This window comes from Pseudonocardia alaniniphila (assembly GCF_022524485.1).
Taxonomy (GTDB): domain Bacteria; phylum Actinomycetota; class Actinomycetes; order Mycobacteriales; family Pseudonocardiaceae; genus Pseudonocardia; species Pseudonocardia alaniniphila.
Genome location: NZ_JAKXMK010000035.1, coordinates 1 through 57671 on the forward strand (window position 1 = coordinate 1; position 57671 = coordinate 57671).

46 protein-coding genes (1 of these 46 running past the window's edge) are annotated in these 57671 nt (G+C 70.4%); 21 read left to right on the forward strand and 25 right to left on the reverse strand.

The window, feature by feature from the left end:
• The 6 genes from MMF94_RS33165 to MMF94_RS33190 all read left to right on the forward strand — a co-directional run.
• The coding region (locus tag MMF94_RS33165) for an alpha/beta fold hydrolase (protein ID WP_241041391.1) at positions 1-1623 on the forward strand (1623 nt) is incomplete at its 5' end.
• Between the two features lie 23 nt (positions 1624-1646).
• Positions 1647-2654: a TauD/TfdA family dioxygenase gene (locus MMF94_RS33170; protein ID WP_241041392.1), complete on the forward strand. Its 1008-nt coding sequence runs from the start codon at positions 1647-1649 to the stop codon at positions 2652-2654.
• Positions 2651-3712, forward strand: coding sequence for a 2,3-diaminopropionate biosynthesis protein SbnB (gene sbnB / locus MMF94_RS33175; protein ID WP_241041393.1), 1062 nt, complete (start codon positions 2651-2653; stop codon positions 3710-3712). The genes MMF94_RS33170 and sbnB overlap by 4 nt, the downstream gene beginning before the upstream one ends.
• A gap of 36 nt (positions 3713-3748) precedes the next feature.
• Positions 3749-4732: a 2,3-diaminopropionate biosynthesis protein SbnA gene (gene sbnA / locus MMF94_RS33180; protein WP_241041394.1), complete on the forward strand. Its 984-nt coding sequence runs from the start codon at positions 3749-3751 to the stop codon at positions 4730-4732.
• 1356 nt (positions 4733-6088) lie between these two features.
• On the forward strand, positions 6089-9178 hold the full coding sequence (locus MMF94_RS33185) for a Pls/PosA family non-ribosomal peptide synthetase (protein WP_241041395.1): 3090 nt from the start codon (positions 6089-6091) through the stop codon (positions 9176-9178).
• A 503-nt stretch (positions 9179-9681) separates the two neighbouring features.
• Positions 9682-10884: a heparan-alpha-glucosaminide N-acetyltransferase domain-containing protein gene (locus MMF94_RS33190; protein WP_241041396.1), complete on the forward strand. Its 1203-nt coding sequence runs from the start codon at positions 9682-9684 to the stop codon at positions 10882-10884.
• Between the two features lie 127 nt (positions 10885-11011).
• Here the strand turns inward: MMF94_RS33190 and pepN are convergent, their stop codons facing one another.
• Positions 11012-13600, reverse strand: a complete 2589-nt coding sequence (gene pepN, locus MMF94_RS33195; RefSeq protein ID WP_241041397.1) for an aminopeptidase N — start codon at positions 13598-13600, stop codon at positions 11012-11014.
• A 214-nt stretch (positions 13601-13814) separates the two neighbouring features.
• Between pepN and MMF94_RS33200 the strand changes: the two genes are divergently transcribed.
• A complete protein-coding gene (locus MMF94_RS33200) occupies positions 13815-14456 on the forward strand; it encodes a DsbA family protein (RefSeq protein WP_241041398.1) in 642 nt (213 codons plus the stop codon).
• A 67-nt stretch (positions 14457-14523) separates the two neighbouring features.
• On the opposite strand, the gene MMF94_RS33205 is transcribed toward MMF94_RS33200, so the two are convergent.
• Positions 14524-14958 carry a CBS domain-containing protein gene (locus tag MMF94_RS33205; RefSeq protein ID WP_241041399.1) on the reverse strand — a complete coding sequence of 145 codons (435 nt, stop codon included), beginning with the start codon at positions 14956-14958 and terminating at the stop codon, positions 14524-14526.
• A 343-nt stretch (positions 14959-15301) separates the two neighbouring features.
• On the opposite strand from MMF94_RS33205, the gene MMF94_RS33210 reads away from it, so the two are divergent.
• On the forward strand, positions 15302-17014 hold the full coding sequence (locus MMF94_RS33210) for a transglycosylase family protein (protein WP_241041400.1): 1713 nt from the start codon (positions 15302-15304) through the stop codon (positions 17012-17014).
• Between the two features lie 75 nt (positions 17015-17089).
• Entirely contained in the window at positions 17090-18688 is a 1599-nt protein-coding gene (locus tag MMF94_RS33215) for a serine/threonine-protein kinase (protein ID WP_241041401.1), read from the forward strand.
• Between the two features lie 21 nt (positions 18689-18709).
• Here MMF94_RS33215 and MMF94_RS33220 read toward each other — a convergent pair whose 3' ends face one another.
• Positions 18710-20599, reverse strand: a complete 1890-nt coding sequence (locus MMF94_RS33220) for a prolyl oligopeptidase family serine peptidase (RefSeq protein ID WP_241041402.1) — start codon at positions 20597-20599, stop codon at positions 18710-18712.
• A 2-nt stretch (positions 20600-20601) separates the two neighbouring features.
• Positions 20602-22383 carry an N-acetylglutaminylglutamine amidotransferase gene (locus MMF94_RS33225; protein WP_241041403.1) on the reverse strand — a complete coding sequence of 594 codons (1782 nt, stop codon included), beginning with the start codon at positions 22381-22383 and terminating at the stop codon, positions 20602-20604.
• Between the two features lie 145 nt (positions 22384-22528).
• On the opposite strand from MMF94_RS33225, the gene MMF94_RS33230 reads away from it, so the two are divergent.
• Both MMF94_RS33230 and MMF94_RS33235 read left to right on the forward strand, forming a co-directional pair.
• The gene (locus MMF94_RS33230; protein WP_277398874.1) at positions 22529-23335 is read left to right on the forward strand and encodes an LLM class flavin-dependent oxidoreductase; all 807 of its coding nucleotides are present in this window, start codon (positions 22529-22531) and stop codon (positions 23333-23335) included.
• Between the two features lie 183 nt (positions 23336-23518).
• Positions 23519-24067, forward strand: coding sequence for an EF-hand domain-containing protein (locus tag MMF94_RS33235; RefSeq protein ID WP_241041405.1), 549 nt, complete (start codon positions 23519-23521; stop codon positions 24065-24067).
• A 77-nt stretch (positions 24068-24144) separates the two neighbouring features.
• On the opposite strand, the gene MMF94_RS33240 is transcribed toward MMF94_RS33235, so the two are convergent.
• From MMF94_RS33240 to MMF94_RS33275, 8 genes are all read right to left on the reverse strand, one after another.
• Entirely contained in the window at positions 24145-24408 is a 264-nt protein-coding gene (locus tag MMF94_RS33240) for a type II toxin-antitoxin system RelE family toxin (protein WP_241041406.1), read from the reverse strand.
• A gap of 9 nt (positions 24409-24417) precedes the next feature.
• Positions 24418-24687, reverse strand: a complete 270-nt coding sequence (locus tag MMF94_RS33245; protein ID WP_241041407.1) for a type II toxin-antitoxin system Phd/YefM family antitoxin — start codon at positions 24685-24687, stop codon at positions 24418-24420.
• Positions 24688-24792: 105 nt separating this feature from the next.
• The gene (locus MMF94_RS33250) at positions 24793-27369 is read right to left on the reverse strand and encodes a carboxylate--amine ligase/circularly permuted type 2 ATP-grasp protein (protein ID WP_241041408.1); all 2577 of its coding nucleotides are present in this window, start codon (positions 27367-27369) and stop codon (positions 24793-24795) included.
• Between the two features lie 151 nt (positions 27370-27520).
• Entirely contained in the window at positions 27521-28165 is a 645-nt protein-coding gene (locus tag MMF94_RS33255) for a TenA family protein (RefSeq protein ID WP_241041409.1), read from the reverse strand.
• Between the two features lie 222 nt (positions 28166-28387).
• Positions 28388-29125, reverse strand: a complete 738-nt coding sequence (locus MMF94_RS33260) for a 2-phosphosulfolactate phosphatase (protein ID WP_241041410.1) — start codon at positions 29123-29125, stop codon at positions 28388-28390.
• Positions 29126-29152: 27 nt separating this feature from the next.
• The gene (locus tag MMF94_RS33265; protein ID WP_241041411.1) at positions 29153-31033 is read right to left on the reverse strand and encodes a potassium transporter Kup; all 1881 of its coding nucleotides are present in this window, start codon (positions 31031-31033) and stop codon (positions 29153-29155) included.
• A gap of 147 nt (positions 31034-31180) precedes the next feature.
• Entirely contained in the window at positions 31181-33091 is a 1911-nt protein-coding gene (locus MMF94_RS33270) for a molybdopterin biosynthesis protein (RefSeq protein WP_241041412.1), read from the reverse strand.
• A 34-nt stretch (positions 33092-33125) separates the two neighbouring features.
• Positions 33126-34094 (reverse strand): helix-turn-helix transcriptional regulator, encoded by a 969-nt coding sequence (locus MMF94_RS33275; RefSeq protein WP_241041413.1) that lies wholly within the window; start codon positions 34092-34094, stop codon positions 33126-33128.
• A gap of 56 nt (positions 34095-34150) precedes the next feature.
• Here MMF94_RS33275 and MMF94_RS33280 point away from each other — a divergent pair, with 56 nt between their 5' ends.
• Positions 34151-35407 carry an FAD-binding oxidoreductase gene (locus tag MMF94_RS33280; protein WP_241041414.1) on the forward strand — a complete coding sequence of 419 codons (1257 nt, stop codon included), beginning with the start codon at positions 34151-34153 and terminating at the stop codon, positions 35405-35407.
• A 30-nt stretch (positions 35408-35437) separates the two neighbouring features.
• Here the strand turns inward: MMF94_RS33280 and MMF94_RS33285 are convergent, their stop codons facing one another.
• Together MMF94_RS33285 and MMF94_RS33290 are read right to left on the reverse strand one after the other, a co-directional pair.
• Positions 35438-36688, reverse strand: coding sequence for an AI-2E family transporter (locus MMF94_RS33285; protein ID WP_241041415.1), 1251 nt, complete (start codon positions 36686-36688; stop codon positions 35438-35440).
• A gap of 542 nt (positions 36689-37230) precedes the next feature.
• On the reverse strand, positions 37231-38673 hold the full coding sequence (locus MMF94_RS33290; protein ID WP_241041416.1) for an alpha/beta hydrolase family protein: 1443 nt from the start codon (positions 38671-38673) through the stop codon (positions 37231-37233).
• A 70-nt stretch (positions 38674-38743) separates the two neighbouring features.
• Here MMF94_RS33290 and MMF94_RS33295 point away from each other — a divergent pair, with 70 nt between their 5' ends.
• Positions 38744-39310 carry an ArsR/SmtB family transcription factor gene (locus MMF94_RS33295; RefSeq protein ID WP_241041417.1) on the forward strand — a complete coding sequence of 189 codons (567 nt, stop codon included), beginning with the start codon at positions 38744-38746 and terminating at the stop codon, positions 39308-39310.
• A gap of 15 nt (positions 39311-39325) precedes the next feature.
• On the opposite strand, the gene MMF94_RS33300 is transcribed toward MMF94_RS33295, so the two are convergent.
• Complete coding sequence (locus MMF94_RS33300) at positions 39326-39967, reverse strand: DUF981 family protein (RefSeq protein ID WP_241041418.1); 642 nt, start codon at positions 39965-39967, stop codon at positions 39326-39328.
• A gap of 264 nt (positions 39968-40231) precedes the next feature.
• Positions 40232-42121, reverse strand: a complete 1890-nt coding sequence (locus MMF94_RS33305) for an ABC transporter ATP-binding protein (RefSeq protein ID WP_379660609.1) — start codon at positions 42119-42121, stop codon at positions 40232-40234.
• A gap of 244 nt (positions 42122-42365) precedes the next feature.
• Here MMF94_RS33305 and MMF94_RS33310 point away from each other — a divergent pair, with 244 nt between their 5' ends.
• Positions 42366-43883 (forward strand): Nramp family divalent metal transporter, encoded by a 1518-nt coding sequence (locus tag MMF94_RS33310; RefSeq protein WP_241041419.1) that lies wholly within the window; start codon positions 42366-42368, stop codon positions 43881-43883.
• A gap of 45 nt (positions 43884-43928) precedes the next feature.
• On the opposite strand, the gene mobA is transcribed toward MMF94_RS33310, so the two are convergent.
• Positions 43929-44804 (reverse strand): molybdenum cofactor guanylyltransferase, encoded by an 876-nt coding sequence (mobA, locus tag MMF94_RS33315; RefSeq protein ID WP_241041420.1) that lies wholly within the window; start codon positions 44802-44804, stop codon positions 43929-43931.
• 130 nt (positions 44805-44934) lie between these two features.
• Here mobA and MMF94_RS33320 point away from each other — a divergent pair, with 130 nt between their 5' ends.
• From MMF94_RS33320 to MMF94_RS33330, 3 genes are all read left to right on the forward strand, one after another.
• Positions 44935-46248 carry an AI-2E family transporter gene (locus tag MMF94_RS33320; RefSeq protein WP_241041421.1) on the forward strand — a complete coding sequence of 438 codons (1314 nt, stop codon included), beginning with the start codon at positions 44935-44937 and terminating at the stop codon, positions 46246-46248.
• A gap of 69 nt (positions 46249-46317) precedes the next feature.
• Positions 46318-46809 (forward strand): ribose-5-phosphate isomerase, encoded by a 492-nt coding sequence (locus MMF94_RS33325; protein ID WP_241041500.1) that lies wholly within the window; start codon positions 46318-46320, stop codon positions 46807-46809.
• A gap of 13 nt (positions 46810-46822) precedes the next feature.
• Positions 46823-47641 carry an Fpg/Nei family DNA glycosylase gene (locus MMF94_RS33330; RefSeq protein WP_241041422.1) on the forward strand — a complete coding sequence of 273 codons (819 nt, stop codon included), beginning with the start codon at positions 46823-46825 and terminating at the stop codon, positions 47639-47641.
• A 97-nt stretch (positions 47642-47738) separates the two neighbouring features.
• Here MMF94_RS33330 and MMF94_RS33335 read toward each other — a convergent pair whose 3' ends face one another.
• From MMF94_RS33335 to MMF94_RS33345, 3 genes are all read right to left on the reverse strand, one after another.
• Entirely contained in the window at positions 47739-48440 is a 702-nt protein-coding gene (locus tag MMF94_RS33335; RefSeq protein WP_241041423.1) for an alpha/beta fold hydrolase, read from the reverse strand.
• Positions 48437-49693, reverse strand: coding sequence for a cytochrome P450 family protein (locus tag MMF94_RS33340; protein ID WP_241041424.1), 1257 nt, complete (start codon positions 49691-49693; stop codon positions 48437-48439). The genes MMF94_RS33335 and MMF94_RS33340 overlap by 4 nt, the downstream gene beginning before the upstream one ends.
• A 74-nt stretch (positions 49694-49767) precedes the next feature.
• A complete protein-coding gene (locus tag MMF94_RS33345) occupies positions 49768-50544 on the reverse strand; it encodes a hypothetical protein (RefSeq protein ID WP_241041425.1) in 777 nt (258 codons plus the stop codon).
• A gap of 115 nt (positions 50545-50659) precedes the next feature.
• Here MMF94_RS33345 and MMF94_RS33350 point away from each other — a divergent pair, with 115 nt between their 5' ends.
• Entirely contained in the window at positions 50660-51400 is a 741-nt protein-coding gene (locus MMF94_RS33350) for an HAD-IIA family hydrolase (RefSeq protein ID WP_241041501.1), read from the forward strand.
• A gap of 90 nt (positions 51401-51490) precedes the next feature.
• Positions 51491-51643: a hypothetical protein gene (locus MMF94_RS33355; RefSeq protein WP_241041426.1), complete on the forward strand. Its 153-nt coding sequence runs from the start codon at positions 51491-51493 to the stop codon at positions 51641-51643.
• Between the two features lie 20 nt (positions 51644-51663).
• On the opposite strand, the gene MMF94_RS33360 is transcribed toward MMF94_RS33355, so the two are convergent.
• Both MMF94_RS33360 and MMF94_RS33365 read right to left on the reverse strand, forming a co-directional pair.
• Positions 51664-53184, reverse strand: coding sequence for a PH domain-containing protein (locus MMF94_RS33360; RefSeq protein WP_241041427.1), 1521 nt, complete (start codon positions 53182-53184; stop codon positions 51664-51666).
• Positions 53181-53693 carry a PH domain-containing protein gene (locus MMF94_RS33365; RefSeq protein ID WP_241041428.1) on the reverse strand — a complete coding sequence of 171 codons (513 nt, stop codon included), beginning with the start codon at positions 53691-53693 and terminating at the stop codon, positions 53181-53183. Before MMF94_RS33365 ends, MMF94_RS33360 begins: the two co-directional genes overlap by 4 nt.
• An 89-nt stretch (positions 53694-53782) precedes the next feature.
• Between MMF94_RS33365 and MMF94_RS33370 the strand changes: the two genes are divergently transcribed.
• Positions 53783-54400 carry a TetR/AcrR family transcriptional regulator gene (locus MMF94_RS33370; protein WP_241041429.1) on the forward strand — a complete coding sequence of 206 codons (618 nt, stop codon included), beginning with the start codon at positions 53783-53785 and terminating at the stop codon, positions 54398-54400.
• Here the strand turns inward: MMF94_RS33370 and MMF94_RS33375 are convergent.
• On the reverse strand, positions 54372-55739 hold the full coding sequence (locus tag MMF94_RS33375) for an acetamidase/formamidase family protein (protein ID WP_241041430.1): 1368 nt from the start codon (positions 55737-55739) through the stop codon (positions 54372-54374). The genes MMF94_RS33370 and MMF94_RS33375 overlap by 29 nt on opposite strands.
• A 276-nt stretch (positions 55740-56015) precedes the next feature.
• On the opposite strand from MMF94_RS33375, the gene MMF94_RS33380 reads away from it, so the two are divergent.
• On the forward strand, positions 56016-56219 hold the full coding sequence (locus MMF94_RS33380) for a cold-shock protein (protein WP_169395190.1): 204 nt from the start codon (positions 56016-56018) through the stop codon (positions 56217-56219).
• 10 nt (positions 56220-56229) lie between these two features.
• Here MMF94_RS33380 and MMF94_RS33385 read toward each other — a convergent pair whose 3' ends face one another.
• Both MMF94_RS33385 and MMF94_RS33390 read right to left on the reverse strand, forming a co-directional pair.
• Positions 56230-57189: a COX15/CtaA family protein gene (locus tag MMF94_RS33385; RefSeq protein ID WP_241041431.1), complete on the reverse strand. Its 960-nt coding sequence runs from the start codon at positions 57187-57189 to the stop codon at positions 56230-56232.
• Between the two features lie 7 nt (positions 57190-57196).
• Positions 57197-57671, reverse strand: the 3' portion of a protein-coding gene (locus MMF94_RS33390) for a TetR/AcrR family transcriptional regulator (protein ID WP_241041432.1). Its footprint extends 158 nt past the window's final position; the window shows 475 of its 633 coding nt (coding positions 159-633); its start codon lies off the right edge, out of view; its stop codon occupies positions 57197-57199.

Sequence of the window (57671 nt, forward strand, 5' to 3'; positions counted from 1 at the left end):
CACGAGGTCATGGACCGCGCACCCGACGGAGACCGCGTCCCGCTGGGTCCCGCGTCGCCCAACATGAACGTCTACGTCGTCGACGAGAACCTCCAGCCGGTGCCGCTCGGTGCGCCTGGGCTGATCGTCTTCGCCGGTGTCTGCGTGGGCCGCGGTTACGTGAACGACCCGGAGCGCACTGCTCAGGCCTATCTGACCGATCCGCATCGGCCGGGTGAGCGCCTCTATCTCGGTGGTGACTACGGGCGGTGGCTGCCGGGCGGGAAGCTGGACTTCCTCGGCCGCAAGGACTCCCAGGTCAAGATCTCCGGTTTCCGGATCGAGATCGGCGAGATCGAGAACACCCTGCTGCGCGTCCCCGGCGTCCGTGACGGCGCGGTGGTGGTCGCGGAGCGGGCGGACCAGAGCAAGCAGCTGGTGGCCTTCTACTCGGCCAGGCAGCCGCTCGACGTCGACGTCCTGCGTGACCGACTGGGTGAGTCGCTGCCGTTCTACATGGTGCCTGCGGCCTTCCACTGGCAGGAGAACCTGCCGCTGACCGCCAACAGCAAGATCGACAAGAAGAAGCTGACCACGCTGGCCGGCGAGCTCGAGACCGTCGAGCAGGCGTACGACGCACCGCGGACGCCGACCGAGGAACGCCTGGCGGCGGCGTGGGCCAAGGTGCTCAAGGTTCCGGCGGACCAGATCGGCCGTGCCGACCACTTCTTCGACCGGGGTGGCAACTCGCTCTCGGCGGTGAAGCTGGCGGTCACGCTGAAGCGGACGGTGTCCCTCAAGGACATCACCCGCTACCCGGTCCTCGCCGACCTGGCCGAGTTCGTCGACGGCAGGTCCGACCGCCGTTCCGGACTGCTCCAGCAACTGTCGGCATCGGACGGTGCGGACGCGGGTGCGTTGATCTGCTTCCCCTACGCCGGTGGCAACGCGGTGAACTACCAGCCGATGGCCTCGGCGCTGCGGGACAGCGGGCTCGGGGTCTATGCCGTGGAACTGCCCGGTCACGACCTGGCGGCCGAGCGCGAGCCGTTCGCGCCGATGGCGCAGGTCGTCGAGCAGGTGGTCGACGAGATCACCCGGCGCGGCCTCACGAAGGTGCTGCTGTGGGGCCACTCCTCGGGCACCGCTCCGGCCGTGGAGACGGCCAGGGTCCTGCAGGAGCGCGGTGTGGCCGTCCAGCGGGTGTTTCTCGGGGCACAGCTGCTCGGCACCGCAGCGGACCGGCGCGCGGCCCTCGCCGCGCTGGAGGGCCGCAGCAACTCCGACATCGCGGCCGGCCTGAGCTCGGATAGCGGTTACACAGAGCTGGGTGAGCTCGATGTGCAGCGAGCCGAGCACGTCGGTGCGGCCTACCGGCACGACTACGGGACCGCACTGCAGTACTTCGCCGATGTTCTGGACAACCCACCGTCGATGAAGCTGACCGCCCCGATCACGGCGGTTCTCGCCGATGACGATCCGAGCACCGCGGAGTTCCCGCGCAGGTATCGGGAGTGGGAGCTGCTGGCCGAGCGCGTCGAGCTGCACGAGCTCGGCGAGGGCGGCCACTACTTCCTGCGGACCCGTCCCACCGAGGCTGCCCAGGCCGTGCTGACAGCCGCCGAACTGCTGACTTCTTCTTGAATAGCAACTGGAAGGAACGAGAGATGTCGTCCTCATCCGCGGCGTCACTGCTCGACGTGGATCTGCGGCCCGGCAAGCCGCCGATGTTGCGGGTCGAGCCCACCGGCGATGCGCCGGGCTGGGCAGCCGAGCGCCGGGACGCGCTACGCGCCGTCGTCGCCGACCACGGCTCGGTCCTGGTCCGCGGCCTCGGGCTGCGCGACGCCGCGGAGGTGGGCGCTGTGTTCCGGCGGCTGACCACCACCGGGCTGATGACCGAGCGGGAGGCCTTCGCGGCTCGGCAGGTCTACTCCGACGGCGTGTACTCCTCGTCGAAGTGGCCGCCGAACCAGCCGATGTGCATGCATCACGAGCTGAGCTACACGCTCGAGTTCCCGGGGATGATGCTCTTCGCGTGCCTGGGCGCGGCATCGGCAGGCGGGGCGACCGGGGTGGCCGACTCGCCGACCGTGCTCAACGCCTTGCCCCCTGCGCTGGTCCAGCGGTTCGAGCAGGAAGGCTGGCTGCTCACCCGCACCTACAACGAGGACATCGGGGCGTCCTACGCCGACGCGTTCGGCACCGACGACCGCGCTGCTGTCGAGAGCTACTGCCGAGCCAACGCGATCGAGTTCGAGTGGCAGCCCGACGGCGAGTTGCGCACCCGTCAGCGTCGCAGCGCGGTGGTACGCCACCCGGTCACCGGCCAGCGCTGCTGGTTCAACCAGATCGCCTTCCTCAACGAATGGACGATGGATCCCGAGGTGCACGAGTACCTCGTGGACGTCTACGGCGCGGACGGGCTGCCGTTCAACACCCGCTTCGGCAACGGCGACCCGATCAGCCAGGACGTCGTCGAGTTGCTCACCGGCATCTACGACGCGCACACCGCGCGGGAGCCGTGGCAGGCGGGCGACCTGATGCTCGTCGACAACATTCGCAGCGCGCACAGCCGGGAGGCCTTCGAGGGATCGCGTGAGGTGCTCGTCGGAATGGCTGACGCGGTGCGACTCGGCGACGTCGCTCCGACCGGCGGGGTGACGGCCGGATGACCGCCGTTCCTTCCACTCCATCGAATCCGGGGGCGCTGACCGTGCCACCGTTCGCGGTGATCTCGGGTGCCCAGGTGCAGCGCGCGCTGCAGGGCCACGAGAAGCAGGTCATGGAAGTGGTGGAGGCCACCTACCGGCTGCACGGCGCGGGCGACTCGGTGAACCCGCCGTCCTACTTCCTGCGCTTTCCCGATCGCCCGAACGACCGCATCATCGCGCTGCCGGCCTCCATCGGCGGACAGGCACGGGTGGACGGGCTGAAATGGATCTCGAGCTTTCCTGAGAACGTGGCGGCCGGCATCCCGCGGGCGTCGGCGGTGCTGATCCTCAACGACCACGACACCGGCTACCCGTTCGCCTGCCTGGAGAGCTCGATCATCAGCGCCACCAGGACGGCTGCGTCGGCGGCACTGGCAGCCGACTGGCTCAGCCGCGGCCGGGAGCGCCCCACTCGCGTCGGATTCTTCGGCGTCGGCTTGATCGCCCGCTACATCCATACTTTTCTGGCCGGCAGCGGATGGTCATTCGACGAGGTCGGTGTCTTCGACCTGTCCGCCGACAGCGCGGCCGGATTCCGCGGATATCTCGAGCAGTCCGGCACTGCCGGGCGCATCACGGTGCACGACAATGCCGAGGATCTGATCCGGTCCAGCGATCTGGTGGTCTTCGCCACAGTGGCGAGCCAACCGCACGTAGAAAACGTGTCCTGGTTAGAACACAACCCGCTGGTGCTGCACGTGTCGCTGCGCGATGTCGCGCCGGAGATCGTGCTCGCATCGACCAACATCGTGGATGATGTCGAGCATTGTCTCAAGGCCAACACCTCACCGCATCTGGCCGAACAGCTCACGGGCAACCGGGACTTCGTGCACGGCACATTGGACGACGTAATGGCCGGAAGGGTGACGGTGCCGGAAGGTCGGCCCGTTGTGTTCTCGCCCTTCGGCCTCGGGGTACTCGACCTCGCGGTAGGAAAGTACGTCTACGACGAGGTGACCCGCTCTGGAGAGCTGCATGTCATCGATAATTTCTTTCATGAGCTGCGTCGGTACGGGTGAGCGGCCGAATGCTCTGCTGCAGATGAGGAGGCAATCGTGCCTGTGATCTCCGTTCCCCAGCGCTTCAACGAGGACGAACTCTACGTCGACCTGCGCTCGATCTTCGGGCAGTCGCTGTACCTCAAGTGCGAGGGATTCAACTTCGCCGGCTCCATCAAGCTCAAAGCCGCGAGTGAGATGATCGAGGCCGCCGAGCGCGACGGGGTCCTGACCCCGGGGTCGATCCTGATCGAGTCGTCGTCCGGCAACCTCGGCGTGGCGATCAGCATGATCGCCGCGAGCAAGGGCTACCAGTTCCTGTGCGTGACGGACTCCCGATGCAACCTCTCCACGAGGCGACTGATGGAGGCGCTGGGCAGCCGGGTGCACATCATCTCCGAGCCGGACGCCGTGGGCGGCTTCCTCGGTGCGCGAATCGACTACGTCCGCGCGATGTGTGCCTCCGACGACCGGTACGTGTGGCTCAACCAGTACACCAACCCGGGCAACTGGCAGGCGCACTACCGCACCACGGCGCCGGCGATCGCTCGGCAGTTCCCGCTGCTGGACGTGCTGTTCGTCGGGGCGGGCACCACCGGAACCCTCATGGGTTGCGCCCGCTTCTTCAAGGAGTGGCACCGCCCGGTGCGGATCGTCGCGGTGGACAGCGTGGGCTCGGTGACCTTCGGTGGCGCTCCCGGCCGCCGCATGATCCCCGGTCTGGGCACCAGCGTTCGCCCGCCGCTGCTCGACGAGTCCTACATCGACGAGGTGGTGCTCGTCGAGGAGGCGGACACCATCCGGGCCTGCCACCGACTGGCCAGGCGTGGCTTCCTGTTCGGAGGTTCCACCGGCACGGCGGTCAGTGGCGCGACCCGTTGGCTCGAGCAGCACGGCTCGCCCGACGTGACCGCGGTGACCATCGCCCCTGACCTGGGCGAGCGTTACCTCGACACCGTCTACCAGACCAACTGGCTGCACGACCTGTACGGCGAGGACGTGCTTGCCGAGGAGTCCGTCGCTGCTACCTGGACGGCCTGATTGTGATGTACCTGCGTGGCCACGGGACCGGAACGACGGCCCTATGACCCGCGGTGGGAAAGAAGCACGACGAGGGCGGCGTACCAGGCCCGGACGACTCCGGTGCAGCCCTATGATGACGAGTCGCCGCAATGCAGACGGATGTGGCTCATCGCCGAGTCACCCCGCCTGCGGCAATCGTGGCCTGATCGACGGCCACACCAGCAACACCCCATCGACCTCGCCCGTCAGTGGTTCGTCCTGACCGGCCCCCCGCCGTCCTGTCGAGACGACTGCGAGTCGTCTCCGGGTAGACCCCCTTCTGCGGGGAGTGGCCGAAAGCAAACGATCGTCACAGCGTGTTCGCAGGTGTGCGGCCCGGGTCCCGGCGCTCCAGGATCGGGTGGCCCCTCCTGACGAGGCCCGCCCCCGTCATTCGGACGGCAGCCCCTGAGCGCCGTCGTGAGATGGCGCTGAGAGCGCCCCAGAGGCGGCGCCAGTCAGTCGCTGTGGGTCGCGGTGCGTCAGGCCGCTCGCGGCCCCGGTGCGCCCGCGCGATCGCCTCCCGGGCGCGGGGGCGTGCGAGCGCGGCGGGCCTGCCCTGTGCGGCACTGTCGATCATCACCTGCCTCTCGCGCCACCCGGCGAAGCTTCGCGCGTGCTTTTCTGTAAAACGGTCACTGATGGCGCAAGCGGCTTCCGTGATCGTCGGTATCAATCCGACGAGTGGCCGGGGTCACCGCGCACAAGCCCGCGCCGCGGTGGCGTCGATCACAGTGATGAGCCAACTCCTCGGCTAAGCCGTATTCCGAAGAGTGGAGCAGTTCAACTTAGCCGGATGACTCCCGCGCGACGCCGCGCAGGAGAACGAGCGGCGCCCGACATCGTCGTCGAGCACATCCTGGTGGCCGGCATCTCACCGCGGCCGGCTAAGGCTTCACCACTGCAATCGGTTCAAGTAAGCGGCCGAATGCTCTGTCGGAGATGGGGAGACAATCATGCCAGTAACTACAGGATCGCCGGAAGGCCCCTGGATGGCCGGTTCGGCTCATGGTTGCGGCGTGGTTGGCTTCGTTGTTCTTGCCGTTCGGCAGAGAGTCGACTCGCAGAGTCACCGTGGCAACCGCGTGCCGATCCGCCCGGCTGTCGATTCCTGATCACTGTCGCGGTCTCTTGTTCCCGGTGTTCGAGGCGAGTTCACCGCCGTCCGCCCGGGAAACATGGTGACCCGACCAGAAGTCGGTTTCGCTGACGGTACCTGTAGGCATTGTGAAAAAACGCCACGGAAGCATTTCACGCGGGTAGTCGAGCGCTTTTCGCACGCCTTCCCGTATGCCGCACGGCATGACCAAACTTTGACTGAAGGAGCTCACGTTCGTGAGAGAGTCTGTCGAGGCCTTGACCGAGGTGATTGATTTCCAAGCCACTCGGGCCGGCCACACCAACCCGATGCCGAGCACGGAGACGCTGCTCGCAGAAGTGCTCGCCGACATCATGAAGGTCGAGCGGGTGGATCCGGGGAGCAACGTTTTCGACGACCTGGGCGCCGACTCACTGGTGATGGCCCAGTTCTGCGCCCGGCTCCGCAAGCGGCCCGATCTCCCGACGGTGTCGATGAAGGACGTCTACCGCCACCCGACGATCCGAGGCCTGGCCACCGCATTCGAGGTGCCCCCAGGCCCGGTTCCGACGGCCAAGTCGGCCGCGACGGCCAGGCCGGCGCCGTCGGTGGGGTCGACCGCGGCCCCCAAGGCGTCCTCGACCGCCACGCCGATGCCGATCGCCGACCGGGCCCCGGCGCCCAGGCCGGCTCCGACGGCCGACCCGGCTCCCACGCCGGCTCCGGCTCCGACGCCTGAGCCGTCCGCCGTATCGACCGCACCCTTCAAGCCCTCGCCGACACCCAGGCGGCGGGCTGCAGCGGCCCCGACGGCCGCGACAGAGCTCGCGGCGGTCCTGGCCGAGGTGGTGGGAGTGGATCGGGTGTCGCCCGAGAGCCACTTCTTCGACGATCTGGGTGTCGACTCGTTGGTGATGGCACGGTTCTGTGCCCGGCTGCGGAAGCGGCCCGACCTCCCGACCGTGTCGATGAAGGACGTCTACCGGTACCCGACGATCGGCAGTCTCGCAGCGGCATTCGCCGATGCCGTGCCTGTGGCGCCTGCCGTTCCTGCGGTCGTCGCGGAGCCGCAGACAGTGTTCATCCCACGCGTGGATCCGGACGGCGCAGCCGGCACGGAGCAGGCGGCCGGCGCGGCTCGTGTGAGGAAGCGGGCGGGCACGCTGCAGTACCTGTTCTGCGGGTTGATGCAGGTGCTGGTGTTCCTGGGCTACTCGTACCTGGCCGGAGTGATCATCGATGCCGGTTACAACTGGGTCTCTGCCGGCTCCGGCCTGGTGGATGTCTACGTGCGGGCGCTGGAGTTCGGTGCTGCGACCTTTCTTGCTCTGAGCCTGTTGCCGATCGTGCTGAAGTGGGTGCTCGTCGGGCGGTGGAAGGCTCAGGAGATTCCGATCTGGAGCCTGAAGTACCTGCGGTTCTGGATCGTCAAGACGATGATCCGCGCGAACCCGCTGCTGTTGTTGATCGGTGCCCGTTCGCGGACGAGCACGGCCTCGCCGATCCTCAACCTCTACCTGCGGGCGTTGGGGGCGAAGATCGGACGCAACGTTGCGATCTTCTCCCGCACCTTTCCGGTGTGCACCGACCTGCTCACGATCGGCGAGGGCACGGTGATCCGCAAGGACTCGTTCTTCTCCGGGTACCGGGCGCAGGACGGGGTGATCCAGACGGGGCCGATCACCCTCGGCAAGAACGTGTTCATCGGGGAGATGTCGCTGGTCGACATCGGTGCGTCGATGGGCGACGGGGCGCAGTTGGGCCACGCCTCCTCTCTGCACAGCGGGCAGTCCGTGCCGGCGGGCGAGAGCTGGGACGGCTCACCTGCAGAGCCGTGCGGCGCTACCTACCGCGTGGTCGAGCGGGCGCCGGGCGGCAGGCTGCGCAGCGCCTGGTTCGGGTTCTCCCAGATCGTGTCGGTGCTGGTGGTGGCCATGCCGCTGCTGGTCACGGTTCTCGTGCTGGCGCTGGGTGAGGTGCCGCAGCTCAACACGGTGTTCAACCCCGGGCCGATGGCCCTGACGACCTGGACGTTCTACCGCGACATCCTGATCACCTCGGCGGTGGCGTTCGGTGCGTTCGTGGTGATCGGCCTGCTGGTCGTGGGCACCATCCCGCGCCTGCTCAACCTCGCGATCAAGCCGGACAAGGTCTACCCCCTGTACGGATTCCACTACGGGCTGCACAAGACGATCGCGCGGATGACCAACGTCCGGTTCTTCACCTGGCTCTTCGGTGACAGCTCCTACATCGTGAACTACCTGCGCTGGATCGGCTACGACCTGGGCAAGGTCGTGCAGACGGGTTCGAACTTCGGCATGGAGGTGCGCCACGAGAACCCGTTCCTGTCCGCCGTGGGTAGCGGAACGATGGTCGCGGACGGCGTGTCCTTCATCAACGCGGACTTCTCCAGCACCTCCTTCCGGCTCTCGCGGGTGGCGCTCGGTGCGCGCAGCTTCCTGGGCAACAACATCGCCTACTCCGCACAGAGCACGGTGGGTGACAACTGCCTGCTCGCGACGAAGGTGATGGTTCCGGCCGGCGGCAACGTCCGGGAAGGCGTGGGTCTGCTGGGCGCGCCCAGCTTCCAGATCCCGCGATCGGTCGAGCGGGACGTGAAGGCCGCTCGCCTGAGCCGGGCACAGCAGCGCCGCAGCCTCAGCACCAAGAACCGGCACAACATCGTCACCATGGCGCTGTACCTGATGGTGCGGTATGTGTTCTTCCTCGGGGTCCTCCTGCTCGACGCCGCCTCCGCCGAGCTGTACTTCGGCTGGGCCAGCCAACTGGCCCTGGCCCTGTCCAGCGTCGTCACCATCTTGTTCACCGTCCTCTACTGGGTGCTCGTCGAACGCCTCGTCATGCGCTTCCGCAGCTTGGAGCCGCGGATCTGCTCGATCTACGACCGTGCGTTCTGGCGGCACGAGCGGTACTGGAAGGTGCCTGCTCAGACCTACATCCAGCTGTTCAACGGCACCCCGTTCAAGGGCATGGTCTGGCGCATGCTGGGCGTGAAGGTCGGGCGCCGCCTCTTCGACGACGGCCTCACCATGACCGAGCGCACGCTCGTCACCATCGGCGATGACTGCACCCTCAACCTGTCCAGCAACGTCCAGTGCCACTCGCAGGAGGACGGCGCGTTCAAGTCCGACCGCTCCACCCTCGGCAACGGCGTCACCCTCGGGGTCAACGCCTTCATCCACTACGGCACCACCGTCGGCGACAACGCCGTGATCGACGCCCACTCCTTCCTCATGAAGGGCGAGGAAGTGCCGCCTCACGCACGCTGGCACGGCAACCCCGCGTCGGAGGTTCGAGAGGGACAGCACGAACTGAGCGTCGCCTGACGCACTGCGCGGACCGATGCGGCCCGCAGCCGGTCGTCCTCCGCACGAGCCGTGGCCGATATCCGGCCGGCTGAAAGCGCCCCGCGATCAAGGAATACCGGGATGATCGAAATTCCGGATTCCCTGACGCGGGGCGTTTTCAATGATACGTGTCGCCAGTCCGTTGAATCGGGCCAGTGGTTCTCGCCACAATGTCGAGCCGATCGCACCTCGGCGACGTGTGCTGGTGGGGACACACTCGAGGTGGACGGGTCGTTGCGCGAAGTCGCGCCTTCGTTCGTTCTGTCGTCCGAAGCCCAGCATCTCATCGCATCCGGTCCGCACCGGCGACCGGGCGAACACACCACTCTGTTAGAGGGGGAAATAGTTCCCGTGGCACCCGCTTCCCAGCCCCAAAGAAATAGTTCACACCCGCTACTTCGCGAAGTTCGGGCGACCGTCATTTCGGAAACATGAATATCCGGGTCGGTCAGGACCGGCGACATCGTGAAAGTGGTGAACAGATGACGGAGAGTACGACCGAGACGGAAGACCGTGCACCGGTGCGCCTGGCACGTATCGAGGGGGTCGACCTGGCCAGAGGGCTGGCCCTGCTCGGAATGATCGCCACGCACGTGTTCGACGCCGTCGACGACAACGGGGCGCCCACCGCCGCGACGATTGTGGCCGCAGGACGTTCCGCCGCGTCATTCGCGATGATCGCGGGAGTGAGCCTGGCGCTCATCTCCGGACGGCAGCGACCGTTGGAGGGGCGCGACCTGTCCGCCATGCGCACGGGCATCCTGGTGCGCGCCATCGTGATCGGGGCGATCGGTCTCGCAATCGGCTTCAGCGACGACGTCGACATCATCCTCCCCTACTACGCCGTGCTCTTCCTCCTCGCGATTCCCCTGCTCCGGTTGCAGCCGCGGATGCTGGTCCGCATCGCGATCGCATTGGCGATCATCGCGCCATTGCTGAACACGGCGATGATCTTCGCCGGCCTCCCCAGGCCCGACGACAACCCGACGTTCGCAACTCTGTTCACCGACCCGGTCGGCCTGTTCCAAGTGCTGTTCCTGACCGGCTACTACCCGGTGCTGGCCTACCTCGCCTACATCTGCGTGGGGCTCGCCATCGGGCGTTGTGACCTGACGTCGGCGCTGGTGGCCCGCCGCCTGCTGTTCGGCGGGATCGCGCTCGTGGTGCTGGCGTGGGCCATCGCGTTGCCCCTGCTGTACGGGCTGGGCGGTATCCACACGCTGTCCGGGCTCGGCGACTTCGACGGCGACCCGGCGTCGTCCTACCTGCTGTGGGACGGAGACGATCTCACCCCCATCAGCTCGTGGTGGTGGCTCGCGCTGCCCGCATCCCACTCCACCAGCTGGATCGACATGATCAACACCATCGGTTCCGCGATGGCGGTGATCGGAGGCTCGCTGCTCCTGGTGCGCGTCCCGTTGATCGCGCGTCTGCTGCGGCCGATCACGGTGGCGGGGACGATGGCTCTCACGATCTACACCGCGCACGTGCTGGTGCTCGCCACAGGCGTGCTGGACGACGAGGCCGGTCTGCTCTACCTGGTGCTGATCGTCGGTGCGTGCGTGTTCGCGCTGCTGTGGCGGCGGTTCCTGGGGCAGGGCCCGCTGGAGAGGCTCGTCGCGGAACTCTCAGGCAGGGCACGACGAGCTGTACTCACTCCCCGCCCGGTCGAGCGGCGCGCATAGCGCGCCGCAAGCCGGCGACGTGGCAACCAGCGCGGCTGCGGGGGCGACCTGCGCTGGTTGCCACGTCGCATTGGCGTGCCGTGGCGTATCAGAGCGACGTATCAGAGCGGCCTGTCGTGGCGGCGCGTCAGCTCCGGTCGAACTCCCGTGCCCCGAGGGCCCGGATGATCCCGGCACGCCCCTCGGAGACCAGCCGCCGAAGTGCGGGCGGGTGCGACTCGTCGGCGAGCCACCTGTCCGCGGCCTCGACCGTGGACGGCTCGACGGCCCACGACGGGAACAGGCCGAGCACCACCGACTGCGCCCGCTCGCTGGTGCGCCTGGCCCAGACCTCCGCCACCTCGTCGAAGTAGCGCTGGACGTAGCCGCTCAGCAGGGCGCGCTGTGTGGGGTGGCTGAACCCGCTGATGATCGCCTCCTGCACCGCGTTCGGAAGCTCATCGTCGTGCACGGCGCGATCCCAGGCGCGTTCCTTGCCCTCGGCCGTGGGCAGCAGCGCGCGGGCCCGCTCGCCCTGCCGTTGCCCCGTGGAGGTGGGGTCGCGCTCGAGCTCCTCCTCGATCTCGGCCTCGCCCAGGACACCGTGGGCAACCAGCGCCTGCAGCAGCCGCCAGCGCAGGTCGGTGTCGAGCGTGAGCCCCTCCGGGACGTCCGGGTTGTTCTCCGGCTGGAGCAGCCAGCTGCGCATCCGGTCGAGCACGCTGCTGGGCAGGACGCTCGCCGCGAGGGCGTTTACCGTGGTGAGCTGGGCGTCGGATCCCGCAGGCGCCGTGTCGAGCCGGAACCGCAGCGCGTCCACGAGCAGTGGCCAGCCGCGATCCTTCGCCCATCCCTCCTCGGCGTAGGAGCCGAGGGCGGTCTGAGCCTGCAGCAGCAGCCGCTGTACCACGCCGATCTCCGACTCGGCTCCGAACCCGCCCGCGATGAGCGTGACGAAGTCGCGTGCCTTGAGCTCTGCCTCGCGAGTCATCTCCCAGGCCGCAGACCAGCACAGGGTGCGGGGTAGCGGTTCGGCGATGTCACCGATGCGGTCCACGAGCGTGGCGAGCGAGTCGGGGTCCAGGCGGAGCGCGCAGTAGGTGAGGTCGTCGTCGTTGACGAGCACGAGCTTGCCTCGCGGCACGCCCACGAGTTCCGGCACCTCCGTGCGCTCGCCGGAGACGTCCACCTCGACCCGGTGGGTGCGGATGAGCTTGCTCCCGGCCTGGTCGTCGGTGTCGTCGTACACGCCGACGGCGATGCGGTGGGTGCGCAGCTCCCCGGCGCCAGGACGCGCGCCACCCTGCACCACCTCGAACCGCGTGAAGCGGCCCTCGGCATCCACCTCGAACGACGGCCGGAGCAGGTTCAGCCCGGTGGTGCGCAGCCACTGGGCTCCCCAGTCGGAGAGGTCGCGGCCCGACGCCTCCTCCAGCGCGCCGAGCAGGTCGTCGAAGGTGGCGTTGCCCCAGGCGTGCGCGGCGAAGTAGCTGCGCAGCCCGGCCAGGAAGGGGTTGAGGCCGACGTAGGCGACGAGCTGCTTGAGCACCGACGCACCCTTGGCGTAGGTGATCCCGTCGAAGTTCACCTCGACGGCCTGCAGGTCGGGGATGTCGGCGGCCACGGGGTGGGTGGAGGGCAGCTGGTCCTGGCGGTACGCCCACGACTTCTCGACGTTGGCGAACGTCGTCCAGGCCTCGGTGTACTCGGTGGCCTCGGCCTGGCAGAGCACCGACGCCCAGGTGGCGAACGACTCGTTCAGCCACAGGTCGTCCCACCAGCGCATGGTGACGAGGTCGCCGAACCACATGTGCGCCATCTCGTGCAGCACGGTCTCTGCGCGGCGCTCGTAGAGGAAGCGCGTGACGCGCGAGCGGAAGACGTAGTCCTCCAGGAACGTCACCGCGCCTGCGTTCTCCATGGCGCCGGCGTTGAACTCCGGCACGAAGAGCTGGTCGTACTTCCCGAACGGGTACCGGACGCCGAAGTTGCGGTGGTAGAAGTCGAAGCCCTGCCTGGTCTCGGTGAACAGCCGCTCCGCGTCCATGTGCGGGGCCAGCGAGGCCCGGCAGTAGATGCCGAGCGGGATCTCGCCGAGCTCGTCCGAGTATGTGGCGTGCCAGTCCGCGTAGGGTCCGGCGATCAGCGCCACCAGGTAGGTGCTCATGATCTCGCTGGTGGCGAAGCGGTGAACGGCCGCACCACCGGTTGCGTCCCCGGTCTCCTCGATGACGGCGTTGGAGACGACCTTCCAGTCAGCGGGAGCGGTGACCGTCAGCGCGTAGCGGGCCTTGAGGTCCGGCTGGTCGAAGCAGGCGAACATGCGCTTGGCGTCGGCCGTCTCGAACTGGGAGTAGAGGTACACGCCGCCGTCGACCGGGTCGACGAACCGGTGCAGCCCCTCGCCGGTGTTCATGTACCGGCCCGTGGCCTCCACCCGCAGCTCGTTCTCGGCAGCCAGGTCGGGCAGCGCGATGCCGTCGTCCTCGCGGTAGCCGCTGACGTCGAGTTGCTTGCCGTTCAGCGTGGCCGAGCCGACCCCCGCGCCCACGAAGTCGATCCAGCTGTCCGTGCCGGGCTCACTGCAGCGAAAGCGCACGGTCGTGATGCTGGCGAAGGTCGTCTCGCCGGGCTTGCCGCCACCGTCGGTCAGGTCGAGCTCGACCGCGTAGTCGGAGACGTTCAGCAGCGCGGCCCGCCGCTCGGCGTCGGCTCGTGTCAGGTTGGGCGGGGGCATGCGGTCTCGGTTCTCCTACATCGGGTCGTCCTGCTGTGGGTCGGCCACCTCGCTCGGCCCACCCTCGGGTCGGCCGGATCCGGGCGGCGCAGTGGCTGCCGATCCAACCACGAGTGCGCCCGGGATGCCCGAGATCGGGGAACGGGAATCCCGTCGACCTTGTCCAGGTTGTGCCGGTAGCCGTGCAGTGAGGCGTTCCCCGATCGGAGAGACTGTGACGACCGCGATCAGCACCGATACCCCTACCCCCACCGAGACCGCTCACGTCGACTTCTGGTTCGACCCGCTCTGCCCGTGGGCATGGATCACGTCCCGATGGATGCTGGAGGTCCGCGAGGTCCGCGACGTGCGGATCGACTGGCACGTGATGAGCCTGTCCGTGCTCAACGAGGACCGCGATCTCCCGGAGAACTACCGCGAGATGATGGACCGCGCCTGGGCGCCGGTGCGCGTGGCCATCGCCGCGGCCCGCGACCACGGGCAGGAGATCCTCGAACCCCTCTACACCGCCATGGGCACGCGTATCCACAACGGGGGCAACAAGGACTTCGACGTCGTCATCAAGGAGTCGCTCGCCGAGCTCGACCTGCCGGCCGCCCTGGCCGACGCCGCCAGTAGCACCGACTACGACGAGGAGCTGCGCGCCAGCCACAAGCGGGGCATGGAGCCGGTGGGCCTGGACGTGGGTACGCCCACGATCCACGTGAACGGCGTGGCCTTCTTCGGTCCCGTGCTCTCCCGAATCCCGCGTGGCGAGGATGCCGGCAAGGTGTTCGACGGTGCCCGCCTGCTCGCGGCCTACCCGCATTTCTTCGAGCTCAAGAGGACCCGTACCGAGGGTCCCGAGTTCGACTGACCGACATGACGGCGCTCCCGCCCACGAATTTCCTGGGCGGGAGCGCAGCCGTCAAGAAAACTACAGCTCAGTAGCGGGCGATCACGGCGTCGCGGAGTACGCCCGTCTCGAGTTCCATCTCCCGGAGCCGGTTCTTCACCAGGTCACCGATGCTGACCATGCCCACCAGCTCGCCACCCTGGACCACGGGCAGGTGGCGGTAGCGCCCGGCCGTCATCCTGGCCATCGCATGAGCCACGGTCTCGTCGGGCGCGCAGGTGCTGACATGGCGCGTCATCACGTCGCTGACCTGCTTGTCGAGCAGAGCGGCACCATCCCGGCCAAGGGCCCGGACGATGTCGCGCTCGGAGACGATGCCGCGGATCGTCCGGTTCTCGTCGCACACGAGCACCGCACCGACGCCGAGCCTGCCGAGCCGCTCGACGACCTCGCCGACCGTGAGCCAAGGCAGCACGGAATGTACGGTTCGCCCCTTTGCGGCGAGAATGTCCGAGATCTTCATCTACTCTCCACCTTCGTCGTCGCGCGTGGTTGAACCACCAGCACCGATGATCCCCCTACGCCTCCTCCAACGGGTGTCATCGTCGCCTCGATCACCCTCACGGCGTACATCTCGTAAGAATTACTGCAAACGAGTCGCCGAACGGTCATGCGGACAGACATCGCGAAGGCACCGAGAGTGTTCGGTAACAGACGCAAAAACTCTGGTCACCGCACGTCAGGCGCGAGGTTCGCTGATCTCCGGTGGCTGACCTGCGACGGGCCACAGATTCCGCGGCCTGGCCGGCGCCGTGGGCTCGGTCATTCGCCCTCGCGCCACGCACCCGCCTTCCTAGCGTCCGCCCGTGCTCCCTCAGCGCCGCTGCGGCGCCGTCCTGCCGCCGGTGCTCACCGTGCTCGCCGTGGCCGTCGTGCTGGGCAGCGCGCTGGTGCTGAGCGGCTCCCGGGCCGTGCAGGCGGTGCCCGCGGCCATGCTCCCGGGGTGCGACGGCTACCTCACCGGGGCCTCCGTGCGTGCGCGCAGCGGCGAGACCGGCGTGCCCGACATCGGCACCCTCGACACAGGCGCATGCCGCGGGGGCCTCGTGCGGATCGGACCGGACGGGCACACCTTCACGCGGGGCCACGCACCGTTCTTCTGGCTGAGCGCCGCTGCCCCGGGTCCGCTCGCCGACCTTGATCGGCCACAGCTCGACGCGTACCTCGACGCCCGGTCGGCCCAGGGCTTCACGGTGGTCCGGACGGTGGCCCCAGCCGGTGACCCGGGCGAGCACGAGTGGGAGCGGCTGGACGTCGTGGTGGACGAGGCCGCGCGCCGTGGCCTCGTCGTGGCGCTGCAACCGGTGCCGGGCGACGCCGACGCCGAGGCGTACGGCGAGGTGCTCGGGGAGCGCTACGCGAAGGCCACCAACGTGGTCTGGGTGCTGGGCGCCGCCCCGGGCGATGGCACGGAGGACGTCCGGAGGTCCGTGGCCACGGGGATCAGGGCGGGCGGGGCAGAGCAGCTCATGAGCCACCACCCCGGCAGTGCCGAGGGGGCGGGCTTCGATCTCCTGGGCCACCTCTGCGGCGACGACGAGGAGTCCCCAGAGCTCGTCGCTGACGCCTATGCGGCCGGGCGGCCGTTCGTCGCCGAGGCGTGCGACGACGGGTCCGCGGCGCCGGACGTTCGCCGCGACGCGTACCGGGCCGTCCTCGGCGGCGCCGCCGGCGCCGCATATGGGCCTGAGGAGGCCCAGGAGCGCGTCCCAGGCCCTAGCCGCTCCTCGACCCTGGATGCCTCCACCGCGGCGCAGCTGGGCCATCTCCGCGCCCTTGTGGAATCCCGGCCGCGCACGGAGCCCGCCGATGTGGTGATCGGTGACGAGGGTGGACCCCAGCGCATCCACGGTGCACTGGCCGCCGACCGCTCCACGCTCGTCGCCTACACGGCGGTCGGCGCGCCGATCACCGTCGATCTCGCAGGTCTCGCGGGTGAGACCGCGCGGCCGTGGTGGTTCGACCCTCGCACCGGGCGGGCCACCGAGCTCGACGCCGTGCCGGGCCGCGGCACCACGACGTTCACGCCCCCTGGCGGTGAGGCGGACGCGGCCGACTGGGTGCTGGTGGTGGACGACGCGGCCGCGGGCCACGGACCGCCGGGTCGCAGGGGTGATGGGGAGTCCGGCGACCCGGAACCCACCGCCCCTCCTGCGCCGTCGACCGCCGCTGCGCCGCCCTCGCCCACGAGCGCGCCGCCGACCACGTCCCCTGAGCCCCCGCCGCCGCCCGCTGCGCCACCGCGGCCGCCCGCTCCGCCGTCGGCCGAGCCGGTCTGGGACCGGCTCGCCCAGTGCGAGTCGTCGGGCGACTGGGCGATCGACACCGGCAACGGCTACTACGGCGGCTTGCAGTTCGACGCCGACACCTGGCGCGCGTACGGGGGAACGGAGTTCGCCCCATCGGCCCACAAGGCCACTCGTGAGCAACAGATCACAGTTGCCACCCGAGTGCGTGACGACCGGGGCGGATACGGCTCCTGGCCTGCTTGCGCGCGCAAGCTCGACCTGCCTTCGTAACCATCTCGTGATAACGCAGTGAGATCGGGACCGCCGTCGCCGCCGGGTGAATGGTCATCGCTACCCTGACGGGCGATGAGCGAGCGCTCGCAGTCCGAGGAGACCCCTATCCGCGTCGGCAACCGGTACCGCCTTGACGAGCGGATCGGGGCCGGCGCCATGGGTGCTGTGTGGCGCAGCACCGACGAGCTGCTCAATCGCACGGTCGCTGTGAAAGAGCTGCTCGCAGCGGCTGCCCCGGACACCCCCGCAGGCAACGATGCGCTGGAGGAGTCGCGCCAGCGGATCTTGCGGGAGGGCCGGATCGGGGCCCGTCTGCAACATCCGCACGTGATCAGCATGTTCGACGTCGTGGTGCACGAGGACCGGCCCTGGCTGGTGATGGAGTACCTCCCGTCGAAGTCACTGGCTCAGGTGCTGTCGGAGAAGGGCGCGTTGGAGCCGCGGCAGGTCGCCGACGTGGGCCGCCAGGTGGCCGACGGGCTGGCAGCCGCGCACCTGGCCGGTGTGGTGCACCGTGACGTCAAGCCGGGCAACGTCCTCCTCGGTGAGGACGGGCGGGTCAAGCTCACCGACTTCGGTGTCTCCCGCGCGGTCGACGACGTGCAGCTCACCCGCACCGGGCTGATCGCAGGGACCCCCGCGTTCCTCTCGCCCGAGGTGGCCAGGGGCGGAGATCCCACCGCAGCGTCCGACGTGTTCGCGCTCGGGGCCACGCTCTACGCGGCGGCGGAGGGCACCCCGCCGTTCGGGCTCGACGACAACGCGTACGCGTTGCTGCACAAGGTCGCCATGGGCGATGTGCGGCCGCCGAAGAAGTCCGGCCCGCTCACGGCCGTGATCATGTGGCTGCTGAGCCGGGAGCCCGCCGAGCGTCCGTCGGCGATGCAGGCCCGTGACGTGCTGGCCGCTGTGGCGGAGGGTCGCGACGGCGGGCCGGCAGTGCCGGCGTTGGCGGCGGCTGCTGCCGGTGGCACCGGCAACACCCTTGCCATGGAGGCCGCGCCCACCGCCGCGGCGGCGCCGATCGCGCCTCCGCCCCCTCCCACCTCGCCGCAGACGTCCCGGCCTGCGTCCGAGCCCGGTCCCGGTCGTCCGCGCCGCTGGCGAACCGGCCTGATCGCGATCGTGGCGCTGCTGGTGGTCGGCGGCGGTGTCGTTGCGGCGATCCTGACGTCAGGGAACGGCCCCGACAATCCTGGCAACCAGCAGGCCGCTCCGCCTTCCCCCAGCACGAGCGTGGCCGCTCCGCCGGCCCCCGCCCCGGCTGCCACCACGGCGCCGCGCACCACCGAGCCGGCGCCCACCACCACCCCGGCGCCGCCACCGACCACGACGCCTAGCCCGGCGCCCGACGGGGGCGCCGCGCCCAGCGACCCGGTCGCCTTCGTCCAGAACTACTACGCGCTGCTCCCGGGCAACACCGACGCCGCATTCGCGCTCCTCAGCCCGGAGGCGCAGAGCGCGTCGAACGGACGCTCCGGGTATGACCGCTTCTACGGGTCGCTGCAGTCGGTGAGCCTGCAGAACGTCCGCCAGACCGGTGACAGCACCGTGGAGGCCACAGTGGTGTTCGTCGAGAAGAGCGGCACCACCACCCGTGAGCCGTACCGCTTCGTGATCGGAACGGACGACAACGACCGGACGATCCTGCAGTCGTTCAGCAAGCTGTAGTGCTCGCCGCAGGCGGCCCGCTCAGGCCGTCTGCACGCCCACATCGCTGAGGTTCGCGGTGACCCACCGCACCACCTCGCGGACGAAGACCCTCTTGTTGTCGGTGCCGTGCACCTCGTGGCCCTCGTCGTGGAAGAGCAGGAAGCCCGGTGACGCCCCGCGCTCCCGGAGAGCGTCCACCACCTGCTGGGCCTCCACGAGCGGCACGTTGGTGTCGTGCGCACCGTGCACCACCAGCAGCGGCGCGGTGATGCGGTCGACGCGGTGGATCGGTGAGAGCTCCCGAAGCAACGCGGCGTCCGAGTGCGGGTCGCCGTACTTGGTGGTGGCCGCTTCGGCGATCCATGGCTCCGTGGAGGCGTAGAAGGTGGCGAAGTCGGAGATGCCGCAGACGTCGACGCCCACCGCGAAAAGCTCCGGGAACCAGGCCAGCGCGGCGAGCGCGAGGTAGCCACCGTAGGAGCGGCCCGACACGCCGACCCGGCCGGGATCGGCGAGCCGCGCCGACACGAGGAAGTCGACGGCGGCCCGCACGTCGGTGATCGCGACGAATCGGCGCTCGTGGTCGTCGGCGCAGGCGAAGCTGCGCCCGTAGCCGCCCGAGCCGCGGACGTTGGGCGCGAAGACCGCGACGCCCTCGGCGAGCAGAGCCTGGAACAGCGGCTGGAAGGTGGGTCGTTCCTGCGCCTCAGGGCCACCGTGCAGCCAGATGAGCGTGGGTAGCGACCCGAGCACGCCGGAGGGCCGGAACAGCCATCCGGACAGCAGCAGGCCGTCCTCGGCGCGGAACTCGTGGAGCGTCGGGGCGACGAGCGACTCGCCGTCGCCCGGCTCGGCGGGCAGGAGCGGGGTGGCGTCCCCGTAGGTCTCGAGCCCGATCCGGGCGAGCTGCGGCGGAGTGGCCGGACCCTCGTTGGCGGCGAGCAGAGCGCGACCGTCGCGGCTGAAGGCCAGCCCGGTGACCACGTCGCCTGGCACGGGGACCACGGGCTCGAGCATCCCGGAACGCAGGTCGAGCAGCTCGATCTCGCTGCGCCCGTCGACGTTCCAGACGAGCGCGGCGCGCGCGCCTGCAGGATCGAGCGAGACGAGGTCGAGGTCGTCGTCGGGACGCTCGGCGACCGGGTACGCGGTGGACAGCTCGGTGCTGCCCAGCAGGGTGACCACGAGCAGCGCAGGGCGCTCGCGGCCCGCATCGGTGTGGACGTAGAGCTGGCGGCCGGTCACGCCGAACCTGGCGTCGGCGATCGTGGCACCGCCGGGCAGCAGCTCGGTGCGCTGCCCGCTGTGCAGGTCCACCAGCTCCAGCCGCCGTTCGCCGCGGCGACCGAGCCGCACCACCGCGCGCCTGCCGTCGCCGCTCACGGCGCAGACCCGGGCGGCGGGGCCGGCGGCGAGCACCGTGGACGTGCCGTCGCGCAGGTCGACCAGACAGGCCTGGCCGTCGCCCGCCCCTTCCGGGAAGACGGTGACGCCGAGCTGGCGGCCATTGTGGGACCACGCCCCGAGCGTCACGGCAGCAGCCCCGGGAGCGAGCTGACGCGACTCGCTGCCGTCGGGGGTGAGCACCTGGACGCGCGTGCGCTCGCCTCCGTGCAGCGCGGTCTGGAAGGCCAGCCAGGTGCCGTCGGGCGACCAGGTGAGGGCCTGCACATCGCCCTCGACCGGCAGCGGGGCCTCGGGCTCGACGATGGGGCCGCCGTCGGGGGGCAACACGCCCACCCACGCACGCGGGCGGCCGTCGCGGTCGGAGACCCAGGCCACCAGGGTGCCGTCGGGGGACGGCACCGGATTCGAGTAGGCCGTGGGGAACAGCTCGCCGTAGGTGGTGCCGGCCGGGTGCGCGTCGGCACCGCCGGTCAGACGAGCGAGCCTCCGCTCGGTGAAGTCCGACACCCCTAGGTGATCCATCCCTACAACCCCCTCTCCTGAAACCACATCTCGAGCAGCGCGACCTGCCACAACGCATTGGAACCGAGGTTTGTTCGTGCAGTGTTGGGGTCGGCCAGCATGGTGTCCAGCCAGTCCCGGCGTACCAGCCCACGGGCCTTCGCCACGGGATCGGTGACGGCGTCACGTACCCGGTCGAGGAAAGGGCCTTCGAGGTGCCGGATCGCCGGAACCGGAAAGTACCCCTTGGGCCGGTCGATGATCGAGTCGGGGACCACGCCGCGGGCTGCGTCCTTCAACACACCCTTCCCGCCGTGGGCGAGCTTGAGCTCCGGCGGGCAGGCGGCGGCGAGTTCAACCAGCTCGTGGTCCAGGAACGGGACGCGGGCCTCCAGGCCCCACGCCATCGTCATGTTGTCCACGCGCTTGACGGGGTCGTCGACCAGCATGATGGTCGAGTCGAGCCGCAGCGCCGCGTCGAGCGTCTCGTCGGCGCCCGGGGCGCCGAAGTGCTCGGCGATGAAGGCCCGGCTCGGGTCGTGGTCGAGCACCCACTCCGGTTCGAGGATGTGGGCGAGCTCGGCGTGGGGACGGTCGGTGAACTGCTTCGCGTAGGCCTCCACGCCCTGCGCGCGGGGCACGCCGGCCAGCGGCGGGTACCAGCTGTACCCGGCGAACACCTCGTCGGCGCCCTGCCCGGACTGGACCACCCGCACCGACTTCGACACCTCCTGCGCGAGGAGGTAGAAGGCGACGCAGTCGTGGCTGACCATGGGCTCGGACATCGCGACGATGGCGTCGTCGACGGCGGGCAGCATCCGTGCGGGGTCGACGAGGATCTGCTGATGTTCGGTTCCGAAGTGCTCGGCCACGAGGTCGGAGTACTCGAACTCGTCGCCCGACTCGCCCGCCGCGGCGTGGAACCCGACGCTGAACGTCTGGAGGCCGGTCTGCCCCTCGGCGGCGAGCAGGGCGACGACCAGCGAGGAGTCCAGCCCGCCGGACAGCAGCACTCCGACGGGGACGTCGGCGACCATTCGCCTGCGCACCGCGATCCTCAGCGACTCGAGCACCGCGTCGCGCCAGTCGCGGGCGCTCATCCCGGCGTGCTCCGGGCGCCGGATGTGTGAGGGCTCCCAGTAGAGGTGGTCGCTGCTCGTGCCATCCGGCTGGATCGTCCGCACGGTGGCCGGCGGGAGCTTTCGCACCCCGCTCAGGATCGTGCGTGGCGCGGGCACCACCGAATGGAAGGTCATGTAGTGGTGCAGCGCGATCCGGTCGATGGACGTGTCGATTCCGCCGGCCTTGAGAAGGGCGGGAAGCGAGGACGCGAACAGCAGCCTGCCGTGGGCCTCGGCGAGGTAGAGCGGCTTGATCCCGAGACGGTCGCGGCCGAGGGTCAGAACTCCGGTGTCGCGGTCGGCCACCGCGAAGGCGAACATGCCGAGGAAGCGCTCGACGCAGGCGGGGCCCCAGTGCTTGAAGGCCTTGAGCAGCACCTCGGTGTCGGACGTGGAGAAGAAGTGGTAGCCGGCGGCCTCGAGCTCCGCGCGCAGTTCGCGGTAGTTGTAGATGAGCCCGTTGAACACCGCGGACAGGCCGAGCTCCGGGTCGACCATGGGCTGGGCGCCGCGTTCGGAGAGGTCGATGATCTTGAGCCGGCGGTGACCGAGCGCGATCGCGCCGACGGAGTAGACGCCTGATCCGTCGGGACCGCGGCGGTGCATCTCGGCGGTGACCCGGGCGACAGCCTCCACGTCCGGAGCGCTGCCGTCGAACCGGATCTCACCGGCGATGCCGCACATGCGTGTCCTCCGCTGGTCGGGCGCCCGGGTTCTCCCGGACGTCGAGGTTGAGTGGACGATGCGGTACCCCGCGGGCGCAACCCACACCTTGTTTCGAGTGTGTGACCAGAATCTCGTCGAGCCGAGCCGTGGTGGACTTGCGTACATGAACGACATAACTCTCGGAGCGGTGTTCCGGCCGCAATCACCTCCAGAACGGCTTCGTGACGTGGCCATCGCCGCCGAGGCCTCCGGCGTCGGCGAGCTGTGGCTCTGGGAGGACTGCTTCCTGGAAGGCGGTCTCACCGCCGCGACCGCGGCGCTCGCCTGGACCGAGCGGCTGAAGGTCGGAGTGGGTCTGCTGCCGGTGCCGCTGCGCAACCCCGCCGTGGCCGCGATGGAGATCGCCACACTCGCCCGGATGTTCCCGGGCCGGTTCCTGCCCGGCCTCGGGCACGGCGTGCTGGAGTGGATGGCGCAGGTCGGAGCCCGGGTCCCGTCGCCGATGACGTTGCTGCGTGAGCACGCCACCGCCGTCCGCGATCTCCTGCACGGCCGCACGGTGGACGTCGACGGCCGTTTCGTCCATCTGGAGGGCGTCGCGCTCGACTGGCCGCCCCGCGAGGTGCCGCCGATCCTGATCGGGGCCAGGGGGCCGAAGACCGTGCGGCTGGCGGGGGAGATCGCCGACGGCGTCCTGCTCGACTCCGGGCTCTCCGTGGGTCAGGTCCGTGAGGCGCGTGCCCGGGCGGAGGAGGGCCGGGCGGCGGCAGGCCGGACCGGAGACTTCCGCATCGTGGTGTACCTGGAGTTGGACGCCACGTCCGGTGGGTTGGCGGAGCAGGTCGAGGAGCACGCGCAGAAGTTCTCGGCTGCCGGCGCCGACACCGTGGTGTTCCAGGCGACCGGAGAGGCGCCTGACCCGGAGCCGCTGCTGGAAGCGTGCGGCAGACTTGCCGGCCGTCCCGTGTGAGCTGACGGGCGGGTGCCTCCGGAAACGCTGTTTTTTCGCGCATCGTGAATTCGCTGGTATCGGATCAGCTCCGCCAGGCGAGTGGGGCGTGTGCCGCTGAAGGGTGAATCCGGCAGGCGCCTGCTCCGGGGCGGGCAAGGTTGCCCGCGTATTCACTCGCTACCCCTTCGGAGGGCTGGACAGTTGACCACTGGCGCAACGGACTCGGTCCACCAGAGGATCGAGCGGACATTCGACGGTCTCGACAGCAACCACGACGGCTATGTCGACTGGTCGGACTACCAGAACCTCGTCGACCGCTACCTCGGCGCGTTTCAGCTCGACAGGGGTGATCGCCGGGCCAGGGCGCTGCAGACCATCCACGAGATGCTGTGGCTGGAACTGCTGCGGCACGCGGGCGCAGGGGAGGACCGCCTGCTGAAGAACGTCTTCATCGCCGCCACTCGCCTCACCATCGTCGACACCAGCCGCCTGAACGTGGTCGAGGGATTCGGCCACGCCATCTTCGACGTCGTCGACACCGACGGCGACAACGAGATCGACAAGGACCAGTTCGACCGCCTGCTGCGGGACGTCTGGCAGGCCGACTCTCCGGAGTCGAACAAGGCGTTCGGCCGGGTGGACACCGATGACGACGGCACGATCTCCCGGCAGGAGTTCCTCCAGGCCGCGCACAAGTACTTCAACTCCAGCGACCTCAACGGCGAAGGCAACCTGCGCGCCCGCGCCTGATCGACCCCACTCCGGCGGTAGCCTGGAAGGCGGCTCGGCCACCGCAGAAATCTCAACGGGGGAGCCGTCGCCGGCGGTCAGCGCTTCCGGTAGACGTCGCGACGGTGGCCTACGGCGAGAACCAGAATCACGAGCTCGCCGTCGTGGATCTCGTAGATGATCCGGAAATCACCCGTGCGCACGCGCCACTCTCCTGCGCCGCCGACCAACTGCGTGGCTGCCGGCGGGCGTGGTTCGGTGGCGAGCAGCTCAAGTGCCGCCTGGATGCGACGTCGGCCGGGGGCATCGAGCTTGCGCAGCTGACGTGCCGCGCTCGGGACGACTGTGATGCGGTAGGTCACGTTGGTGGTTCAGAGGCCCAGATCCGCCTTGACCTCTTCCCAGGGAATCGGGGCCGCCTCAGCGGCTGCCAGCTCCGCCCTGGCAGCCTCGGCCGCCCGGATGTCCGCCATGTCCTCCGCCAGCTCGAGGATCCGATCGAGATCGTCGGCATCGATGACGGCGGCGATCCGGTGGCCCCGCCGCGAGAGGTAGACCGGTCGGTGCTCGGAGCGCGCCTGGTCAACCACAGCGGCGAGCTGCTCGCGGGCGTCCGAGATGCTGATCCCTTCCTCGGTCACCTCATGAACGTACGCCTGCCGACTCAGCTGTACAACCATCCCGGAAATGTACAAGCGCGCTGGATGGGCGAGTCCGCGAGCAGCGCCAGTCGCGTCGGCACGAGATCAGCGCAGCACCCAGGTGTCCTTCGCCCCACCGCCACGCGAGGAGTTGACGATCATGCTTCCGAACGGGGCGACGCGGCTGAGCGCCGCCGGCAGCACCTCGACCTTCGTGCGGTCGCCGAGCCGGGACTGCAGGACGAACGTCCGCAGGTCCACCGCTCGCGGTTCGAGCCCGCCGTTCGCGAACGTCGGGTGGGTGGAGAGCATCACCAGATCCTGAGCCACCCATCCGGCCGGGTTGCTGCGCACCGCGGCGGCGGCCTCGGCCAGCTCCACGCTGTCGGCGTGCGGCCCGATCACGATGCCTTGGCCGCCGTACCCGTCCACCGGCTTGAGCACGAGCTCGTGGAGCCGGTCGAGCACCTCGGTCCGCCGGTCGGGGTCGACGCACGGGTAGGTCGGGACGTTGTCGAGCAGGACGTCCTCGCCGAGGTAGTAGGAGATCATCTCCGGCACGTAGGCGTAGATGAGCTTGTCGTCGGCCACGCCGTTGCCCATCGCGTTGAGCAGTGCGACGTCGCCGCGTGCCACCGCGTTGCAGAGGGCCCGGCCGATCGGACGGAGATCCGCGCCCTTCGCGTCGAGCAGGGCGCGCTCGTCGAGGCGCCGGTAGAGCGCCGAGAGCCGCCGCCGTGCGCCGGAGCCCACGAGGAAGACGCCGTCCTCGGTGACCTGCAGGTCGCGCGGCGTGACCAGCGGGATGTCCATCCGGTCGGCGAGCAGCCGGTGCTCGAAGAACGCCGAGTCCTCGTGGCCTGCCGAGAGCAGGGCGACCTCCCCCAGTGCGGGATCGTCGGATTCGGTTGCCGAGAGCAGCGCCGAACGCAGCTGCCCTGGCACCAGATCCAGCCCGACGACGCCTGCGGGCGGCTCCAGGTCGGGCATCACACTGCGAACCAACCGCCTGCTCGTGATCGAGTAGCCGATGCCCGACGGGACGCGCAGGTTGTCCTCCAGCACGAGCCAGTGGTCGGCCCGGTCCCGGACGAGGTCGATGCCGGCGACCGCGATGCGCACGGCATCGGCCGGGAAGAGCTTGCCGAGCCGGCTGCGACCCGGTGCGTCGTGCACGATCTGGGCCGGGATCACGCCGTCGGAGACGATCTGCTGCTTGCCGTAGACGTCGCGGACGAACTGCTCGAGTGCGCGGATGCGCTGTGTGAGCCCGGCGGTGAGCCCGGCCCAGTCCTCCGCGGTGACGATGCGGGGGATGAGGTCGAGCGGGAAGAGCCGGTCCGGCTCGCCGTCGCCCACCCGGAACGTGACGCCGCGGGCGCGCTGCTCGGTGCGCAACGCCGACTCGGCGGCCGTGAGACCGCGCGGGCCGAGCCGATCCAGCGCCCGGAACATCCAGCCGTAGTGGGGCAGCACCGTGCCGCCCGCGCTCACGGACTCGTCGAACGCCTGCTGCTCGGAGCCGTCGGCGTGGTAGCCGACGAGCAGGTCCGGCGTGTGCGGGACGGTGGCGGGTGGCTCGGTGGCCAGCGTGCGGCCCTGGGTGTGCGCCAGCAGGACGTCGACGACGTCGCTGAGCTCCCCGCGGCGGCCGTATGCCCGCCGCTGCACGGCCGCGCCGCTGCCGCGGGCCAGCGTGGCCTGCGACAGCTCGAGGACCTGTTCCCAGTCGCCGAGCTCCTCCAGCTGCGGCCGGAGCTGGTCGACGAGCTGGCCGACGAGCAGCGGCGGCGACACCAGCGAGGGACCGCAGAGGTCGACGAGGTCGCCCTCCAGGCCCGAACGCGCAGCCCGCCAGGTGGCGGCTCGCAGCAGCTCGTGGCGGGATCCGGACAGCGGCACCTCGGCCGCAAGGTCTTCCCTGGCCTTGCCGACCAGGGCCCGGAAGAGGCCCGCGATGAGCACCACGTCGTCGACGTCGGGGCAGGCGTCGCAGACCCGCAGCTCCACCGTGGGCAGGTGGGCGCTCGGCCGGATGTCGAAGTAGACCATCCCGGGGTCGCTGATCGTGCCCGACGCGATGAGATCGGCGACCATGGCGTCGTACTCGGCCGCGGTGCTCACGGTTGCGGGCGGGCCGGCGGTGGGCCACCGCGACCACACCATCGAGCGGTAGCTGGCGTAGCCGGAGTCGTGGCCCCGCCAGTACGGCGAGCTGGCCGAGAGGGCGAGCAGCACCGGCAGGTAGGGGGCGACGCGGCGCACGACCTGGACGGCCTCGTCGCGATCGGGCACGTCCACGTGGACCTGAGCCCCGCAGATGTGTTGCTCGCGCACCAGCATCTGGTACTCGTGCTGCATCTTCTCGTAGCGCGCCCCCGCCGAGATGGCGTCGCCGTGGAGTTCGGCGAGCGGCACGGTGCCTGCCGCGACCACGCCGAGACCGAGCGGCTCGGCGACGCCCTCCAGCGTTGCGCGCAGCCGCCGCAGGTGCCCGCGCAGCTCGTCGAGCGTGCCGCACACCGGCGTGTTCGTCTCGACGAGGGAGCGCTGCAGCTCGGGTGCGAACTCGGCTCCGTCGAGCTGCGCGAGCAGGGAGTCGACCTCGGGCGCGGCGTGCCTGCTCTCCAGGTCGACGACGTGGAACTCCTCCTCGACGCCCAGCAGGGGGAGGTCGCTCATGACGCCGACGCTAGGAGACGCGTGTTACAGCCGTGATGCCGTGGTGCTACTCCGAGGCTGTTCCGCACCCCAGAACTGTGCCCACTGTGGTGCGAGAGAAACACATCAGGCCGCGCGGATTGCTCCGAACGGCCTCGTCAGAGAGCGGACGTCAGGAATAAGCGGCGTCGAAGAACGCGAGTTCGAGATCCACCGCCCGGACGAACATGTCGCGCACCCGCTCCAGATCGGCAGGTTCGAGTCCGACGACGACGCGGTCGAACTCGGTGCGCAGGAACGTCACCCATGTCTCGAAGGCCGAGCCCCTGTGCAGCTCGATCCACTCCCGTTGCAGCGGTTCGTCGGGGGCGGTGGCGTCGGGTCGCGTGGCCCAGTCCAGGTAGAGCCACTCCGCCACGAGCAGCACCGCGAGGCAGGAGGCGTAGTCGGCGCTGCGGCGTGCCGTGTCCATCAGCTCGACGAAGCCGGCCGTGGGGGGCAGGAGCACCGGGTCGGTGCGCTCGGGAAGCGGGACGTCCAGGGCATCGAGGGCCCGGGCGAAGAAGTCGTTCTCCGGTCCGGCGACCAGCCCGAGCTGGCGGGCGTGCACGACCCGGGGTTCGAGCCGGTCGGCGGCGGCCACCGCGGCCCCCATCAGCGCCAGGAAGGAGTCGAAGAACTGGTGGTCCTGCACGAGGTAGGTGGTGAGCACCGCTGGGTCCAGCTGCCCGCGCCAGAGCTCGTCCACGAACCGGTGTCCGACCGCCGCGTCCCAGGTGGGGCCGGTCAGCTCACGCAGCTCAGCACTGAAGGTCATCTCCCTGACCCTAGTGCCGAGGAAACGAGGTCGTCTTACCCGTCTCCGACGACAGCGCAGCCCAGGCGGCGCCTCGCGGCGTTGTCGTCGGCGCCGATACAACAGCGGTATCGGCGCCTCCTCCGCCTTGCGAAGGCCCGGGTGCGGGTGTCCCGCAGGGACACTGTCGCCTGGACACCGGATCCGGGCAAGGAACCACGTTGCCGCGACACTAGAGGTCCGCTACGCCTGCAGCAGGCCGCCCTGGAGCCGGGGCGCGATGACGCTCGTGTCCAGCGCCGCTGCCAGCGTGACGTCAGCGGCGTAGTCGTCGGCGACGAGCTCGCGGCCGGACGCGGTGGCCGCCAGCACGGCGGCGAGTCCCTTGTCCCGGGCCGCGACGAACTGCGCCACGGCGAGCTCGGCCTCGGGGGAGAGGTCGGCCGCGGGCAGGGCGGCGGCGATCGCCCCGGCACCGAGCGCGTCCTCCACGGCGACCCGCAGGGTGCCATCGGGCCAGCGCTCCCCGGCAAGGACGAGCCCGATCGGTCCGTCCACCGCGAGCGCTGCGGCCGCTGTGGCCGAGGCGTTGCGCAGGCAGCCGGCGAAGAGCGCGGCGCCGGTGGCACCGACCGTGGCGCACAACGTGGCGCCGTTGGGCGAGGGGAGCCCGAGCCGGGTACCGGACGGGAGGTCGACCAGCGACGACGGTCGCAGCGACGGGCCGCTGCCGTGACGGGGCCCCGCGGGCTGCACGCCGAGGGATCGCGCTTCTGTCGCCGGGTCGCCGCCGGACCAGCGCTGCGGCAGGATCGCGGCGCCCCGGCCGACGGCGACGTCGACGGCCGTGCAGAACGACAGCACGTCGACGACGATCACCGCGGCGCACTCGGCCGCCAGGAGTTCGGCGCCTTCGCGCCCCCATTCCAGTCGCACCCGGTACGCGCGTTGCCGGTGTTCGGGTCGGGCGTCGATCGGCACGCGCTCACCGTATCCGCCGGGGACGTCTCAGATGTCGATCGCCGATCCCAGGGAGACCACCTGGTGCGTCGGGAGACCGAAGTAGGCGGCGGGGCTCACGGCGTTGCGGCTGATCAGGCAGAAGAGCTTCTTGCGCCAGCTCGCCATGCCCGGCTCCTTCGTGTGCACGATCGTGACGCGGCTGAGGAAGTACGTGGCGTCCTGCAGGTTGATGTCGAGGCCCTTCTGGCGGGCGAGCCGCAGCGCGGCCGGGACGTAGGGCTTGTCCTGGAAGCCGAACCGCACGGTGAGGTGGAAGATCCCGTCGTCGGGAACGCAGGCGTCGTCGATCTCCAGGCGCTGGGACCTGGGCACGTGCGGAATTCTCATGTTCTGCACGTTGAGGACCAGTACGTGCTCGTGGAGGACGTGGTTGTAGCGGACGTTGTGGCGCAGTGCGAGCGGTGTGGTGCCGGCGTTGGCGTTCAGGAACACCGCGTTGCCCGGGACGCGGATCGGCGGGCGGTCCGAGATCGAGAGCGCCTTGACGAAGTCCTCGAGCGGGCCCTCCTGCTCGGTGCGCTTGCGCGTGACGATCTCCCGCCCGCGGTGCCAGGTCATCAGGACGATGGCGACCGCCACCCCGACGACGAGCGGGAACCAGCCGCCCGACAACACCTTGGTCATGTTGGCCGACAGGAACGCCAGCTCGATGAGGAGCAGGCTCCCGGCGCCGAGAACCACGAGCCACATCGGCGTGCCCCAGCGGTGCCGGGCGATCACGAAGAACAGGACGGTGGTGATGGTGAGCGTGCCGGTGACGGCGATGCCGTAGGCCGAGGCCAGTGCGGTGGAGGACCCGAAGCCGACCACCAGGCCGATCACGGCGACGAACAGCACCCAGTTCACGAACGGCACGTAGACCTGGCCGGCCTCCTTCTCGGACGTGTGCCGGATCGTGAGGAACGGCAGGTAGCCGAGCTGCACCGCCTGACGTGCCATCGAAAACGTGCCCGTGACGACGGACTGGGAGGCGATCACAGCGGCCGCCGTCGCGAGAATCAGCAGCGGGTACTGGCCCCACGAGGGCGCCAGGCGGAAGAAGGGGTTGTCGGCGGCTCCCGGGTCGGCGAGCACGATGGCCCCCTGGCCGAAGTAGTTCAGCGTGAGCGCGGGGAACACCAGTGCGAACCAGGCGTTGCGGATCGGGCGACGGCCGAAGTGCCCGATGTCGGCGTAGAGCGCCTCCGAGCCGGTGATCGCCAGTACGACCGACCCGAGTGACAGGAACGCCGTCAGTGGCTCGTTGACGGCGAACTCCACGGCGTAGGTCGGGGACAGGGCTCTGAGGATTCCGGGCTGCGCGATCACGTGGGCGAGCCCGAGCACGCCGATCACCAGGAACCAGAGCAGCATGACCGGGCCGAAGGCCCTTCCGACCACGCCCGTGCCGAAGCGCTGGAAGAAGAACAGGCCGCACAGCAACACGATCGCGATCGGGACGACCCACTCCGCCAGTCCGGGACTGGCCACCTCCAGACCCTCCACCGCGCCGAGCACGGAGATCGCGGGCGTGATCATCCCGTCGCCGAAGAACAGCGCTGCGCCGAGGACACCGAGCCCGATCAGGAACCATTTCGTCCGCGCGGAGAGCCCCTTCACGCGCTCGACGAGCGAGATCAGCGCCATCGTGCCGCCCTCGCCGTCGTTGTCGGCGCGGGTGACCAGGCTGACGTACTTGATGCTGACGATGATGGTGATCGTCCAGAACACGAGTGACAGCACGCCGTAGACCGACGTGGGGTCCGGGGTGAGCCCACGGGTGTCGGTGAAAGTCTGCTTCAGCGCGTAGAGCGGGCTCGTGCCGATGTCCCCGAAGACGACTCCCAGCGCGCCTAGCGCCAATGCAGCCGCGCTGCTTCTCTTCACTGCGGACGACCCTTGGCCCGGGGCGGATGACCCGGGCGGACCAGGGGCCGTCTCGGGCGTCGAGGCCATCAGGCGAGGCGGCGCGTCACGGGGTCCATGTGGCCCCATTGTGCCCCGCTGAAGTGCGAAAAGGGTGTGACCGAGCCGTCACCGGATCCGGTGGCCCGTCTCGGCGCACGAGTACCCGCCGAGCGCTTCGACCTCCGCGCGGAAGGCGGGACTTTCCAACAGGGCCCACAGCGGGGCAAGCAACTCGTCGTGCAGCCCGGACTCGCGCAGCACGAGGTCGTAGGGCTCCTCGGCGACGGGCACGAAGTCGAGCCCGAACGCCCGCGCCGCGGCGCGGATGCCGAGCCCGGTGTCGGCGCGGCCCGCCGCCACGGCCGCGGCCACCGCGAGATGCGTGTTCTCCTCCCGCGAGTAGCCGCTCACCTGGCCGGGGTCGAGGTCGCGCCGCGCGAGCTCGTGGTCGAGCAGCGCACGCGTGCCGCCGCCGGGCTGGTGGTTGACGTAGCGCACGTCCTTACGCACCAGGTCGTCGATACCGGAGAGCCCGAGCGGGTTGCCGGGGGCCACGATCAGCCCCTGCTCGCGGTGCACGAGCCGCACGACGGCGATCTCGTCCCCGCCGAGGATCTTGTCCACGTAGGGCAGCGTGTACTCGCCGGTGGCGGGGTCCAGCAGGTGCGATCCGGCGATGTGGCAGAGGCCGTCGCGCAGCGCGAGGAGCCCGCCGAGCGACCCGGCGTTCGACGTGGCGAGCGTGACGAGCGGGTCGTTGGTCCGCAACGCGGAGGCGGCCACGTCGAGCGCGACGTCGTGCGACCCGATCGCCACGATCGTGCGTCCGATCTCCTCGAGACCGCGCAGCAGCTCGACGCGTACGTGCTCGCCTGCGTGGTGGCCCTCCACCCCGGACGGGACCACCAGGAGCCCGTCGGCGCGCACCAGTGAGGTGAGCACCCCCGCGCCGCGGGGCAGCGGCGTCGCCACCACCTCGCCGCCCACCCTGCCGAGCCGCACCCGCACCCAGTCGTCCATCCCGGCGGTGGAGCCGAGTTCGCGGGCGAGGCGCGCCGTGGTGATGGGGCGTTCCCGGGGCGCGACGCCCTGGAGGGCGGCGAGCAGCGGGGCGGCGAAGATGTCGAACGTGAGCGAGGCCGACACCGGGTAGCCGGGGGCGCCCAGCACCGGGGTGGCGTCCACCGCTCCGAGCACCACCGGGTGTCCGGGCCGCACGGCCACGCCGTGCACGGCGAGCGTGCCGGCTCCGGCCACCACCCGCGCGGTGAAGTCGTGGCGTCCGGCGCTGGAGCCCGCGATGAGCACCACCAGGTCCGCCTCCGCGGCCGCGGCGCGGAGTGCGTCGGTGATCACCGCCGGGTCGTCGCGGACGATCGGCATCACGCGGGCCTCGCAGCCCACCTCGCGCGCCTGCCCCGCGAGCATGAGGGAGTTGGTGTCGAGAATCTCGCCGGGGGACGGCTCGGTGCCGACGGGGCGGATCTCGTCGCCGGTCGGGATGATGACGACGACCGGAGCGCGCCGCACGGCGAGATCCACGGCGCCGGCGGCCGCCGCCGCGGCCACGTCGACCGGACGGAGCCGATGGCCGGCCGGGATCAGCAGCTCGGTGGCGCTGATGTCCTCACCGATCGACCGCACGTGCTGGTAGGGCGGTGTCGCCGCGCGCACCTCGGCGGTGCCGTCGGCGACGCGGTGCACGTGCTCGCGCATGATCACGGCGTCGTAGCCCTCGGGCAGGGGGTCGCCGGTGTCGACCACGACGAAGTCGGTGAGCCGCACCGGTGTGGTCTCCGCTGCGCCGACGGTGTCGGCGGCGTGGACCGCGATGCCGTCCATGGCCGCGGAGTCGAATGCGGGGGAGGAACGGCGGGCCCGGACCGGCTCGGCCGTCACCCGGCCGATGGCATCTCCGACGGGCACCCGCATGACGTCGACGCGTGCGGGGCAGCCCGCCGCGACACACCCCTCGTTCCAGGCCTCGCGCGCCTCCGCCGCGGGCACGTCGGACACGAACGGCGAGTCGGCCACCACGTGTCGACCGTACGACGACGGTGGGGTGACGCGCCTACCGGGACTTCTGGTCGGGCCCGGCGTCCTGCAAGCGCTTGCCGAGCATGTGGAGGTGGTCGAGGAGCTCGGCCGGCCCGTCGAGCGTGAAGTCGGCGCCGAGGGCGACCAGATCCTGCACGAGGACGTCGAGTGAGTCGCCGCGCAGGAGCACGGTGCAGGTTCGTGGGTCGAGTGCCTGCACCCGGTCCGGCATCGGGTCCGGCAGCCGCGCCGTGACGACGTCGGCGGGCGCCTGCACGGTGGCCAACGCCGTGTAGCGGTAAGGCGCCTCACGGATGGCCGAGGCCAGGAACGCGGTGGTGTCCTCGGCGGGCAGCGGCCGTGGCGAGAAGCGCAGCCGGATCGGCGTCGGGCCCGCGATGCGGTCCACACGGAACGTGCGCCAGTCGCGGCGGCCGGTGTCGAAGGCGAGCAGGTACCACAGCCCGTACCCGGTGAGGAGCTGGTACGGCTCCACCCGGCGCTCGCCGCTCACACCGTCGCGCCTGCGGTGGTCGAACGTGACCATCTCGCGGTCGCGGCAGGCGGCGGCGAGCACGGCGAGCGTGGTGGGGTCCACGCGCGACCCGCGGCCCGGCCGGAGCCGGACGGTGACGTCACCGACCGCCGCGATCCGCTGCGCCAGCCTGGCGGGCAGCACCTGCTGGAGCTTCGCCAGCGCCCGCGGGGCGGTCTCGTCGACGCCGGAGACCCCGGCCCGCGCCGCCGTGAGCAGGCCGACCGCCACCGCGACGGCCTCGTCGTCGTCCAGCAGCAGGGGCGGGAGGTTGCTGCCGGACGCGAGGCGGTACCCACCTGCCGTGCCGGTGGTGGCCTCGATCGGATAGCCGAGCTCGCGCAACCGCGCGACGTCACGGCGCACCGTGCGCCCGGTGACCCCGAGCTGATCGGCCAGCTCCCCGCCTGCCCACTCGCGCCTGCTCTGCAGGAGCGAGAGCAGCCGCAGGACCCGGGTGGTCGTCACCGCCGCAGTTTGCTTGCGGACCGATCCTGTCCGCAAGCGTCCATACCGTCGCCCGCATGACGTGGACACAGCAGGTGCAGGGCCCGGTGTTCCGGCCGGGTGACCGCGAGTTCGACGAGGAGACCAGCGGATTCCAGACCGCGTACAAGCACCGGCCGGCGTACGTGGTCGCGGCCACCGGCGCCGACGACGTACGCAAAGCCCTCACCGGCGCAGGCGGGCTGCCCGTGGCGGTGCAGGCAACGGGGCACGGGCGGACGGTGCCGCTCGACGGTGGCGTGCTCATCAGCACGCGCCGGATGACCGGTCTGCGGGTTGACCCGGGACGGCGGTCGGCGTGGATCGAGGCGGGGGTGCGCTGGCAGCAGGTGATCACCGCGGCAGCGGAGCACGGACTGGCGCCGCTCAGCGGTTCGGCGCCGGAGGTCGGCGTCGTCGGCTACATCCTCGGGGGAGGGCTGGGCGTGCTGGCGCGCCGCTACGGCTACGCCGCCGACCACGTCAGCAGCATCGACGTCGCCGCAGCCGACGGGAGTCTCCGGCACGTCACGGCGGACGACGATCCCGACCTCTTCCGGGAGCTGCGCGGCGCGGGCCACGGCCTCGGTGTGGTGACGGCGATGGAGATCGGGCTCGTCCCCGTCACCCGGCTGTACGGAGGGGGGCTCTACGTCGACAGTCCGCACGTGCCCGAGCTGCTGGAGGTGTACCGCGACTGGACGGCGGACCTGCCCGACGAGCTCACGTCCTCGGTCGCGCTGATCCCCTACCCCGACATGGCGGGGGTGCCGGAGCTGCTGCGGGGCCGGTACGCCGCTCACGTCCGGATCGCCTTCGCAGGCCCCACGGCGCAGGGCGAGCGGCTCGTCGCGCCGCTGCGCGCTGCCGTCCCCCTTCTGCGAGACACCCTCGCGGAGCTCCCGTTCACGCAGTCGGCTTCGATCTACAACGACCCGGCCTGGCCGCATTCCTACGGCGGCACCAACGCGATGCTCCGCGAGCTCGACCCCACGGTGCTGCGCGACATCGTCGAGCTCGCCGGGCCAGGTGCGCCGGTGCCGTGCATCGTGCAGCTCAACCACATGGGCGGCGCGTTGGCCCGCCCGCCCGCCGTCCCGAACGCCGTCGGCCACCGGGACGCCGCCTACCTCGTGCGCGTCCTGTCGGTGCTCGGTGACCCCGCGGCGGCGAGCCGTGCGCACGGCCGGTTGCTGGACGCACTGGCGCCCTGGACCGTCGGCCGGTCACGCAACTTCCTGTTCGGGCAGCCGTGGGCCGATCAGGCGGGGGCAGTCGTCAGCGGGACGGCGTGACCGCGCCCTGCTGATCGGCGCGAGCCCCGGTCACTCCTCCTGCGCTGCCGGACGGTTCGCCCGCAGGAACGATCTGCGCCTGGGTGCCGGCGGTGCCGCCGGGTGTTCGTCGTGCCCCAGCAGCGCAGGCCACGTCCGGTGGACGATCGCCGCGACCGGCACGGCGACGATGGCTCCGACGAGCCCGCCCAGCACGGTGCCGGTGGCCAGGACGAGACCGATGGCCAGTGGGTGCAGCCGCACGTACCGGCCGACGATCAGCGGCTGGAGCAGATGCGCCTCCAACTGGTCCTCGACGACCAGGACACCGAGAACGATCAGCCCCGCCAGCAGGCCGTGCGTGCCCAGCGTGACCACCACGGCCACCGCGCCCGACACCAGCGCGCCCACGATCGGGATGAAGCTGCCGATGAACACCAGCACGGCCAGCGGGATGGCCAGCGGCACGTGCAACAGCGACACCACGAGCCCGATCACGATGCCGTGGATGGTGGCGATGATCGCCGTGCCGTGGACGTATCCCGTGAGCGTGCTCCAGGCGATGCGCCCGGCGCGGTCCGCCCGTGCCGACATGCGGGGGCGCAACGGCATGAGCAGCCAGCGCCAGACGCGCTCCCCGTCGTAGAGCAGGAAGAACGTGACGAAGAAGGTCAGGACGATCGCGGTGGCGATCTCCACGGCGAATCCCGTGCCGGTGGTGAGGTACGCGATCAGCTCGCTGCGGTTGTCCTGCAACCATCGGATCAGGTTCGCCTGCAGCTCGGCGAGCTGCTCCTCGCCGAGACCGAGACGCGCCAGCGTGGCGCCCAGCTCGCGGACCGTGCGGACGACCTCCTCGATCAACGAGGGCAGCTCCTGGGTGAACCGCAGATCGATCACCCACCCGAGTCCGGCGAGGACCATGAGGGCGACGAGCAGCGTCAGCAGAGCCGAGAGCGGCCCGGGTAGGTGGCGCCGCAGGAGCACGGCCAGGGGGCGGACCAGCGCCGTCACCAGGAGCGCCACCACGATCGGCACGAGGACCAGCCAGAGCAGGGCGAGCACCCGGATCGCCAGGTACGCCACGACCCCCAGCACCAGCAGCCGCCACGACCACCCTGCGGCCAGAACGAGGCCGCGCGGGACTCCGCGACCTGATTCGGGGCGGAGGATTGCCGAGCCGCGGGTGACCCCGAGCGGCGCAGCCGTGCCTGCCACGGTGGCGGCTCGACGGCGCCGGGGCACCGGTGTCGCGAGCCGCCGCCGAGCCGCTGTCGCCGCGAGCCGCCGGCGATCAGCCACGACCGGATGGAGCCGTCGGCGATCTCGTGCCGTCAGCGAACCGCGGTTGCCGAGATCGGGGCTGGTGGGCCGTGCGGTCATTCATTCTCGTGGGATGCCTTTCACCGAACCAACCGGCTGCGAGTTGCCCCGAACACGAACCTACGCGGTCAGGTAGCGCACCTCGGTAACGGTGTAGCACGGTGACGCGCGAAATCCCTGGCCGGTGCGCGGCGGAGCCGGATCTGCAAATTCTTCACCTCGTGCCGGGAACAGGTCGAGCTCGCCGAGACCGGGTGGCGCGTCTGCGACCTGCCGGATCACCGCGTCGAGCGCGCGGGTTCGAGGTATTCGTCGATCTCCCCGGAGAACCGCAGGGACAATGGAACAGAGTTTCTCTGCACATTTGCCCTCCGCAGAAGATAGATCGAAAAGGGGAATCGTAGGACGAATCGTCCTGGTTGCCGACAAGCCCGAGCCTGCGCGCGAGTCGATGGCGGGACATCCCACATGCGTGGGATGAGAAGCGGCGGTGGTCACAATTTCGTGCACCCGAGTCGACGTCAGGGCACGAGCAGGCCCCAGAAGGCGGCCCACGGCACGAACACCGCGCCCGTTGCCAGGAGCACCGTCACTCGTGTCCGGCCCGAGCTGCCCGCGGCGGCCCGCCACCGCACGGCGACCATGATCGCTGCGATCACCGCGACCACCGCCAGCGCCTGCAGCGCCAGCCACACCAGAGGCCGTCCGGCGAGCATCGGTCCAGGGGTCACGGTGCGGCCGGCGGTCGCCTGTAGGTATCCGAGATAGGCAAAAGTGCCCACCACCGTGGTGAGACCCGCACCCGCCAGCACGCCGGCAGGCCAGGAGGAGCGCAGGACCGGACGTCCGCGAAGCCGGCGCCACGCCCCGGTCAGGCCGAACCCTGCGAAGCCGAGCACGAGCACCGCAGGCGCGCCCACCTGTACCCAGGCCGACTCGTACCAGAAAGGCGGTGGCACGGCAGCGGTCGCCCGGGGCTGCTCGCCGACGCCGGCCACGCTCGTGGCCGGTGGCCGTCCGCCGGCGACATCGGCGACCCAGGACGTTACGAGGTCGACGTAGCCGGGGGCGAACGTGTTGCCCTTGTCGAAGCCGGTGGTGGTGGTCCGTAACCCGTGCTCGGCTCCCTCGACGGTGCGCAGCGTGTAGTGGCTGTTGCCGGCCTCGTCGAGGCCGGCCCGGTACGCGGTGACGCTCTCGACGGGCGGGGTCAGCCGGTCCTGCGCACCCCAGATGCCCAGCACCGGAAGCGTGAGGCTCCGCAGCGCGGGGCCGGGGTCGAAGTACGGCTCGGGGAAGAGACCCATGGCGGTGAGCACCCGGTAGGGCGTGCGCGCATGTGTCTCGACGAGCGAGCCCGTGACACCGGCGTGCTCCATCTTGATCGTGTCGGCCCAGATCTGCTGGCGCAGCGGTGCCACGCCGTTCGCACCGACGACCACGAGGAATGCGGCCTGCGGCGCCCTTTCCGCGGCCACTGGCGCGACCCACCCGCCCTCGCTGAACCCCCAGAACCCGACGGCGTCCGGATCGACCTCCGGCCGCCCCCTGAGGAGATCGGCGGCGGCGATGGCGTCGTCGGCGAGGCGGGAGTACGACCGCTCCAAGAGCGAGTAGCCGGCAGTGCGCTTGTCGTAGGCCAACGTGGCGATGCCTGCGCGCGCGAAAGCCTCCGCCTCGGCGCGGTACTTCTCGCGGGGGCCGGGCCCGGCTCCGTGTACCAGCACCATGCCGGGCATCTTCGGTCGCGCGTCTGCCGGCACTCGCAGCGTGGCAGGCAGAACCAGTCCGTCGCTGGTGGGGACGCTCAGCTGTATCTCGCGGACGGCAGGATCCGCTTGCGTCGGCGTCCACTCCCGCGTGGCTGCGGCGGCAGGCGTCGCCGTCCACGCTGCCGTGCCCATCAGTGCTGTCAGCAGCGCCGCGCCGGCGCCGAGGGCGACCAGTCCGCGTCGAAGTCCCATGTCCGCTCCTCATACAGAGTTTCCTGTGCAAAGAATTGTTTGCAACAGGGACTCTGCTAGCTTCGGCGCGGTGACGGATCAGGGAGAACCCCGAGAGCTCACCGATCCGGCAGCCCTGAGGGCGCTCGGCCATCCGCTGCGGCAGCGGATCCTGCGACAGCTGCACCGGGACGGCCCGGCCACCTCGACCTCGCTGGCCCAGGTGCTCGGCGAGAACACCGGGGCCACCAGTTACCACCTGCGGCAGCTCGCCGAGCACGGGTTCGTGGAGGAGGTGCCCGAGCGGGGGCGGGGCCGGGAGCGGTGGTGGCAGGCCCGGACGCGCGACATCCGGTTCCCGCCACGCAGCCGCATGGACGAGGAGGTACGCGCCGCCTTCGATGAGCTCGGCCGGCTGAACGTCGCTGAGGACGTGGCGGCCTTCGCGCGCTTCCAGCAGCAGCGCGACTCGCTGGACGAGTGGGGCGACGCACTGCTGTTCGCCCGGGGCGCGCTGCGGCTCACGTTGCCGCAGCTGCGCCAGTTCTGGGAGGACTACATGGCGCTCTACGGGCGCTACGCGGGCGAGGCCGATCCTCCGGCCGATGACTCCCGCCGAGTGCTGCTGCGCTTCGTAGCGTTCCCCGATGTGGACTGAGAGCGCTTCACCGGGCTACCACTGGTGGTTCGACCCGGTGCCGACATTCACCAGCATCCCGATGTGCGTTCTGTAGTTGAGAACGCTGAAGAGCAGGAAGAATGCGCCCGATACCGTCCACGACCAGCGCATGACGAATCGGGCAGTCATGGTGTGGATCTGCGGTGCCGCCAGGCAGCCGGCAGCTGCCAGAAAGTACACCACTCCGAAGGTGGAGTTCTCCCAGCCCTGGAACCGGCCGGTGATCGGCTCCGCTCGTGGCGCATCACCGACCAGGCCGTAGGAGAAGATCGCCGAACCGATCGAGACGAGCATCAGGCCGACCGCGAAGACGAGCCACGTCAGTGGGCGGAGCCGGGAGTAGCCGGCGGAGTCGAGCTCGGTGTCGCCTTGCCGGAGCAGTGCTGTCGCAGCGACGAGGGCGAGCACTCCGAGCAGCAGGGAGGGCTCGAAGAAGGCCACGTTGATGGGTGGATTGACGGTGAGGGGCCAGCTGAGCGCGGCTACCGCGCTCAGTACGGTCAGCGGTGCGCCGACGGCGACGAGAACGACCCCGTGCCCCGAGAGGGCGGCACGAGGGTGTCGGCGAATGACATCCGCAACTGTCAGGATCACGATTCCGGCGCAGAAACCCACGAGCGTGTTGTAGAGGATCATCAATGCGTCTCCGGTGTCCCGAGTGGTGGGTGATCGAAGCACATGCTTTGCGCGATTGATGTAACGGCAGTGGCCGCCGGAGACACGTCTGTCAAGTACGGACGAGCGGTGGCGTCGTGGTCCGGTGGCCGGCTCACGTGACGATTCACGTGGTCACCGTGTCCGACGCATCGCCGATGATGATCTTGTAGACGGCATGAGAGTGGCAGCTTTTGCTGCCACTCTCATGCCGTGCGGCTGCCGCGGTGATGCCGCGGTGAATGCTCAGACGCCGGCCAGTTCGACCGGGTCGTTCGGCTGGTCGAACTGGGTGCGGTGAAGTTCGGCGTAGCGGCCGTCCTGCGCGATCAGCTCCGTATGGGTGCCGCGCTCGACGATCGTGCCGCCCTCCAGCACCAGGATCTGGTCGGCGGCCCTGATGGTGGACAGCCGGTGGGCGATGACGATCGCAGTGCGCCCTTCGAGTGCCTCGCCCAACGCCTCCTGCACGGCGGCTTCCGAGGTGGAGTCGAGATGGGCGGTGGCCTCGTCGAGAACGACCACGCGCGGCCGCGCGAGCAGGAGCCGGGCGATGGTGAGCCGCTGACGCTCTCCGCCGGAGAGCCGGTAGCCACGCTCACCGACCACCGTGTCGAGACCGTCGGGCAGGGAAGCCACCAGCTCGTCCAGGCGCGCCCGGCGCAGCACCTCCCACAGCTCGTCGTCGCAGGCCCCGGGACGGGCGAGCAGCAGGTTGGCCCGGATCGTCTCGTGGAACAGGTGGCCGTCCTGCGTGACCAGGCCCAGCGCTCCGCGGATCGTGTCAAAGGAGAGGCTGCGGATGTCGACCCCGCCGAGCCGCACCGCACCGGAGTCGACGTCGTAGAGCCGGGGAAGCAGTTGCGCGATGGTGGACTTGCCGGCCCCGGACGAGCCGACGAGCGCGATCATCTGCCCGGGTTCGGCGGTGAAGGAGATGTCGTGGAGCACCTCCTCGCCGCCCCGGCGATCGAGCTGTGCGACCTCCTCCAGCGAGGCCAGCGACACCTTGTCGGCGGCCGGGTAGCCGAAGCGGACCTCGTCGAACTCCACGGACAGCGGCCCGTCGGGTAGCGACAGTGGCTCGGTGGGCTCGGCGATGAGCGGCGGCAGGTCCAGCACCTCGAACACGCGCTCGAAGCTCACCAGCGCGCTCATCACCTCGACGCGGGCGCTGGCCAGCGCCGTGAGGGGGGCGTAGAGACCGGTGAGCAGAAGCGCCAGCGCTACGACGTCGCCCGCGGGCATTCCGCCGCTGATCGCGATGTAGCCGCCGAGCCCGTAGACCAGCGCGAGAGCCAGCGCCGAGACGAGCGTGAGTGCGGTGATGAAGACCGACTGGACCATGGCGGTGCGCACCCCGATGTCGCGCACGCGGGCGGCCCTGGCGACGAACTCGCGCGTCTCGTCGGCGGGGCGGCCGAAGAGCTTGATCAAGGTGGCGCCCGGAGCGGAGAACCGCTCGGTCATCTGGGTGCCCATGGTTGCGTTGTGGTCGGCGGCCTCGCGCTCGAGGTAGGCGAGCCGGTGGCCCATCCGCCGGGCGGGGAGCACGAACACCGGCAGCAGCACGAGCGCGAGCAATGTGACCTGCCAGGAGAGCGTGAGCATCACGACGAGCGTGAGGGTGAGCGTGACGAGGTTGCCCACCACTCCGGACAGCGTGTCGCTGAACGCCCGCTGGGCACCGATCACGTCGTTGTTGAGCCGGCTGACCAGCGCGCCGGTGCGGGTGCGGGTGAAGAACGCGACCGGCTGGCGCTGCACGTGGTCGAACACCGCGGTGCGCAGGTCGAGGATCAGTCCTTCACCGAGCGACGCCGAGAGCCAGCGCTGCACGATCCCGCTGGCAGCCACGGCCACGGCGATCACGGCGATGAGCACTGCCAAGCCGACCACCACCCCGAGCGGGCCCTGGTTGACGATCGCGTCGACCACCCGGCCCGCGAGCACGGGAGTGGCGACCGCGAGCACGGCGCCGATGACGCTGACCAGCAGGAATGCGGCCATCCGACGGCGGTGCGGCCGTACGAACGCCACGATCCGGCGCAGTGTGGCCATCGAGAAGGGTCGTTTCTCCCCGTGGGCGGTTGCCGCGTGGTACAGCGAGTTCCACGCAACCATCTCCATGCTCATGAGCTGCTCCTCGTTCCGGTCGCCGCACCTGCCGCGCACCCATAGGACGTGGGGGACCGGCCGAATTCATCGGTGTGGAACAAACCTCGCCCGTCAGTGTGGCGAGGGGGACCGACAGTTCGCGTCCGGTTTTCCCCGGGGTCTGGAGCAGACGCTAGAAGTTGAAGTCAACTACATGTCAAGGCGCCTCTTGACCTCCGCCGCCGCCAGGGAGACCATAAGTGACAAGACTCACAAAGTGGACATGGGGACAGCCATGACCGAGGTGCAGCGCGGCGCCGGTACCTACCCGCTCGGCGTCAGCCGACCCGAACTCGCAGTCCAGGACCTGCCGACACCCGAGGAGGTGTTCCAGGTCAAGCGGATCGGGTTCCGGCAGATCGTCATGTTCGTGGTGGGTCCGAGCCTGATCGCGCTGGGCATCTCGATCGGCAGCGGCGAATGGCTGCTCGGCCCGCAGGCGGTGGGGCAGTACGGGTTCGTCGGCGTCGGCTGGGTGATCGTGGTGTCCGCCGTGTTGCAGACCTTCTACAACGTGGAGTGCGCCCGCTACGTCGTGGCCACCGGTGAGGCGCCCGTGGTCGGCTGGGGGCGGGTGCCGCCGGGGAAGATGCTGTGGATCCCGCTGTCCGTCTTCGTCGTGATCTTCGCCTTCATCGCGGGCGGATGGGCCGCCTCGGCGGGCCAGGGCCTCTTCGCACTCGTCAACGGCCGCGTCGCGGATGCGTCGGAGGTGCAGCAGACGCGGTGGTACGCCATCGGCCTGCTCATCGTGGTCTTCCTGATCACCGCGGCCGCCCGCCGGATCAGCAGGGCGCTCGAGCTGAGCAACTGGGTGATGGTGGGCTTCATCCTGGTCGCGCTCGTCGTGGTCGACCTCATCGTCGTGCCGTGGAGCGTGTGGTGGGAGGGCATCCGCGGGTTCGTCACCCCTGCCGCGCCACCCGCGGGAATCACCGCCACTCAGCTCGGGGCCCTGGCCGGGTTCACCGCGCTGGCGTCGGGACTGAACTGGTACGTGATGGGCCACTACCGCGACAAGGGCTACGGCATGGGCCACCGCACCGGCTACATCGCCGGGATGCGCAGCAGCCGTCGTGAGCTGAGCTCGGTCGGCGTCACCTTCCCCGACGACGAGCGCAACGCGGGCCGGTGGCGGCGCTGGTACCGCTACCTCATGGTGGACATGTGGGGCGTGTTCTTCGTGGGAGCGATGCTGGGCATGCTGCTCCCGACGGTGTTGATGGCCCAGGCCGTGGCGATCTCGGGCGAGCAGCCGACCACCGCCAACGTGCCCACGTTCGTGGCGAGCGCGCTGCAGCCGGAGTACGGCTCCGGAATGTTCTACCTGCTGCTCCTGATGGGCGTGCTCGTCCTGTTCTCCACGCAGCTCGGGATCTTCGAGGGCATGGTGCGGGTGGTCACCGACGCCGCGCCGACGCTCAGCCCGCGCCTGCGCGAGCTCGTCGAGGGCGACCCTCGGCGCTTCTACTACCCGTTCATGATCGTGCTGCTGGTCGCGATCTCGGTGATCCTGCACCTCGCGGTGCCGGTGGCGCTCGTCCAGTTCTCGGCGAACATGTCGAATCTCGGCGCGTTGATCTTCCCGTTCATGCTGATCTACCTCAACAGCAGGCTCCCGAAGGTGGCCCGGCCGCGGCCGTGGCACTACGTGATCCTGCTGCTGAACTTCCTGTTCTTCGGGTTCTTCTTCGTCAACTTCGTTGCGGACGCGTTCGGCGACCCGCTGATCACGTTCTGAGCCTCGGAGGAAGCCTGCGGCAGTGCTCGCGCTCGTGAGGCGGGCTCAGTCGCCTGCGTCCGTCGACAGGAACGCGATGGCGTCACCGGCTACGAGGGGCATTTCCGGGTCGCGGGTGAGCCGGTCGCCGTTCAGGGCGGCGACGACGTGCCGGTCGAGCGCCAGCCCGACGGCGGCAGCGGCGGCGCCCAGCGTGGCCGCCTCCACCATGGTGGGCTCGTGCTTGCCGGCGGCGGCCAGCAGGCCGTAGTGCTGCACGGTGATCTCCGGGGCCGGCCGGGCCCGGGCGTCCCGATAGTGGTCGGGTTCGTTGACGTTGAGCACCGAGTCGAGTGCGGGATCCAGGGCGTGCAGCCGGGGGTCGGAGAGCAGGGCCGCGTCGTCGATCCGGCGCACGCGGCAGTGGTCGAACAGCTTCGTGAGCTTGAGCTGTCGGTGCGCCACCATCCCGGCCACGACGGGCGCGAGCGCCGTGCGATACGCGGTGGCGAGCGGCTGGCGGCGCCCGTGGACGTGCGGCAGCACGACGTCGACGTCGGCGTCGAGTGCGGCGAGCACCCGCCGGACGTACGCCGGATGCAGGAACGGCAGGTCGGTGGAGCAGGCGAACGCGACGAGTGCGCGGTCCGACAGGGCGGCGAGTCCGGTGGCGATGCCCTGCATCGGCCCGAGCCCCTCCACGGGGTCCTCGACGACCGCGACCCCGGCGGGCAGTTCGGGCAGGGGCTGGCCGGGCGCACGGACCACGACGACCGGCCCGTCGACCGTGCGGGCCAGCAGCGCGGCGGTGCGGCGCACCAATGTGGAGCCGTGCCATTCGAGCGCGGCCTTCGGCTCACCCATCCGCGACGATCTACCGCCGACGAGCACGACTCCTGCAGCCGGACCGTCGCGGCCTGTGACGGCGCTGTCGGTGCTCACCTCCGGAATCGTAGGCGGTACGGCGTCAGGTGCAGATCTCCGATGTCTGAGAACCTTGTCCGCGGGTAAGGCTGGCGTGCCGGGCGGGACGACACGCAGCGGTGCCTCCGGACCGAGAAGAGGAGTCGTCGTGACCACCAGCGAGCGCCTGCGCCGGGGCCGCGGAACCGCGATCGGCGAGGGCCTGACCTGGGCTGCTCGCTGGAGTCTCCGGGTGATCCTGGTGGCAGCGGGCGCGTTCCTGATCTGGACCGTCATCGGTCTGCTGTGGTCGGTCATCTTCCCCGTGATCCTGGCGGTGATCATCACCACGGTGCTGTGGCCGCCCACGTCGTGGCTGCGCAAGCACGGATTCCCGCCTGCGCTGGCCTCGGCCACCGTGCTGCTCGCCGGGATGGTCGTGCTGGCCGGACTCATCACGCTGATCGCCACGTCCGTAGCCGGCAGCGTTCCCGAGATCACGCGCAGCGCGTCCAGCGGTCTCACGGCGATCCAGCAGTGGCTGGCCGGACCACAGGTCGACTTCGCCCGGGGCGAGCTCGACGCGGTGCTGCAGAACATCACCACCCAGTTGCAGCAGAGCCTGTCGACGATCACCACGGGCGTGCTCGCCGGGCTCGGGAGCGTGGCTTCCGGAGTGGTCACCGCCCTGCTCACGTTGGTGCTCGTCTTCCTGTTCCTCAAGGACGGGCCGCGCTTCCTGCCGTGGTTACTCGGGGTGGCAGGCGAGGGCGCGGGAAGTCACCTCGCCGAGGTGCTGCGGCGGGTCTGGAAGACCGTCTCGGACTTCATCCGCGTACAGGCGATCGTGGCGCTCGTCGACAGCGTCCTGATCGGGCTGGGACTGGTGATCCTCGGGGTCCCGCTGGCCGTCCCGCTCGCCGTGATCACGTTCATCGGCGCGTTCATCCCGATCGTCGGCGCGATCGTGGCAGGCGCGCTCGGGGTGCTCGTGGCGCTGGTGAGCAACGGCTTCACCACGGCGCTCATCGTCCTGGCGATCATCGTCGCCGTGCAGCAGCTCGAGGGCAACGTGATGCAGCCGATCCTGCAGGGGCGCAGCCTCCGCCTGCACGCCGCGGTCGTGCTGCTCGCCGTCACCGCGGGCGGCACGCTGTTCGGGATCGCGGGAGCGTTCCTGTCCGTTCCGGTGGCCGCCGCGGGCGCCGTGGTGCTGCGCTACCTGAGCGAGCGGATCGACGCCCGGGCGGGCGGCGAGACGGCCCCACGGGTGGATCCGCCGCTGGAGTCGCTGCAGGCGGTCCTCTCCGTGCCCAACGCGCCGTCGCCGGACGGCTCGGTGCCCGACCCGGACGCACCCGAGCCCGTCGGGCCGGCCACTCACATTCCTGACCCCGCCCCCGAGGACCAGGACGAATCGAACCGGGACGGGAGCCCCGAGGCCGACACGGATGCCGCGAAGCGGGACGACCCTCGCCACTGAGGCCACCACCCGTCCGTGTGCAACCCCGTCCGGGCCGGGGCGGAGTCGCGTGGGGCAGTATTTCTTCTCGTGCGCGTCTACCTCGGTTCCGACCATGCAGGCTTCGAGCTCAAGGCCCACCTGGTCGCGCACCTGACCAGCCAGGGCCATGAAGCGATCGATGTGGGGCCTGCCACCTACGACCCGCAGGACGACTACCCGCCGTTCTGCGTCGAGGCGGCCCGGCGGACCCTCGCCGACCCGGGCAGCCTGGGCGTCGTCGTCGGTGGTTCGGGTAACGGCGAGCAGATCGCCGCCAACAAGGTGCCCGGCATCCGGTCCGCGCTCGCCTGGAGCGTCGAGACCGCCACCCTGGCCCGCCAGCACAACGACGCGCAGGTCGTCGCCGTCGGCGCGCGGATGCACACGTTGGACGAGGCCACCCGGTTCGTCGACGCGTTCGTCGCCACGCCCTTCTCCGAGGAGCCCCGCCACCAGCGGCGGATCGACCTGCTCGCCGAGTACGAGCGCACGGGCACCCCGCCCCCGCTGCCGCCCGGCCAGATCCCGGCCGCGCCGTAGAGATCTCCCGTAGATGCCGGAAGGCCACACCCTCCACCGGCTCGCCCGGCTCCACCGCCGCCGCTTCGCCGGCGCACCCGTCGCCGTGTCGAGCCCGCAGGGCCGCTTCGCCGCGAGCGCGGCGGCCATCGACGGCCACGTGCTGTTGCGGGCCGAGGCCCACGGCAAGCACCTGTTCCACCACTACGGTCCCGGGCTCGTCGTGCACGTCCACCTCGGGCTGTACGGGACGTTCAGCGACGAGCCCCTGCCCGTCGAGGCTCCGCGCGGGCTCGTCCGGATGCGGATGGCCGGGGCGACGCACTACGCCGATCTGCGCGGCCCAGCGGCCTGCGAACTGATCACGGCCGCCGAGGCCAAGGCCATCCGCGCCCGGCTCGGTGCCGACCCCCTGCGTCGCGACGCCGATCCGGACCGCGCCTGGGAACGGATCTCGCGCTCCCGTGCCCCGCTCGCCACGCTGCTGATGGACCAGTCGGTGATCGCCGGGGTCGGCAACGTCTACCGGGCCGAGGTCCTCTTCCGCCACGGGCTCGACCCCCAGCTACCCGGCCGCGCACTGGAGAAGCCACAGTGGGACGCGCTGTGGGCCGATCTGGTGGCTCTGATGCGCGACGGTGTGCGCCGCGGCCGGATCGACACGGTCGCCCCCGAGCACGATCCCCGGCGGATGGGCCGCGCCCCGCGCCAGGACCGCCACGGCGGCGAGGTGTACGCCTATCGCCGTGCCGGGCACCCCTGCCTCGTCTGCGGCACGCCGATCGCGCACGTCGAGCACGGTGCACGCAACCTGTTCTGGTGCCCGACCTGCCAGCCGGCAGCGACCGCCTGACGATCACGTCCCCGGCCCGGCAGCCGCGACATGGACACGTGTCGCTGACCCACCTGCCCCCGTTCCGCGATGTGTGTCCATGTCGCGGGGTCACCGGCTACGTGACGAGGAGGGCTGCCAGTTCCGACGGCGCCGTGACCATCGCGTCGTGGCCGGTGTCGATCGTGTCGAGCCGCCACTTCGGGTCGTCGGCCGCGGCGGCCGCGAACCCGGCGAAACTGTCATGTCCCGGCTTCACGGTGCAGTGGATGAAGCGATGGGGCAGGTCGGGCACCGGGTCGTGCGGGAGCGGCTCCGACAGACCGCCGATGGGGTGCGGGCGCAGCCGGGGTCGCACCCACGCACGGTCGGCCGGGTCGGTGACCGCCCAGCTGTCGAGCGCCGTGTCCCAGTCGTGCACGATCCGCCCGAGGTCGTCGACCATGTCGAGGAAGTACTCGCGGCGCCCCGCCGACATCGTGTCCAGGACCGACCGGCCCGGCTCCGGCACGAAAGCGTCGAGGTGCACGACCTCGCGGAGGCGATCGGCGCACCGCTGGGCCACGCCCCGGACCACCGCCCCACCCGCGCTGTGCCCGACGAGCACGACGTCCCTCAGGTCGTCGAGCTCCAGGACCGCGACGACGTCCTGCACGTGCGTGCCGAGGCCGATCGACGGGGTGGCGAGGTGGGCCCGGTCGCCCACCCTCGTCAGTGTCGGCGTGTGCACGTCGTGGCCATGCTCGAGCAGGAGCGGGGTGACACGCCGCCAGCACCAGCCGCCGTGCCAGCCACCGTGGACGAGGACGAACGTGGTCATGAGCGGAGCCGGTCGGCCGACGGCGAGGTGGCCTGCGAATGTCCGCCCGTGATTACCGGAAGCGTGGTCAGTCCGTTCACCAGCAGCGCGGGGCTGCGGGCGGGGTCGGCATCGGGCTCGGCGAGATGCAGGTCAGGGAACCGGGCGAGCAGTGAGCCGATCGCGATGCGGGCTTCCAGCCGGGCGAGGGGTGCGCCGAGGCAGTGGTGGATGCCGTGGCCGAACCCGATGTGCTGGGCTGCGTCCGCACGACCGATGTCGAACTCGGTGGGACGTTCGAACCGGGCGGGGTCGTGGTTGGCGCTGAAGAGCACCGGGATCACCACCTCACCGGCGGGGATCGTGACGCCGGCGAGTTCGACGGGTGCCGTGGTGACGGACGGGATGGCCACCTGCACCGGCGCGTCGTACCGGAGCATCTCCTCGATCGCGGCGGGCAGCCGCGCCGGCTCGGCGCGGAGCAACTGGAGCTGGGCGGGATGCATCAGCAGCGCGTACGTGCCGAGCACGATCAGGTTGGCCGTGGTCTCGAACCCGGCGAGGAGCAGCAGATTGACCATGGACGTGAGCTCGTCCTCGGTGAGCCGGTCGCTCCCGTCCCGCACCGCGATGAGATCGGACAGGAGGTCGTCGGCCGGCTCGGCACGCCTCTCCGCGATCAGTTGGCGGACGTACGTGACGAGGTGCTCAGCGGCGTCGACGTAGACGTCCGCCGGGTACACCGACCCGTTGATGGCGATCGTCGTCCACGTGCGGAAGTCGTCGCGCATATCGGCGGGTATGCCGAGCATCTCGGCGATGACGGCGATCGGCAGCGGGTAGCCGAACGCCGCCACGAGATCCACCGGCGAGCCATCGGCTCCGGCGGCCTCGACGTCGTCGATCAGTGCATCGGTGATCGCCTGGATCCGTGGCGCAAGGGTGTCGACCCTGCGGCGGGTGAACGCCGCGGACACCAGACGCCGCAGGCGGGTGTGGTCGGGCGGGTTCCTCATGAGCATGTGCGAGTCCCGTGCCGCGCCGAGCTCGGCCGGGACCTCGTCGAGATGCGGGCCGTCGAGATGCGGCTTGACGACGTGGGGGTGGGTCAGCAGCTCACGGGCCTCGGCGTGGCCGGTGATCAGCCACACCCGCACGCCCGTGAACAGCACCGTCTGCTGTACCGGCCCCGACGCCGCCAGCTCGGCGTAGGCCGCCCTCCGTGCCGACGTACTGGTCTCCGTGAAGGGTGACGGACCCGCCCCGACGATCATCGTCCAACCGTACGGGAGCCCGGTGCCGAGCGGCGGTGCCTGGCCCGCGCCCGGTGCGGCCCGTGAGGCAGGCGTCAGAAGTCGCCGAATCCTCCGCCGAAGTCGCCTCCGCCGAAGTCGCCGCCGAAGTCCCCGCCCCCGAAGTCGCCGGGGTCGCCCGCTCCCGGGTCGCCGCCGTCGAAGCCGCCGTCGGTGCCCATGTCGCCCTGGGCGGCGCCGTCGGCGAACCCGTCGGCGTAGGCCACCCCGGACATGCCCGAGAACAACGAGGTGAAGAGCAGGGCCGAGCCCAGCCCCCACGCCCCGGCCACCAGTGCCGGGCGCCACCACGGCTCGGAGTACCAGCCGCGAGGAACCGGCCGTCCGGCGACCATTCCGCCGGGGTAGTAGTGCCGGTTGCGCTCGGAAGCCTCCGGGGAAGCGCTGTAGGAGTGGCCCTCGACGTCGACGTTCCGGTCCTCGGTGACGGCACCGGCGCGCTGCTGCCCGGGCAGCGGGGGCAGGTCGGGCCCCGGGTCGATGCCCATCGCGGTGCGGGCCGCGCGCACGTAGTAGAGGCCTTCGTACGCCGTCTCGGTGACGTGTCGGGCCTGGGCGTTGGTCTTGGCCTGGTCGAGTTGCGAACCCGCGGCGTTGTACCGCTCGGCGGCATCGGCGAGCGCCTGCTTCGACGCCTCGTCGGTGCCGACCAGATTCAGCACCTGGCCGCCCAGCCGCTCGACCCAGCGCCGCGCCTCGGACTTCGCGTCCTCCAGCTCACGCTCGCGCGTGGCCGCGCGCTGGCGGATGAGCCAGACAGCGCCGGCAACTATCAGTACCAGGACGACCACGGTGAGTATCGTGCCCGCCATTCCCCACCACTCCCTCGCAAACAGTCAACTTGGACAACGCGGGTAGCCAAGCCATCGTTCCCCTAGGCTCCCACTTGTGGGCGATCCCAAGGCGATCGAATGCTGGATGACCGACATGGACGGGGTGCTCGTCCACGAGGGCAGGCTGATCCCCGGAGCCGACGCTTTCGTCTCGCGGCTGCGCGAGGTGGGCAAACCGTTCCTCGTGCTCACCAACAACTCCATCTATACCCCGCGCGACCTGCAGTTCCGGCTCCGGTCGAGCGGAATCGACCTGCCGGTGGAGTCGATCTGGACCTCCGCGCTGGCCACCGCCACCTTTCTCGACGACCAGCGGCCGCAGGGCAGCGCCTATGTGGTGGGGGAGGCAGGGCTCACCACCGCGCTGCACGAGATCGGTTACGTGCTCACCGACAATTCACCCGACTACGTGGTGCTCGGTGAGACCCGCACGTACAGCTTCGAGGCGGTCACCACGGCGATCCGGCTGATCCGGTCGGGCGCCCGGTTCGTGGCCACCAACCCCGACGCCACCGGGCCCTCCAGCGACGGCGTGCTCCCGGCAACCGGCGCGGTGGCCGCCCTCATCAGCCGCGCCACGGGGGTCAGCCCGTACTTCATCGGCAAGCCGAACCCGTTGATGATGCGGGCCGCGCTCAACCGGGTGCAGGCCCACTCCGAGACCACCGTGATGGTCGGCGACCGGATGGACACCGACATCGTCGCGGGGCTGGAGGCGGGAATGCGCACTGTTCTCGTGCTCACCGGGATCATGCAGGCCGACGAGATCGACCGATTCCCCTACCGGCCGTACCGGGTGGTGCCCTCCATCGCCGATCTCGTCGACGAGATCTGAACCACTGGAGCGGTCACACGGCGCAGGTCGGTGCCCCGCGAAGGGCCGAGCCCCGGAAAATGACAGCCGTGTGATTTAGCATCGGGCTCCATGGACATCACGATCACCACCAGCTGGTGGAGCTGCCCGGGCTGCAGCGTGGAGGTGGAACTGCCGGACACGGCGGTGTCCGGCTGCCTGGTTCCCTGCCCCGACTGCGGCGATGCGATGACCGAGCAGTGGCAGTGGGACACCGCCGCCTGATCGAGCCCGGCAGCGGCAGCTCACCGGCCCACAGGCGTCCCCTCGACGACGTGCGGCCGCGTGACCTGCAGGAACGGCGTGAGAAGGTCCGGCACCGCCCGCTCGGCGACGAGGAGCCCGTCACTCACGCCGACGTCGATGATCGAGTAGGCGCCGGCGCCCGCGGCGGTCGTCGCGCTGAGCGTCAGGAGGCCGGCGTTGCGCTGGAAGATCGACTGCTTCGCCGTCCAGCCGATGATCCCGCTGCGCTGCAGGGCCACGGTCGCCCGTCGCGTGGTGCCGCTGCGGGCCACGAGGTACTCGGTGGTCAGACCGTGGCCGAGGCCGCGGTAGGCGTCCAGGGCGAGCAGCACGGCTGCGGGCACGAGCACGAGCGCGGCGATCCACGCCACGTGTAGCAGCACCTCGGTGAGGAGCAGCCCCAGCACCGCCAGCACGGCCACGGGCACGACGGCGGTGCCGACGGCCCAGCGCACGCGGCGGCTGCGGGCCGTCGCCGGATGAGCCGCGAGGCTGATCGACGTGGGAGGAGCGTCGGGTTCCCGCAGAACACCGGCGGCCACCCGGTCCGCCACCGCACGGGGTGCGGCGGGCAGCAGCGTCCGGTGGTCGGTCTTGTCCTTCTCGGACGGTGTCACCATCCCGGTCGCCACGGCGTCGACGCGGGCGGCACCGGCGAGGCGCGCGCCGAGCGGCTCCACGATCTCGACGCCACGCAGGCGCCGTTCCTCCAGAGAGATCGAGCGGGTGGTCAGCAGCCCCCGCTGGACCCGCAGGGTGCCCCCCGGCTCGCGGTCCAGCCGGTAGGACCACCACATCTCCACGAAGAGGGCGAGCGAGCCGATCACGCCGATCACCAGGGCGATCGCCGCCAGCACGACGACGGTGGTGACGAGCGGTACACCGCGGAAGAGCGCGATCGCCCAGCCGATGACGCCGTCCTGTAGGCCGAACCAGTCCGCCACGTTGAGCACGACCCCGAACGCCCCGCCGCCGAGCACGGGGGTGAGGAAGGATAGCGGCGCGTACCGGATCCATGCCGGGTCGAGCCGCGCGAGCGAGCCGTCGGTGGTGACGTCGGTCGCCCGGTCGAGCAGCGTGCGGCGTAGCTCCTCGGCCATCTGCCTCGTCACGGGGCGCAGCCTGACCGACCCTTCGGATCCCGACTGCTCGCCGGTGCCGACCAGCACCTGGACGAGTCCGAACACCCGCAGGAGCGGGTCGGCCGTGACGTCCACGGTGCGGACACGGTCGCGGTGCAGCGAGCGGCGCCTGCTGACGAACACCCCCGTGTGCAACTCGACCCGCTCGGGCGTGACGCGGTAGTGCGTGCGGCGCCACCGGAGGTGTTCGAGCACGCAGGAAGCGGCGACGACGAGCGCAGCCACCGACAGCACCCACAGCAAGGCGGTCCCGAAGGACGTGACGCGCGTGATCCAGTAGGTCGCGGGCACCGCCGCGCCCGCGCATCCGCCGGCGACGATGAGGGCGGTGACCGCGACCGTGCGGCGGTCGAGCGTCGCCCACTCCGGGCCGGTCATGTCGCATCCCCGGCCGTGGCCTGGGTGGTCTCGGTCAGCCGTTCCGCGACGTCCGCCGCGGTCTGCTGGTCGAGGCCTTCGATCTTCACCGCTCCCTTGGCCGACGCGGTCGTCACGGTCACCGTCGCGAGGCCGTAGTGCTGTTCCAGCGGGCCGCGCTGCGTGTCGACGGTCTGGATGCGGGACAGGGGCGCCACGCGCCACTCCTGCCAGAAGTAGCCGGAGCGCGTGTAGACCGCGGTGTCGGTGACCTCCCAGCGGTGCAGGCGGAACCACCACCGCGGTAGGAGCAGCGCCAGCGGGAGTCCGGCCAGCACCAGTACCGCCGCGGGCATCAGCAGCCAGAACCGGGCCGGCTCGATCAGCAATCCGAGCACGACGAGCACCACGACCGGCACGGCGAACGTCAGCGCGATTCCTGCACGCCACCAGGCCACCGCACGGGGGTCGACCTCGTTGCGAGGCGGTCGTAGTCGTACCTCTGCCGGTTCCGAGTGTGACGTAGTCACCGTTTCTCCCCCCGTTGTCATGCGATCGCATCGTATAAGCTCGGGGTGCGGCTTCGCAATGCGAGCGCATGATGAAAGGACAGGGGTCGGTGCCCAAGCTGGTTGATCACGATGAGCGAAGGCGCGAGATCTCCGCCGCGGTATTGCGGCTCGCGGCCAACGAGGGGCTCGAATCCGTGAGCTTGCGCCACGTCGCGGCGGAGGCGGGCATCTCGATGGGGTCGGTGCAGCACTACTTCGACAGCAAGGACGAGATGCTGCTCTTCGCCCTGCAGCACCTTGCCCAGCAGCGCGAGCAGCGGATCACCGAGCGGCTCTCGGTCGCCCCCGACCCGCCGACGGTGCGGTCGGTGCTACGGACCTGCCTGGTGGAGGTCCTGCCCACTGACGAGCAACGACGCTCGGAGTGGCTGGCCGGAATCGCCTACTTCATCCGGGCTCTGAGTGAATCGCAGGTGGCCGCCGCGATGGCCGAGAGCGTGCCGAAGCTCATCGCGTTCTTCGCCGACCAACTCGGCATCGCCCGGCGCGCGGGCGACCTCGCCCCGGGCGTCGACGTCCGGCAGGAGGCGATCCTGCTGTGGTCGATCGTCGACTCCCAGGCGACGGCCGTCGTGCTCGGGCAGCGCACTCCGGACGAGGCCGTCGCCACGGTGGACTACTACCTGGACAGGTTGTTCACTCCGTCGGGAAGTGCGACTTCGTGATCACTCCGTGCACGCCGACCGTTCGGTCCACCACCTGCGAGACCGTGAAGTTCGCCGCGGCCGAGAGATAAGCGTATGCGGTGGCGCGGTCCATGCCCTGGTCGTGCTCGAGGAAGTCGAGGGCGTTGACCACGGCCCGCCGCATCGCGGCGTCCAGGTCGCTGCCCTGCCCGTTCGCGGAGCCGTCCGGGTCGGACAGGCCGATCGGCACCCACGCGTCGGGCGTCTCCGCGAACGGATAGCGGTAGGCGACCGAGGGTGCGTCGCCCGAGCCGGGCTTGCACACCGTGAGCCGGAAGGTGGCCCGAAGCGACCCCTCCACCGCGGTGAGCGCCACCTCGCCGTCGCCCATCGCGAGGTGCGGATCGCCCACGTAGAACAGTGCGCCCTCACCGTGGACGGGCAGGTAGAACGCCGAGTCCGGACCCAGCAGCCGGATGTCGATGTTGCCCCCGCCCAGCGTCGGCGGGATCGAGTTGAGCTCGGGTGCGGTCTCGCCCGCCGCCGTCGTGTGCGCGACGCCCATCGTCCCCATGAACGGCTGCAGCGGGAACACCACCTCGCGCCCACCCGAACCCAAGGGCATCACTCCGACCGCGCTACCGTCCTTGCCCTCCCGGACGCTTGTGAAGACCGAGACGTTGCCGTAGCGCAGAGGGTCCTTCGTCGCGCGGCCGTCGGCGGCGACAGGTGGCATCACCTCATCGAGCGTGATGCCCGCCGGAGCGCCCCCGTCGGCGGTGCGGGCCAGCGCCCCCTTGCCGTGCCGGCTGGAGACCACCCCGTACGGCACGCGCGGCACGGCGGACAGCGTCTCGACCTTCAGCACGTCGCCGGGTTCGGCACCTTCGACGAAGATGGGGCCGGTGATCACGTGCGGACCGTCGACGTCGAAGTTGCGCGGGGTGCGGCGGTAGTCCCGGGCGATCGCGATCGCGTCGGTCAGCACGTCGCTCTCGGGCACGTGGTGACCTCCGAAGTACGCGACGGGATCGCGGCCCTGGTCCTCCAGGATGCCCTCGTGCGAGACGGTGTCGATCGTCACCGTCTCGCCCGATGCGATGCGCAGGGACGGCGTGGCTCCGATCGCCGGGACGTATCCCCAGCGGACATCGCCGGGGGTGGAGGGCAGGTAGTGATCGCCGTGGATGGGTCCGGAGCCCGGCTGCAGAGGTTCGGTCGGTGCCGAGGCGGGCGCGGCCAGGGCGGGAGGGGTTCCGAGCAGCGTCGACCCCACGGTGACGGCGGTGATAGCGGTGGCGGCGCGCAGGAACCCGCGCCTGCCGATGCCCTCGACGATGAGTGCGCGTGCGGCAACCGGATCAAGAGGGGAGCTCATGCGCGAATCTTCATGTTTCTCGTTATCGCCGGCGTTACCCACCATGTCGGACGGATGAATCCACCGGATCGGGCGCAGCTCGTCGGGCGGAGGAGCAACTTCGGCTCCGTCGTGGTTGGATACGAGGAGGTCGTTCAGTTTCGGTGTTCGTGTGATTCACGCTCGCGGGAACAGGTTGGTGGGGGAGTCGGCGTCGACACGAGATGTCGATAAACCCACCAGGGCCGGCCGGGACACGCACGGTGCGGGTCCCACCGTCAGCTAGGAGCACATCGCATGGCGCAGGGAACTGTGAAGTGGTTCAACGGCGAGAAGGGCTTCGGCTTCATCTCGGTCGACGGGGGCGGCGCTGACGTCTTCGTCCACTACTCCGAGATCGACGCCTCGGGCTTCCGCAGCCTCGACGAGGGGCAGCGCGTGGAGTTCGAGATCGGCCAGGGCACCAAGGGCCCGCAGGCCACCGGCGTTCGCGTCGTCTGATCCACCTCGCTCAGCAGGAGCCCGCCGCCCTCAGGGGAGGCGGGCTCCCCGCGTTTCTGGCTGATCCGTCCCGCCACACCGTGACGAACAGGTGGGTGACGGCGCAGGTCAGCAGGGCGGCGCCCAGGACGTGCACGGCCACCAGCGGGACCGGCAGCCCGAGGGCGTACTGCGCGTAGCCGATCGCGGCCTGCACCAGCGATGCGCCCAGCAGTAGCAGCGTGGCTCGCCGCTGTGCCGAGGGCGCGCCGGTCATCCGGAGCGCCACGAGGGCTGCGATCTGGAGTGCGAGGAACACCAGGACGGCGTCGGCGTGCAGCTGGCTCAGAGCCGCCGGGTCGAGTCCGAAGCGGCGGGCGCCCTCGTCGCCGGCATGCGGGCCGCTGCCGGTGACGAGCGTGCCGAGGACGAGCACCGCGGTCAGCACGACCGGAAGAGCCGCGACGAGCCAGGCGATCCCCCGATGCTCGGGAGCTCCGAGGCGTGCCGCGGGACGTCGCAGGACGTCGACCAGGACCGTGACCCCGGCGATGATGATCATGCTGACCAGGAAGTGGACGGCCACGATCTCGGGCGCGAGCTCCTGGCGGACGCTGAGCCCGCCGACGAACCCCTGTGCGATCACCAACGCCAGCGTGCCGATCGCGAGCGCCGTGGCCGATCGTGGCCGCGGGCGGTGGCGCAGCACCGTGATCAGCACGAGCAGGGTGATCAAGCCGACAGCGATCCCCACCACCCTGTTGGCGAACTCGACGGCTCCGTGGAGTCCCATCTCGGGAGTGGCCACGAAGGAGTCGTCGGTGCACCGGGGCCATGTCGGGCAGCCGAGGCCGGAGCCGGTGAGCCGCACGAGCGTCCCGGTCAGGACGATCACGATGTTGGCCACGAGCCCGGCGACCGCCACTCTCACGGCGGTACGGCGACCTGCCGGGGCGACCACATCTGTGGAGTCGCGCCGGTGCTCGTTCACGGCCGAATCACAGCCCCACGTCCGCGGCGGTAAGGGGGCGGCCGGGAAGGGGAGTGCCCGTGTGGGCGCGAAGGCCGTCGAGCACCAGCGCGGTGCAGCGTTCCCGCGCCAGTTCGGCTGTCTCCTCGTCCTGTAGGGGCACCGGTCGGACCAGCAACGTGAACAGCATCGACACGTCGCCGGTGTCGACGTCCGTGCGCAGGGCGCCCTCGGCCTGTGCGGCGTGCACCACGTTGTCGAGCACCTCGATCATCGCCCGGCGGAGCTCGCTGCTCTCCTCGTCGTCCTTGACGATGGTCTTGGCGGGCTGCGCCGCCGTGGTGAGCCGGACGATCAGCCGGAGCTCGCGTGACTGGCGCAGGACGCGCACCAGCGCCTGCCAGGCCGTCGGCTCCTCCGCGAGAGCGGCGCGTGCCTCGGCGACCGAGATGGTGAGGCTCTCCCTGACCACGGCACGGATCAGGGCTTCGCGATCGGGAAAA

Excerpts from the sequence above, each read along its gene's own strand:
- MMF94_RS33300 (WP_241041418.1), bottom strand. The coding sequence starts at position 39,967 with ATGATCCTCTACAACACGCTCGTGGGTTTCTGCGCCGGAATCGTGATC.
- sbnB (WP_241041393.1), top strand. The coding sequence starts at position 2,651 with ATGACCGCCGTTCCTTCCACTCCATCGAATCCGGGGGCGCTGACCGTG.
- MMF94_RS33360 (WP_241041427.1), bottom strand. The coding sequence starts at position 53,184 with ATGACCGGCCCGGAGTGGGCGACGCTCGACCGCCGCACGGTCGCGGTC.
- MMF94_RS33380 (WP_169395190.1), top strand. The coding sequence starts at position 56,016 with ATGGCGCAGGGAACTGTGAAGTGGTTCAACGGCGAGAAGGGCTTCGGC.
- MMF94_RS33310 (WP_241041419.1), top strand. The coding sequence starts at position 42,366 with ATGGGGACAGCCATGACCGAGGTGCAGCGCGGCGCCGGTACCTACCCG.
- MMF94_RS33220 (WP_241041402.1), bottom strand. The coding sequence starts at position 20,599 with ATGGATCACCTAGGGGTGTCGGACTTCACCGAGCGGAGGCTCGCTCGT.
- MMF94_RS33170 (WP_241041392.1), top strand. The coding sequence starts at position 1,647 with ATGTCGTCCTCATCCGCGGCGTCACTGCTCGACGTGGATCTGCGGCCC.
- MMF94_RS33205 (WP_241041399.1), bottom strand. The coding sequence starts at position 14,958 with ATGAAGATCTCGGACATTCTCGCCGCAAAGGGGCGAACCGTACATTCC.
- MMF94_RS33345 (WP_241041425.1), bottom strand. The coding sequence starts at position 50,544 with ATGGCGGGCACGATACTCACCGTGGTCGTCCTGGTACTGATAGTTGCC.
- MMF94_RS33305 (WP_379660609.1), bottom strand. The coding sequence starts at position 42,121 with ATGAGCATGGAGATGGTTGCGTGGAACTCGCTGTACCACGCGGCAACC.
- MMF94_RS33355 (WP_241041426.1), top strand. The coding sequence starts at position 51,491 with ATGGACATCACGATCACCACCAGCTGGTGGAGCTGCCCGGGCTGCAGC.
- MMF94_RS33340 (WP_241041424.1), bottom strand. The coding sequence starts at position 49,693 with ATGATCGTCGGGGCGGGTCCGTCACCCTTCACGGAGACCAGTACGTCG.
- MMF94_RS33335 (WP_241041423.1), bottom strand. The coding sequence starts at position 48,440 with ATGACCACGTTCGTCCTCGTCCACGGTGGCTGGCACGGCGGCTGGTGC.
- MMF94_RS33190 (WP_241041396.1), top strand. The coding sequence starts at position 9,682 with ATGACGGAGAGTACGACCGAGACGGAAGACCGTGCACCGGTGCGCCTG.
- MMF94_RS33330 (WP_241041422.1), top strand. The coding sequence starts at position 46,823 with ATGCCGGAAGGCCACACCCTCCACCGGCTCGCCCGGCTCCACCGCCGC.
- MMF94_RS33290 (WP_241041416.1), bottom strand. The coding sequence starts at position 38,673 with ATGGGACTTCGACGCGGACTGGTCGCCCTCGGCGCCGGCGCGGCGCTG.
- MMF94_RS33375 (WP_241041430.1), bottom strand. The coding sequence starts at position 55,739 with ATGAGCTCCCCTCTTGATCCGGTTGCCGCACGCGCACTCATCGTCGAG.
- MMF94_RS33280 (WP_241041414.1), top strand. The coding sequence starts at position 34,151 with ATGACGTGGACACAGCAGGTGCAGGGCCCGGTGTTCCGGCCGGGTGAC.
- MMF94_RS33215 (WP_241041401.1), top strand. The coding sequence starts at position 17,090 with ATGAGCGAGCGCTCGCAGTCCGAGGAGACCCCTATCCGCGTCGGCAAC.
- MMF94_RS33230 (WP_277398874.1), top strand. The coding sequence starts at position 22,529 with ATGAACGACATAACTCTCGGAGCGGTGTTCCGGCCGCAATCACCTCCA.
- pepN (WP_241041397.1), bottom strand. The coding sequence starts at position 13,600 with ATGCCCCCGCCCAACCTGACACGAGCCGACGCCGAGCGGCGGGCCGCG.
- MMF94_RS33255 (WP_241041409.1), bottom strand. The coding sequence starts at position 28,165 with ATGACCTTCAGTGCTGAGCTGCGTGAGCTGACCGGCCCCACCTGGGAC.
- MMF94_RS33350 (WP_241041501.1), top strand. The coding sequence starts at position 50,660 with ATGGACGGGGTGCTCGTCCACGAGGGCAGGCTGATCCCCGGAGCCGAC.
- MMF94_RS33250 (WP_241041408.1), bottom strand. The coding sequence starts at position 27,369 with ATGAGCGACCTCCCCCTGCTGGGCGTCGAGGAGGAGTTCCACGTCGTC.
- MMF94_RS33225 (WP_241041403.1), bottom strand. The coding sequence starts at position 22,383 with ATGTGCGGCATCGCCGGTGAGATCCGGTTCGACGGCAGCGCTCCGGAC.